Origin of the sequence: Rhizobium atlanticum, assembly GCF_030182485.1 — a bacterium.
Taxonomy (GTDB): Bacteria; Pseudomonadota; Alphaproteobacteria; order Rhizobiales; family Rhizobiaceae; genus Rhizobium.
Genome location: NZ_JAQJCJ010000005.1, coordinates 171,084 through 227,206, shown reverse-complemented (window position 1 = coordinate 227,206; position 56,123 = coordinate 171,084). Strand labels below are relative to the sequence as shown.

Below are 56,123 nucleotides of genomic sequence, written 5' to 3'. Positions count from 1 at the left end.
CGCCGCCTTATCCGCCTTGCTAGATGACATGTTTGTGACGTAGAGCTGTCCCATCACCGCGACGCAGGAAATCGGCTGACACTATATTGCTTGAGCGCGAAACAACGGTACGTACAACGTCGCCGCGGCGGACCGTGTACCAGGCTGCGGGAGTTTGCCCGACGGCTCGGGCGGACGAAACGCCTCTAGTGCTTGTGCGGAGCAAACGCACGGTGACTGGGGATTCCCAAAGGCACGATCGAGGATGGCGAGGCCAGTGCCCAGACCGCCGAGCGCGAAGCTTTCGAAGAAGCCGGAATAATTGGCTCGGCGGTCACGAAGCCAGTGGGTCATTTCGAATACGAAAAAGAGAGTAATGGCACCCAATACCACGTTACTGTCCATATCCTATCGGGAAGCGGCTTGCGGTCGATATTCCGAAAGCGGAGTTCTGGAGCGGCTTTGCGTTCCGTTGCTGGGCAGCCCGCCCCGTTGTCCTCCACTGCAATAATTATGTCTGGTCCTTCCATGGCCGGCGTAATCTCAACGCTTCCGCCCTTGTCGTTCGGGAAGGCATACTTGAAAGCGTTTGTGACCACCATCAGACTGATTGACCAGGCCTTGTTGGAGGAAACGAGTAGTTGCGGGCTGCTGCCCTCAGGGCGATTGGTCTCACATCGCGCAGCAGATCGGCCAACCCCTGCGCCAGCCATTCCAGGTTGTCGGCGATGTCGACTGAGGCGCAAAAGCGAGGCCACGGCAGCCAGGACAATCAGATCTTCGAGAGCGCCTGCTCTAGATCGGCGATGATGTCCTTGACGTCTTCAATGCCGATGGAAAGCCGCACCACGTCGGGTCCGGCACCGGCGGCGATCTTCTGCTCGTCACTCAGTTGCCGGTGCGTCGTCGAGGCCGGATGAATGACGAGCGAGCGGGTGTCGCCGATATTCGCAAGATGGGAGAAGAGCTCAACTCCTTCGACCAGCGTCTTACCAGCCTCATAACCGCCCCGGACGCCGAAGGTGAAGACAGAGCCTGCGCCCTTCGGCGAATAACGCTGCTGCATGGCATGGTTCGGATCGTCTTCGAGGCCGGCATAATTCACCCAGGCGATCTTGCTGTGCGCCTTCAGCCACCGGGCGACGGCGATGGCATTGTCGCTGTGGCGCTGCATCCTGAGCGGCAGTGTTTCGATGCCGGTGAGGATCAGGAAGGCATTGAAGGGCGAAATCGCTGGGCCGAGATCGCGCAGGCCGAGCACGCGGGCAGCGATCGCGAAGGCGAAATTGCCGAAAGTCGCGTGTAGAACCATGCCGTTATATTCCGGCCGCGGGCTCGACAGCATCGGGTAATTGCCTGACTTCGACCAGTCGAAGGTACCGCCGTCGACGATAAGGCCGCCCATGGAATTGCCGTGGCCGCCGAGAAATTTGGTCAGCGAGTGCACGACGATATCGGCGCCGTGCTCGATCGGACGGATGAGATAGGGTGTTGCCATCGTGTTGTCGACGATCAGCGGCAGGCCGTGGCGATGCGCGACGTCGGCAATGGCGGCGATATCGACGAAGGTGCCGCCCGGATTGGCAAGGCTTTCGATAAAGATGCCGCGGGTCTTGTCGTCGATCTGGCTTTCGAAGCTCGCCGGATCGGCGGAATCGGCCCATCGCACCTGCCAGCCGAAATTCTCGAAAGCATGGCCGAACTGATTAATCGAGCCGCCATAGAGCTTGCGGGCGGCGATGAAATTTTCGCCCGGGCGCATGATGGTGTGGAAGACGATCATCTGCGCCGCGTGGCCGGAGGCGACGGCAAGGGCCGCCGTACCGCCCTCAAGCGCGGCGACGCGTTCCTCGAGCACGGCCTGCGTCGGGTTCATGATGCGGGTGTAGATATTGCCGAAGGCCTGTAGGCCGAAGAGGGCGGCGGCATGATCGGAATCGTTGAAGACGAAAGCGGTCGTCTGGTAGATCGGCGTCACCCGTGCGCCGGTAGCCGGATCGGGCTGAGCGCCTGCGTGGACCGCCAAGGTGTTGAATCCAGGATCGTTCTTGGCCATGTCGCCCTCCGAATTGTTGCTCACAGGGCAGGATCATAGCTTGTCGCCGACGAAAGTTAACCGCGATCCGTTTCAACCCTTGGGCGTTCGGTGGAAAATCCGTCTCAGGGCAGCCCCCATCAGGCAATGAGACGAGGATATTCGATCGCCGGGCAGCGGTTCATCACCACTTTAATGCCGGCAGCCTCCGCCTTTGCCGCCGCGGCATCGTTGCGGACGCCAAGCTGAGCCCAGATCACCTTCGGCAACGGCCTCAGCGCCAACGCCTCCTCAACGACCCCATCGAGATATTCGGCGGCGCGAAAGACATCAACCATATCGATCGGCACCGGAACGTCGGCAAGACGGGCGTAGACGGTGCGGCCCTGTATCTGTTTGCCCGCCTGCCCCGGATTGACCGGTATGACCTCATAGCCGCGCGACAGCAGATAGCCCATGACGCCGTTGCTCGGCCGGGCCGGATTGGGCGAGGCACCGGTCAGCGCGATGGTCTTTACCGACTGCAGGATTCCGGCGAGATAATCATCCGTGTAGGCGTCGTGATCCATTTCCGTTTCTCCATTCCGGCAGCGCCTGTGAGCCTGCCGGCATTTTTTTGCATTTCGGCAGAACCGGCTGCACGTGTTTGCGTATATAAGAGTTGAATGGCTCTGAGGATGATTCAATGAGAAAAATTGCTCTTGCCCTCATGCTTGTGCTCGCCGCATCACCGGCAGCAGCGATCTCGCGCTACAATCCGCTCACCATGAGCTGCGCCGGCGTGCGGGCGGCCATCCACAATCAGGGCGCCGTGATCTTCCGCTACCAATCTCCCCGCGGGCTGCCGCTTTATGATCGCTACGTGCGCAACAGCAATTATTGTGACGCGACCGATTATGCGGAATGGACCCATATCCCGACAAAGGACGATCCACGCTGCCCGGTTCTGAACTGCCAAAGCCTAGACAACCTTGACGGGATGCTCCTCGTTCCGCATCATCAGCTCTGACCTCCCCGCCGCCGCAACCCCTGCAGGCGCCGATCGCCTTCCGCGCTTGCAAACAGGCTTCCAGTTCAATCGCGCGATGCGAACTCTCTGAGAACATACAATCTGAAGCTTCTTTTTTCGCGTATATCAAAGTTATAGAAGAATATCTGTATTTCAGCAGCATAGAAAGATCCGCCATGGAATTCCCTCAGCTGCTTTCCCCTTCCATTCCCCATAAGGTCACCATATGTTCTCTCGTCCATTAGAAACATCTCATAGTTGAGAAGATCGCGTGGATTGAACGCATATCGCGCGCACGTAAAACTTGTCGTCATACCCCGCCATTGTTTGCATATTGAAAGAATGATATTGGAGCCGAGAACGCATCCGCGACCGCGGCAATGCATTTCGTGCAAATATCAGTTGTCTTTCCAGAATTCTGCCCCGTCGGGGCGAGGCGCTTCGCCTTCTTCCGCAGCACCGGACCTATCCCTTGCCTCTCGACGTCATCCTGCTCGTTCTGTTCGGTGCGTTGCTGCATGCGACATGGAACGCGATTGTCAAAGCGGGCAGCGATAAATCCCTGGATGCGGCGTTGATTTCGGCCGGCGGCGCAGTGTCCGCGTTGCCGTTTCTGGCATTTCTGCCGTTGCCACAAAGCGCGGCCTGGCCGTTCATCGGCGCCTCGGCCATCCTGCAGTTCGCCTATTTCCAGCTGGTTGCCGCCGCTTACCGAGCCGGTGATATCGGCCTCGTCTATCCGATGATGCGTGGTTGCGCACCGTTGCTGGTTGCCGCGACAAGCGGCATCGTCCTGCGCGAACATCTTTCCGGCGCCGCTCTTGCCGGCATCATGACGATTTCAGCCGGCGTCCTGACGCTCGCCCTGGAGGCTCGGCGCAGCAGCGGCCATGCGGTCGCCTTCTCGATTGCCAATGCGTTCGTCATCGCCAGCTATACTTTTGTCGATGGCATCGGCGCACGCCTTTCAGGCAGTGCGGTTTCCTATACGTTGTGGATGTCGCTGCTGCCGCCGATACTGCTGTTTGCCTGGGCGGCATCCCAGCGCGGCAGCTTGACGGTGTTGCATCACGTTCGCCGCAACTGGTGGCGCGGCCTGATCGGCGGCGCGGGATCGATTGCATCCTATGGGCTGGCACTTTGGGCGATGACGAAGGCGCCGGTAGCGACCGTTGCCGCACTGCGGGAAACTTCGATCCTCTTTGCGCTGGTGCTCTCCGTTGCCGTCTTCAAGGAAAAAGCCGGCATCTGGCGTTACGTCGCCGGCGTCGTCATCGCGGTCGGCGTGCTGGTTCTGAAACTCGCCTAATCATTCGCCCTTCCATTCCGGCTTGCGCTTGCCGAGAAAGGCGCCGATCCCTTCCTGCGCGTCCTGCGTCAGCATGTTGTCCACCATCACCATAGCGGCATAATCATAGGCCGCCACCACCGGCAGTTCGAGCTGCCGATAAAACGCTTCCTTGCCGATTTTCAGGATCAGTGGCGATTTGCCGGCAATCACAGCGGCATATTTGGAAACGACCTGCGCAAGATACTGCTTCGGCACGATGCGGTTGACGAGGCCGAAATCCTTGGCGGTCGAGGCGTCGATCGTCTCAGCGGTCAAGAGCATCTCTATAGCCTGCTTACGATGCGCGGCACGGGAAACGGCCACCATCGGCGTCGAACAGAACAGGCCGATATTGACGCCCGGCGTGCAGAACGTCGAAGTGTCGGTGCAGATCGCCAGATCGCAGGATGCGACGAGCTGACAGCCCGCAGCCGTTGCAAGCCCATCGACCTCGGCGATGACAGGTTTTGGCAGATGCGCAATCTTCAGCATCAAATCGGCGCAGAGCCTGAAGCTTTTCTCGAAGAAAGCAGCGCCCTGATCTTCGTCGACGCGATGAGCCGTGAGTTCCTTAAGGTCGTGGCCGGCGGAAAAAACGGCGCCGGTCGAGGCGATGACGACGACGCGCACATCCAAATCCGCCTCCGCCTTTTCGAGCTCGGCCATCAGCGCTTGGAGAAGCGCGATCGACAGCGCATTAGCCGGCGGGTCGTTAAGCATGAGCCGCAGCACGCCGTCGCGCAACGAGCGGAGCAACAATCCGTCAGTCCTGTCCGCTTCCTTTCGGAAGGATACGATTTCAGCCATGATGCTGCTCCCTGCGCTCGATTTCCACACAGCCGTTCTGCCACACGGCGCCGCCCATTTCGAGCAGGATACGCCGTCGCAGTCAAAACCAGAACCATGATTTCGATCGCTCTGCCTTCGCCTGCGCAGGGGTCAGACCGATATCGCGAAGCTCGTCATCGGTGAGTTCCGACAGCTTGCGGCGGCTGCGACGCTTTTCGAGCCGACACTCTATAGCCGCCAGCAGCCGCCTGCCCCAGCGCGCCCTCTCGCGGCGTTTCAGCCGAAGGGCGCTGCCCAAGCTTTCGTCGAATTCCACGGTCATCCTTCATCCTTTCCTGACGGACGAAAGATGCGCTGGAAGACGCAGCGAAAGAAGCTTATGGGTATTATTATATGCATAAGGATTTCTTTGGCATGCTCCTCAATCTTGATCAGCTTGCGACGTTCATCAATGTCGCCGACCTCGGCAGCTTTACGGCTGCGGCCGACAAGGAAGGCGTGACGCAGCCGGCCGTCAGCCTGCAGATCAAGGGGCTCGAAAAGCGGCTCGGCGTCAGGCTGATCGAGCGCGTCGGGCGGCGGGCGCAACCGACGGCGGCGGGCATCGACCTGCTTTCGCATGCAAGGCGTCTGCTTCAGCAGGCAGCCGCGGCGGAAGAAGCGATGATGCCCCACAGGGATGGCGCCAGCGGCCGGGTGCGCATCGGCAGCGGCGGCACGGCATCGATCCATCTGCTTCCCCGCGCCATCGCCGCCGCCCGGCAGTCCATGCCTGGCCTCGAAATCACCGTCTCGATCGGCAATGCCGAAGATATCCTGCGCGATCTGGAAGCCAACAGCCTCGACATCGCCGTTGTGGCCCTGCCAGCATCGGGACGGAACTTCGAGATCGAACCCTTCTACGAAGAGGAATTGCTGGCTGTCGCCCCCGCGGGCAGCCCCGTGCCCGAGGGTGGACCGGACCCGGCCTTCATGCGCGGCAGGACGCTGCTGCTTTACGAGGGCGGCAATACGAGGCGGGCAATCGACGCGTGGCTAGCCGCCCCGGATATCAGGATCCGACCGGCGATGGAGTTCGGCAGTATCGAAGCGATCAAGGAACTGGTGGCCGTCGGACTCGGCTGGTCGATCCTGCCGGGGTTAGCGGTGAAGCGCGACCGCGCCGGTCTCCTGACGACATCGTCGCTGCAGCCGAAGCTGACACGCCGCCTCGGCATGGTTCTTCGCCGGGACAAACATCTGACACGCGGCCTCCGGGAAATGATAAAAAGCCTGCGTTCCTTTGAGGATTAGCGATGGTTTTCGACCGACGGCGGCGCAACGCTGAAAACTTTAAACGGGCAAATATTCAGCCTGATTGTGGGGTACCACAACACCACACAGATAAACGTTTGTTTTCACTTGTTCTTTTTTCTGACGGTCGCGAAAGCCGATATTGACCCTGGGTCACATTGCCTTTATACACCGCGACAGAACGCAGCCCGTCCGGGACTGCTTTCTTTTTGGCAGGTTCGCGCTTGCCAATCCAAGCAACAAGAAACGCCCTTAAAGCCCTCGGGCCAAGGGTCCTAAAAGAGAGTATTGACATGGCAACCTTCTCACAGAAGCCTGCAGAGGTGGAGAAGAAGTGGGTGATCATCGACGCCGAAGGGCTGGTCGTTGGCCGTCTCGCTTCCATCATCGCTATGCGCCTGCGCGGCAAGCACAAGGCAACCTTCACGCCCCATGTTGACGACGGCGACAACGTCATCGTCATCAATGCCGACAAGGTGGTTTTCACCGGCAAGAAGTATTCCGACAAGGTCTACTACTGGCACACCGGTTATGCCGGCGGCATCAAGGAGCGCACCGCACGTCAGATCATTGAAGGCCGCTTCCCCGAGCGCGTCCTCGAAAAGGCCGTCGAACGCATGGTTCCGCGCGGCCCGCTCGGCCGTCGCCAGATGAAGAACCTTCGCGTTTACGCCGGTCCCAACCATCCCCATGAAGCCCAGCAGCCGGTCGCCCTCGACGTTGCCGCGCTCAACAAAAAGAACGTAAGGAGCGCCTGATCATGGCTGACCTCTCCTCCCTGAAGGATCTCGGCACATCTTCCGAAGCTGCCGCTCCGGCCCACGTCCGCAAGGTCGATTCGCTCGGCCGCTCCTACGCGACCGGCAAGCGCAAGGACGCCGTCGCCCGCGTTTGGGTCAAGGCCGGCTCCGGCAAGATCATCGTCAACGGCAAGGACTTCACGGCTTACTTCGCCCGTCCGGTGCTGCAGATGATCCTGCGCCAGCCGATTGTCGCAGCTGCCCGTGACGGCCAGTTCGACATCATCGCAACCGTTGCCGGCGGCGGTCTTTCCGGCCAGGCCGGCGCTGTTCGCCACGGCCTCTCCAAGGCGCTGACCTACTTCGAACCGGGCCTGCGCTCGGTACTGAAGAAGGGCGGCTTCCTGACCCGTGACAGCCGCGTCGTCGAGCGCAAGAAGTACGGCAAGGCAAAGGCCCGCCGCTCCTTCCAGTTCTCCAAGCGTTAATCGTTTCGGACAGACGGAATTACGAAGGCCGGGGAAACCCGGCCTTTTTGTTTGGGCGTTTGATGAATTCCGGAATCGCCTCGCCGGTCGCCATTGCCGCACTCCGGTTCTGCTGGTAGAAATCCGACAGAACGCTTCGCAAACGAGCGGAGCCGCAATCAAGGTCGCATCATGGGAACAACCAAGTCCGCAGACAACTAAGCCGCAACAACTTTGCGCTGTTGTTGCGGCATCTGTCCCAGCAAATCCGATACTGATGAAAGACAGATCGCCGCCGAATGAAATCATTTGAGCGGATCTTACCCATGTCTTATCCGAAAATTCCGTCGTGGAATTATTCCGTGCCGGCAAGCTTGTTGCTGATGGCTCCTTTCGACATCCTGGCGTCGCTTGCCATGGACATCTATCTGCCGGTTGTGCCGACGATGCCCCAGGCGCTCGGCACCTCGCCTGAAGTCATCCAGTTGACCCTCAGCCTCTATATGCTTGTGCTCGGCGTCGGCCAGATTGTCTTTGGTCCGATCTCCGACATCGTCGGGCGGCGGCCCGTGCTGATCGGCGGGGCGGCACTATTTGCCGTTGCGTCCTGTCTGCTTGCCGGGGCCTCATCCGCACTTCTCTTCGTGGCCTTGCGATTGTTGCAGGCGATCGGCGCCTCGGCGGCTGTTGTCGCCACCTTCGCAACAGTGCGCGACGTCTACGCCGAGCGGCCGGAAAGCAGCGTGATCTATAGCCTGCTCGGTTCGCTGCTATCGCTTGTGCCTGCGTTCGGGCCGGTCGTCGGCGCGGTGGTTGCCGACCACTATGGGTGGCGAGCCATCTTTCTCGTCATCGGCCTGCTGTCGATCATTGCAACTCTCAATGCCAGCATGCGCTGGCATGAAACCCGCCCGGTTACGTCGGCGACAACCATCGCAATAGGTCCGATCCTCGCGAGCTTTCCCTTCTGGATCTACACGACCGGCTTCAGCGCAGCGATGGGAGCTTTCTTCGTCTTCTTCTCGACCGCGCCCCGCATCCTGATCGATCGGGCCGGTTTTTCCGGCATCAGCTTCAGCTTCGTCTTTGCTTCAGTGGCATTGGTGATGATTGTGACGGCGCGCCTTGCCAAACGGTTCATCACACGCTGGGGCATCGCAGGGAGCCTCGCAAGAGGCATGGCGCTGCTGCTTGTCGGCGCGGTGATGCTTGCCATGGGAGAGGTGTTTTTGCAGGAACCGCTTGTGCGCCTCATTCTGCCGATGTGGATCATCGCCATCGGCATTGTATTTGCGACAGCCGTTACGGCCAATGGTGCACTTGCCGCATTCGGCAATAGCGCGGGAACGGCCGTGGCGCTCTACTTCTGCGTCGAAAGCCTGCTGGTCGGTGCTGCAGGCACATTGTTCGTGGTTCTGCTCGACGGCGACACGGCCTGGCCGCTGGCGGCCTATACCGGGGCGGCAGCGTTGATAACCCTGGCTGGATTGCGCCAGCTTGCCCGGAAGGCCGTCTGAGGCCGCAGAATTGCGGCAGCGCCAACCGCAGAGCGACCGTCAAGCGGGGATCGCTTGAAATCTCGGCGCACCTCGCCTACCCCTTACCGGCCCCGAACGGAAACATCCATTCCTTTCGGGGATCGGGCAGTCGTGACCGGTGGCCAGGCGATATAAGGTCGACATCGAATGCGATTATGCTAGCGCGGACAGAGAAGGAGCCCCCCTTGGCGAACAAGACCATCGATCATGCCTTCACAGCGACCAACCTCACTTCGGCCGCCAGCGATCCCACCTTTGCCGGCGCTCTGTCCTTCATGCGCCGCCGCTTCACCAAAGAACTTGCCGGCGTCGATGTCGCCGTCTGGGGCATCCCCTTCGACGCCGCCACATCGAACAGACCGGGCACGCGCTTCGGCCCGCAGGCGATTCGGCGCGCCTCGGCGATATTCGACAACGATGCGCAATATCCCTTCAACCGCGAACTGTTTGCCGACATGGCGGTGATCGACTATGGCGATTGCCTGCTCGACTACGGCAACCATCAGGACACGCCCGGCGCCATCGAACGCCAGGCCAATGCGATCCTCGACAGCGGCGCCTTTCTGCTGACGCTGGGCGGCGATCATTACGTCACTTGGCCGCTGCTGAAAGCCCATGCGGCAAAACACGGGCCTCTCGCGCTGGTGCAGTTTGACGCTCACCAGGACACCTGGTTCGACGAAGAGCGGCGCATCGACCATGGCTCCTTCGTGGCGCGGGCCGTGCGTGAAGGCATCATCGATCCCGACCGCTCGATTCAGATCGGCATCCGTACCCATGCGCCGGAGGATTGCGGCATCAATATTCTCTATGGTCATCAGGTCGAGGAGATGAGCGGCGGCGACATTGCCTCGGCGATCATCTCTCATACGCGCGGCGCCCCCGCCTATCTCACCTTCGATATCGATTGCCTGGATCCTGCCTTTGCCCCAGGCACCGGCACGCCGGTTGCCGGCGGTCCGTCGAGCGCCAAGATCCTCTCGGTGCTGCAGCGTCTGCACCAACTCGATATCCGCGGGGCCGACGTGGTCGAAGTGGCGCCGCCTTACGACCATGCCGATATCACCGCCATTGCGGGGGCAACGGTGGCAATGTATATGCTTGGCCTTCATGCCGAGCGGCGCGCCATTGCGGCGTCACAAGGCTGATTTATCATCGTTCAAATTGAATCCGGAAATCCTCAGAACCCATTGAAAGCGCAGGTCTAACATGGCACCGAAAATCTTCATCGATGGCGAACACGGCACAACGGGTCTGCAGATCCGTACGCGCATGGCCGGCCGCCGCGATGTCGAGCTTCTGTCCATTCCCGAGGACGAGCGGCGCAACGCCGCCATGCGCGAGGACATGCTGAACAGCGCCGATATCGCCATTCTGTGCCTGCCTGACGACGCGTCGAAGGAAGCGGTTCAGATGGTTTCGGGCAACAACAACGTGCGCGTTATCGACACCTCGACGGCCTTCCGCGTCAATTCCGGCTGGGCCTATGGCTTTGCCGAAATGGACGGTGCACAGGCCGACAAGATCAAGGCCGCCCGTTTCGTCTCCAATCCCGGCTGCTATCCGACAGGCGCGATCGGCCTCATTCGGCCGCTGCGCGCCGCCGGCATTCTGCCGGATGGCTATCCGGTGACGGTCAACGCGGTTTCCGGTTATACCGGCGGCGGCAAGCAGATGATCGCGCAGATGGAAAACCCAGATCATCCGGATGCGATCACCGCGCCGCATTTCCTCTATGGCCTGCCGCTCACTCACAAACATGTGCCGGAGATGACCGTGCACGGCCTACTCGACCGCGCACCGATCTTCTCGCCGTCGGTCGGCAAATTCGCACAGGGCATGATCGTGCAGGTGCCGCTGCATCTCGACAATCTCGCCGAGGACGCGACGATGGAAAGCATCCACGCGGCACTGGTTGCCCATTATGCCGGACAGGGCATCGTCACCGTCGTGCCGCTCGCCGAAAGCAAGGCGCTCCCCCGCGTCAACGCCGTCGAGCTCGAGGGCAAGGACACGATGAAACTCTTCGTCTTCGGTACGCCGGGTGGTTCCCAGGTCAATCTTGTGGCGCTGCTCGACAACCTCGGCAAGGGTGCCTCGGGTGCTGCCGTGCAGAACATGGACCTGATGCTCGCCAGCTAAGGCCATGATGCTGGATAGGCTTGTCGCCGACATGCAGACGTGGTTTGCCGCCGCCCTGCCCGGTCACGGCATTTATGCGCTGATGGCGTTTGCCTTGATCGCGGGGCTAGCCCGCGGCTTTTCCGGTTTTGGCGCAGCGTTGATCTTAGTCCCGCTCGGCGGCGCCATCGTTGGCCCGAAGCTGGTCTCGCCGATCCTGCTCGTCATCGACGGCATCGCCACACTTGGGATGATCCCACCCGCCTGGCGCGACGCCAACCGGTCCGAAGTTTTCGTCATGGCGGCTGGTGCGGCACTCGGCGTCCCGGCCGGCACGGCGCTGCTGGCGCTGCTCGACCCGACGCTGCTGCGCTGGAGCGTCACGATCATCGCCATCAGCCTGCTCGCGCTTCTCGTATCGGGATGGCGCTACCAAGGCGCGCCGTCAGCGCCGCTCAGCAGCGGCGTCGGCCTGATCGCCGGACTTTTCAGCGGCGCCGCGCAGCTCGGCGGACCACCTGTCGTTGCCTACTGGCTCGGCGGCAAGAGCGACTTCGCGCGCGTCAGAGCGAATGTCGTGCTGTATTTTTCGACCTCGTCCGTCTTCAGCGCCATCAGCTATTATATCGGCGGTCTGTTCGTGCCCGCTGTCTTCGCCCTCACCGTCGTTATCCTGCCGAGTTATGCGCTGGGTCTCTATGGCGGCTCGAAACTGTTCGGGCTTGCCGAGGAGCGGACCTCCCGCATCGCCTGCTACATGCTGATCGCAGCGGCAGCCATCATCGGCATGCCGCTGCTCGACGGCGTGCTGCGTTAGAACGAATGACAGCCTCCCGCTTTCAATCGCGTTCGGTGATCATCGTCTCGTGCGGGTATTCGCCGTAAAAGCCACGCCAGTTGGCGACGGCGAAACCGAATACAACAAGCGCGCCGGCCTGATGCAGCAGGCCCCAGTGAAGCGGCACCTGCATCAGTAGCGTGGCAATGCCGATCGCCGCCTGAACGGTCACCAGCGCGAAAAGCACGACGGCGCGGCGGGCATGGGTGGTCCAGGGTGCGGCGCGAAGGGCGATCACCATGTTGATCAGCACCAGTGCGAAGAGCGTATAGGCGCCGATGCGGTGGATGAACTGCACTGTCTTCGGGTTCTCGAAGGCATTGATCCAGAAGGGCTGCTGAATGAGCAGATCGGAGGGAATGACGGCGCCATCCATCAATGGCCAGGTATTGTAGGAAAAACCGGCATCGAGTCCCGCCACCAGGGCACCGAGATAGATCTGGAACAGCGCGAAAATGGCGATCACGGCAGCGAAGCCGCGCGAGCTGCGTGCCGGCGCCGGATCGTTGGAGTGCGGCGACAGCCCGCGCATGATCCACATGCAGCCGGCAAAGATTAGGCAGGCCATGACGAGATGCGTCGCCAGCCGGTACTGACTGACATCAGTGCGAATGGAAAGGCCTGAGGACACCATCCACCAGCCGATGAAACCCTGCAGGCCGCCGAGCGCCAGGATGCCGACGAGCGGCCAGCGCAGGCGTTTCTCGATCCGCCCCGTCAGCCAGAAAAAAAGAAGCGGCAGCGCGAAGATCACGCCGATGCCGCGGGCGATCAGCCGGTGCGCCCATTCCCACCAGAAGATGCTCTTGAATTCGTCGACGGTCATGGAACTGTTCAATTGCTGAAATTCGGGAATGCGCTGGTAGAGGCGGAACTCCTCTTCCCATTCCGCGGCCGACAGCGGCGGAACGACGCCATGGATCGGCTTCCACTCGGTGATCGAGAGGCCGGAATTGGTGAGCCGCGTTGCCCCTCCGACGAGCACGAGACAAAAGAGCGCCAAAAGCACAAAGCCGAGCCACAGCCGCAAGGCGCGGCGGGCGCGGTTCTGCTTGCGTACTTCGCTCAGGATCGCCTGTTCCGTGGTGAGGTCCGCGACGGCCATGATGTCTCCTTCTATCCGGCAGTTGATTTGCCCCACCGGCTCATGCAAAACAAGCCCCGAAGCTTTGCGGCATGCCGTCGCGCCGCTCCGCGCTACCCATACAAGAGATAAACAATGCCCGTCCGCCTTCGCAAATTCATCGGCACGATCCTTATCATCGTGCTTGTGCTCGTCTATGCGCTGGTGGCGAACACGATCGCGGTGGCGACGCTCGGCAACGCCCCCTGGTGGGGGCACCTGCTCTACTTCCTTTTGACCGGCCTGCTTTGGGTATTGCCGGCAATGGTGATCATCAAGTGGATGGCCGGGCCGCGGCAACAGTAGGCCATTAACGGCCGAATAACCGTGATCGGCGGAAAACCCCGCCGATGGGCGGCGGTTAAACCAAATATATGTCCTGCACACCTACCTTCCCGTTCAGCATTTTGACCGGAGAGTTCCCGTGCAGACGCAAAAGCTCGATATTGATGAACAGTCGTCAGATGATGGCGCGCTGGCCGATATGGCGATCTCACGCCTGCGCCAGGTGAGTATGAAACTTGCCATGGCAAAAATCGACATCTCGGTTTTCGACGCGATGCAGCCACTGGAGGATGATTGGCGGGCTCTGGAGGTCGATGATCTCCATTCGCTTCATCAAAGCTATGATTGGTGCGCCGCCTGGGTCAATGCCTTTCAGCGGCCGCTGGCAATTCTCAAGGGCACCTATGCCGGCGAGACCGCCTTCATTCTGCCGATCGAGATTGTCAAATCCCGTGGATTGACCGTCGCAAAGTTCATCGCTGCCGATCACAGCAATATCAATACCGGTCTGTTCTCCGGCAATTTCGCCGAAAGTGGCGGGAGCATCGACGCGCAGAAGTTCGCGGCGCAGCTTCGGCAGGCCTTGAAGGGCCATGCAGATCTGCTGCTGCTGCAAAACGTCCCGCTGGAATGGCGCGGGCGGCAGACCCCGCTCACCGGACTGCCGATGGTGCAGAACCAGAACCACGCCTATCAATTGCCGTTGCTCTCCCATTTCGAGGAGACGCTGAAGCAGCTCAACGCCAAGAGCCGACGTAAGAAGTTCCGCGTTCAGTCGAGGCGTCTGGAAGCAGCCGGGGGCGTCGACTACGTCATTCCACAAACATCGCAAGAGCAACACCACCTGCTCGACATCTTCTTCCGCTTGAAGAGTGCTCGCTTCGCGAGCCTTGGCCTGCCCGACGTCTTCGCCGATCGCGAAACTCAGGCCTTCCTGCACAGCCTCATCGACAAGCGAGATGATGCGAGACAGTATTTCGCCCTGCAGATGCATGCGCTGCGGCTGAAGGGCGAAAATAAAGACGGGATCGCCGCGATATCAGGGATTTCGCGCAAGGGCGACCATGTCATATGCCAGTTCGGGGCGATCGACGAAGACCTTGTACCGGATACGAGCCCCGGCGAGTTCCTATATTGGCAGGCGATCGCCGGGCTGCATGGCAGAGGTGTCGCGCTGTTCGATTTCGGCCTCGGCGACCAGACCTATAAGCGTTCCTGGGCACCAGTGGAGACCGCGCATTATGACGTGGTCGTGCCGGTCTCGCCGTTCGGAGTCGCCGCAGGCGCCGCGCACCGGATCGTCACCCGTAGCAAGGCGCATATCAAGGCGCGTCCCAAACTCTATAAATTGGCCCAGGGCATCCGCGCACGGATCGGCTGAAATCGCTGAACACTTTCGCGCGACATGCGCTAGGCAGCCTGCCCGAGCTCCTGCTCGTCCGCTTGGCCGCCCGACATCAGCACCACGCGCTGATAGCCCGCCGCCTGGAACTCCGTCATCAGGTTAACGAAGATCGTCTCCTCTAGCTGCGGCAGGGAGAGGATAATTTCAACATCCCGGCTGCGCGTCAGCCGCGAGACGCCGGCGACATCGGCCGCACCGCATTCGACCACCACGACGTCGTAGGCGGCGGCGAGCGCATCGAGCAGCAGTGACAGCCGGTCGACACCGCGCATGGCGCGGCGCACGTCGCTCTGGCCCTGCGGGATCAGATGGGCATCGGAAAGCCGATCACCATGGATCGTGTCGCCGAAGGCGGCCTCGCCGCACAGCAGATCGGTGACACCAAGAGCTGTCTGGTCCTCGGCCATCAATTCTGTGGGATAGCCGGAGCCGGTCATATCAATCAGTATGACGCGGCGGCCGGCATCAGCGAGCATGCGCGTCAACGCAACAGTCGCCGCCGAACCGTTGTCGCCAGTTGGAGATATGGCGATTGCCAGCGGCGCGCGGCTGCCCGTGAGGTAGTCCGCAACGGAGGCAATGGAAAATTCATTGTCGTCCTCCGGCGCCTCTTCGGCGGCCGCCGTTTCTTCGATCACGTCCTTTCCGTCATCCTCCGTGACAACGGCGAGCATGCTCGGCTGGACGGGCCTTCTGACGGCTGGGGCGGCCTGCGCCACTTCCCTGTCTTCCGCGACCATTTCCGCCTTGACTGCGTCACGGGACGTATCGACGGCACGAAGCGCCCGACCGCTGAAGAGTTCGGCGAGCATGGTGACGATGGCGCTCAGGATCAGCGTCGCGATGGCCGCGACGACAACGATCGGCACCACCTTCGGGAAATAGGGATCGACCGGCTCGATGGCCCGGGAAACGATACGGGCGTCCGCCGGGCTGGAATTGCTGTCGGCGCGCGAGGCGGCCTCGCGGTAACGAACCAGATAGGTTTCGAGCAGCTGGCGCTGGGCGTTTGCCTCACGCTCCAGCGCGTTGAGGCCAACCTCGTCTTCGCCGGCACGGGCGCTGTTGGCCTGAACCGCGTCCTTCTGGCGCTCGAGCTCGCTTGCGCGGAGGTCGGCAACCTTCGCCTCATTTTCGATGCTGGCCAGAATCTTCTGCGTCTCCTGGCGGATTTGGCGGCGAATATCGGAGAGCTGGGCGCGCAGGCTCTTCAGCCTCGGATGACTGTTGAGGAGGCTGGTTTGCAGATCCGATATTTGCGACTGCAGGCCCGATTCCGTCGCCTTCAGCCGCTGGATCGCCTGGGAAGACATGATGTCAGGCAGCGTATCGGAGGCTTCGCCCGATGACAGCGCATTGCGCACCGCCTGCGCCCTCGCCTCGGCATTGGCCTTGTCGCCCCGCACCCGGGTGAGTTCTGCGGAGATGTCATTAAGCTGCTGGGTGGGGAATGTGGTCGTGCCGTTCGTTTGCAGCAGACCGTGGTTGGTGCGATATTCGGCGACCTTCTTCTCGGCCTCGCTGACCTTCTGCCGCAGGTTTTCGATCTCCGGCTCGAGCCAGCGCGTCGCTTCCGAATTGGAGGCGAGCTTGGCGCCGCTCTGGGTGGAAAGGTAGACGTTCGCCATGGCGTTCGGGATGGCGGCGGCGAGCTTCGGATCCTTCGACGTGAAATTGATGCCGATGACGCGCGAACCCGGCACTTGGTAGACCTGCAGCCGCTCGACGAAAGCGTCGATTACCCGTTCTTCCGGAGGGTTCTCGATCGGATTCTTCTTCAGATGCAGCTTCACCAGGATGCTGCTCATCGCCGAGCCGTTGGCGGCATCGTCGAATTCCGGCAGATTGTAGAGTTTCAGGTCGTTGATCACCTTCTTGAGGAGATCAGCCGATTGCAGGAGCTGCACCTGGCTGGCGATATTCAGCTCGTCCATCAGCGGCCCGGCGCCGGCTTCGTTCGCCTGCTGAGTGCTGGCGAAGGCCGGCGCGCGGGGTTCGATGAGGATGCGTGTTTCGCTGCGATATTGCGGCGAGATGATCTTGGCGCCGGCAAAGGCGACGCCGGCCGCCGCGAGCGTGATCGTCAAAATCCTGAGCCGGCGCGCCCAGACGGCGCGAACCAGCTGGCCGAGGTCGATGTCCACATCCTGATCACGCACTACGCCGGACATGCTCTTACTCCACAACAAACGTGCCGCAAGCGTAAACGACCATGGTAACGCAACGGTTAATGGAGATCCTGCCCAGAAATAGCGGCGATCGGCAAAGAACTGGCAAATTGTCATACGCCTTTTACCCGGCATTAACCCTAACGGATCGATAACGGCTGCACCGAGTTCATTTTCTGCGAGCACAAGCGGATGTCTGTCGCCCCGCCCAAGATCCTTTTGGCCCTGAGCCTTGCAGCCATCACGGCGGCATTGGGCGGATGCACGACGTATAAGCCGGCTCCAAAAGCCTTCAACGAGGCGACCATCCAGCCCTATGCGCTTGATAGCGGCGACCGGCTACGCATCACCGTCTTCGACCAGCAGAGCCTGACCAATACCTACACTGTGGATCAGGCCGGTTATATCGCCTTCCCCCTCATAGGCCAGGTCCCCGCCCGCGGCCGAACCCTGCAGCAACTTTCAGGACAGATCGCCCAGAAACTGCAGCAGGGCTATCTTCGCGATCCCGATGTCACCATCGACGTCGACCGCTACCGCTCGATCTTCATCATGGGCGAAGTCGGGCAGCCCGGCCAATATGCCTATGTTCCGGGCATGACCGTGCAGAACGCCATCGCGGTTGCCGGCGGCTTCACCAGCCGCGCCAACCAGAGCATGGTCGATGTCACCCGCAAGATAAACGGACAGGTCCTGACCGGCCGCATCAACATATCCGGCCCGATCATCGCCGGCGACACGATCTACGTTCGCGAACGGCTCTTCTGAGCAATGACAAGAGAGAGGCCGCTCCGCATTCTCCACTGCTTCAGGTCGCCGGTCGGCGGAATTTTCCGCCATGTCCGCGATCTGGTCGAGGAGCACAGCAAGGCGGGCCATCACATCGGCATCCTTTGCGACAGCTCGACCGGCGGCGAGCACGAGGACAGACTGTTCGACGATATCCGCCCATATCTCTCGCTCGGCCTGACGCGCGTGCCGATCCGCCGCTCGGTCAGCCCGTCCGATATCGCGACGATGTGGGATACGTACAAGAAGATTAAAAGTTTGCGGCCGGATGTGCTGCACGGGCACGGCGCCAAGGGCGGCGTGCTCGCGCGACTTGCCGGCTCAGCCCTGCGGGTGAACAGGTATCGCGTAGCCCGCCTCTATACCGCGCATGGCGGAAGCCTGCATTATTCGCGCTCCTCATTCACAGGACAGTTCGTCCTCAGGATGGAGCGCCTGCAGGAATATTTCACCGATGCGCTGGTCTTCATCTGCGAATACGAGCGCGACACCTATACCCGCAAGGTGGGCAAGCCGCGGACGAAGACGAAACTGATCTATAACGGCATCGGAGAGCGTGAATTCGAGCCGATCCACACCCGGTCGGATGCCGTGCATTTCATTTATGTCGGAATGCTTCGGGACCTCAAGGGTCCCGATCTGTTTGTCGATGCCTTCGCCAAGACCGAGCGGCTGCTCGGCAGGCCCCTTTCGGCGCTGATGATCGGCGACGGACCTGACCGGGACCGCTACCGCGAGATGATGATCGAGCGCGGCCTCGGCAAACGGATCGGCATGCTGCCGGCAATGCGTATCCACGAAGCCTTTGCCATGGCGCAAAATCTCGTCGTCCCCTCTCGCGCCGAAGCCATGCCCTATATCGTGCTCGAAGGGCTGGGAGCCGGCAAGACGATCATCGCCAGCCGCGTCGGCGGCATTCCCGAAGTGCTCGGCAAGGACAGTCCGGCTCTTGTCGAGCCAGGCAATTCCGACGATCTCGCCCGCGTCATGGCGGAAGCGCTCAGCACGCCCGGCTGGCACGCCAGAACAATGCCGTCGCATGAGGCGGTAAAGGCCGTGTTTTCCTCCACGGTGATGGCTCAGGATGTGCTGAAGCTGTACCATGAACTCGTCAATCCCGCCGGACAGGCAGTGTCCGTCGCCCTGTAAATATTTCTTAGGGGCTTTCTGGTATTCGCTTGCTGACAACGAGCGATAAAACCCCATGAACAAATTGGAAAAAAGCGATCAATTCGACGTGGAAGCGCTGCGCAAGCAAATTTCCGACATCGAGGCGCGCCGCAACGCAGGTCAGGCGCACTCCGCCGAACCGGTCGAAATCAATCCTTATGCCCGGCAGATCGCCGAACAGTTCCGCGACGGTACCCGTTCCCCTGTCATTATTATCGGTCAATTGCGGCTGCTGGAATTCCTGGCGCTCTTTTTGATTGCCCTGATCGTCCACTACTTCTGGCCGGGCGACGGCAGCGATCCCCTGCTGGTGCGGGCAGGCATGGCCGCGATCGCTTCGGCCTCGACCGTCATCGCCCTGCAGCTTGCCGATACCTATACCATTCCCGCACTCCGGGCGAAGCTGCGGCTGATGCCCCGTATTCTCGCCTCCTGGACGATCGCGCTTGCCCTTACCATCGGCCTGTTCACGCTCATCCGCGGCACGACATGGACGATGGCCGATGCCTATGTTCCCTGGTTTGCCGCCGGGGTGCTGTTTCTCTCTGCCGAGCGTTTCCTTGTCGCCTATGGCATCCGCAACTGGGCGCGCAACGGCATCATGGAGCGGCGCGCCGTCATCGTCGGCGGCGGCGAACCGGCCAAGGAGCTGATCCGGATCCTCGAACAACAAGCCGACAACGACATCCGCATCTGCGGCATCTTCGACGACCGCGGCGAAAAACGCTCGCCGATCATGGTCGCCGGTTATCCGAAGCTCGGCACAGTGGCGGAACTCGTCGAATTCGTGCGGCTGACGCGCATCGACATGCTGATCATCGCCCTGCCGCTTTCGGCTGAGGCGCGTATCTTCGATCTCCTGAAGAAGCTCTGGGTCCTGCCGGTCGATATCCGGCTTGCGGCGCACGCCAACCGGCTGCGCTTCCGGCCACGCGCCTATTCGCATGTGGGCGCTGTTCCGATGCTCGACATTTTCAAGATGCCGATCCGCGACTGGGATTCCGTCGCCAAACGCGGCTTCGACATCTTTTTCACTCTGGTCGCGCTGGCGCTGCTCTGGCCGCTGATGGCTGCAACCGCGATCGCCATCAAGGCGACCTCGGAAGGCCCCGTCTTCTTCATGCAGAAGCGTCACGGCTTCAACAACGAAGTCATCAACGTCTTCAAGTTCCGCTCGATGTACACAAACATGGCCGATCCTACGGGCAAGGCCGCGGTGACCAAGGGCGATCCGCGTGTCACTCGCGTCGGAAGGTTCATCCGCAAAACCTCGATCGACGAGCTGCCGCAGCTTTTCAACGTGCTGCGGGGAGATCTCTCGCTGATCGGTCCGCGTCCGCATGCGGTTCTTGCCCAGGCGCGCGACCGCGCCTTCGCCGATGTCGTCGAAGGTTATTTCGCCCGCCACCGCGTCAAGCCGGGCGTTACCGGTTGGGCGCAGATCAACGGCTGGCGCGGCGAGGTCGACAATGACGAGAAGATCAAGTTCCGCACGGCCTACGACCTCTATTACATCGAGAATTGGTCGCTCTGGTTCGATCTCAAAATCCTATTCCTGACGCCGATCCGGCTGCTCAACACGGAAAACGCCTATTGAGCGCGGTCGAGGCGACATATTCGCGTGTCGCCCAGCCGCAACGGGCGGCGCTGCGGCTCATCGGCTCGGCCTTCGTCGCCTTTGGCGTTTTCCTCTCCGGCTTTGTCATCGATGAGCCGGCACCTTATGAACTCTGGATGGCGGGGCTGATTGGCCTCTGGTTCATCCTGGGCCTCAGAATTTCGCGCAGCGTTGCGCCGTTGCTTGCCCTGCTGCTCACTTTCAATATTGGCGGCATGCTGTCGCTGACCCAGATGAAGGACCTCGCAACGGCACCGATGTATATTGCCGTCTCGACGTTCCTGGCGCTGACCGCGGTTTTCTACGCGGCGATCATCGAGGACAGCCATAAGCGGCTGCCGCTGATCTTCAACGCCTGGACCATGGCTGCCGTCGTCACGTCGGCGCTCGGCGTGCTCGGCTATTTCCACGCCTTTCCGGGCTCGGAAGTATTTACTCTTTATGATCGCGCCAAAGGCGCGTTCCAGGATCCGAACGTCTTCGGCCCGTTCCTGGTGCCGCCGTCGCTCCATCTCGTCCACGGCATTCTGGTCGGCGATCTGAAGAAATCGCCGTTGAAGGCGGCCGCCCTTCTCGTGATTGCCCTCGGCATATTTCTCTCCTTTTCCCGCGCCGCCTGGGGTCTCTTTGCGCTCGGCGTCATGCTGTTGATTTTCATCATGCTGCTGAAGGAGCGCAGCGGCGCCTTCCGCTTGCGAGTGCTGATCCTGTCGCTGGCCGCGATCATCTTGCTGGTCGCATCGCTGCTCGTGGCGCTGCAGATCCCAAAGGTCGCGGAGTTGTTTTCGACACGCGCCCAGCTTGTGCAGCAGTATGACGGCGAACATCTCGGCCGTTTCGAGCGCCACAGGATCGGTTTCACCATGATGATGGAGCGCCCGCTCGGCATCGGCCCGCTCGTGTTCGGCACGATGTTTCCCGAGGACGAGCATAACATCTGGCTGAAGTCGCTCACCTCCTATGGCTGGCTCGGCTTCGTCAGCTATGTCGGAATGCTCCTCTGGACGCTCATCCTGGGTTTCCGGAACCTGCTTCACGACCGGCCCTGGCAACCCTTCCTGATGATTGCCTGGATCTCCGTTCTCGGCCACGCGGCGATCGGCAACGTCATCGACATCGACCACTGGCGCCATGTCTATCTGCTCTTCGGCACGGTCTGGGGCTGCGCGGCGCTGGAAGTGCGCCACAGGCGAGGCCGAACTCCCAAAGGAACGGCGTAGTCTGCCGCCTGATCACGGGGCTATTTCGTCGCGCCTGCCGTCAGGCCGGCAATAAACCGCCGCTGGAAAACGAGATAGGTCAGGATTAGCGGGGCGATGACAATGACGGCACCGGCGGTTAGAACCGGCGTGTTGACGGTATAGCGCCCCTGGAAAAACAGCATGCCGAGGGGCAGCGTTCGATAGGCATCGTCATTCACCAAAATGAACGGAATCAGAAACTCATTCCAGGTCCAGATGAACAGGAACAGCGCCAGTGTCGACATCGCCGGCACCATCAGCGGTACGACGACCTTGCGTAAAATATAGAATCGCCCCGCGCCATCGAGGACGGCCGCTTCCAGAATTTCTTCCGGCAATTGCTGCATCGCGCTGGCAAGAAAGATCGTCGAGAATGGTATCGACATCGCGATCTGCGGCACGATGACGGCCGTATAGGTGTTGATCAACCCAAGATACCGCATTTCATAATAAAGCGGGATGATGAAGGCCTCCGCCGGCACCATCATGCCGAGTGTCAGGATAGCGAACAGGGTGCGCCTTAGCGGAAAGGACAGATAAGCGAAGGCAAAACCAGTCAGCAGGCCCAGAAGGACGCTTGCCGCAACGACAGGAATGACAACGATGATCGAATTCCAGAAGTAGATGTTGAAATGCCCGGCGTTCCAGGCATCAAGGTAATTTTCGAAATGCGGATAGGCCGGCAGCGCGAATGCGCCCTGCAGAACGTCGGCCTTGCTCTTGATCGAGGTCAGCAGCAGAAGCAGGAACGGCGTGATCGTTACAGCTGCAAGAAGCCAGAGGACAAGGCGAAGAAAGAGCGGGGCGGCGGGAATGTTGGACTTACGGCTCATCAAGCCATTCCTTTACTTTTTGAGCCCACCAGCCGGTGAATTGCAAAATTGATGGCGAAGGTCAGCAGCGCGCCGACAATGGCGATGGCCGCAGCCGCGCCGAACCGATTGAGCTCGAAACCGAGCTGATACATGTAGATATTCGGTACGAGCGTGGCGTTGGCGGGTCCGCCGCGGGTCATTGTAAAAATCAGGTCGAAGCTTTTGATCGAGGCGATGACCGTCAGCAGCAAAACCACCCTGATCTCCGGCATGAGAAGCGGCAGGGTTATCCAGAAAAACGTCTTTCGCGCCGAAGCGCCATCGACTTTCGCAGCATCAAAGAGCGATGGATCGATGCGCTGGATTCCCGTGAGGAAGATGACCATGCAGAAACCGAAGAAATACCAGGTGGCGACGATCCCGACCGCGGGAAGCACGAAGTTGAAATCTCCCAGCCACGGGAGTGCGAACATGCCCAAGCCCACCGCTCTCAGAAACTGGTTGAACGGGCCGAATGCAGGATTGTAGAGCCATGCCCAGATGATACCCAACACGGCAGTCGGCATGATATATGGGAGGAACAGGAATGTCCGCAGAGCGAGCTGTTCCTGTTGCTTCAGATTCCAGACGCAGGCGGCAAGACCTATGCCGAGCCCGAGCGGCAGGACGCAGTAGAATATCATCAGCTCGGCATTGTTGCGCAAGGCGATGTAAAAACGATCATCGGAAAAGAGATCGATGTAATTGCCGAGGCCAACCCATTTGGGCACGGTCAAGCCATCCCAACTGGTTAGACTCAACCCCAGAGCCGCGACAATCGGCCCGAAGACAAAGGCCGCGTAAAGCAGCAATCCGGGGAAGAGATAGATCCAATTGGTATGTTCGGAGCCATCAAGTGGGGAGCGCTTCATTCCGGTACTCCATGAAGCCAAAGCTATGGTCGTCGTGCAGCAAGGCTAAGATCGCGGCGCTGATTTCTTGAAATGATGTCGACGGGACGCAGGCCGCGGAAGGTCGCGGCCTGCGTCCGCGCCATTTATTTCTGACCCTTCAGGTAAGCCTGATAATCCTTGTCCATGGCATCGACAAAGGCTTCAGGCGTGATCTTGCCGGACAGGAGAAGCGGCGTGTTATCGTCGATTGTCTTCAACATCGTCGGACTCGACCAATCGGGATAGTGGCCGAGAGCGTCATTGGCGTTGAGCGTCTTCCACATCTCGATGCCGGCGCTCAGCAGCGGCGTGAGCTTGGGCTTCGCATCCGCCGCAAGCGACGTTGCCGGAAGATAGCTGGAATTGGCCCAGGTTTCGGCAGCCTTTTCCGAAACCATGTAGTCGATATATTCACCGGCTAGGTCCTGCGTTTTCTGATCTTTGGCAAGGCTCGTTATCGCCCACGCAAGATCCACGCCGCCGACGCTCAGCGGCTTGGTAATGCCTTTCGGGGCAGGAATGGCCATGAAGCCGATATCCTGGTTGTGCTGCATATCACCGAAATACCAGGTTCCCGAGATCAGGAAGGCGCCCTGCCCAGATATGAAGAGCTGGACGGCGTCGTCACCCGAAATGCCCTCGAAACCGGGATAGAAATAGCCGCCCTGCGCCCACTTCTGCACCAGTTTTGCGGATTCGATGTTGCCCTTGGTGTTCCAGGAGCCGCCTCTGCCATAGATCAGATCATCAAGCTCGGCTCGATTGCTTGCGTCGATATGGGCTTGATCGATGGCGCCAATCATGTGCAGGGCCAGATGCTGCTTTGCGCTGCCCATCATGAATGGCGCAACGCCCTTTTCCTTCAGCTTGTCGAGATCGGCCAGGAGTTCCTCGAAAGTCTTCGGCAGCGCTATGCCGGCATCGTCGAGGATCTTCTTGTTGTAGTAGAGGCCGACGATCTCGGCGAGGCCTGATATGCCGTAGGTCTTACCGACGCCAAACTTTGGCCCATCCCAGCGATCTCGCGCCAGCACGGAATCGGACTGCCGCTTATCCCAGCTGTATTTCTTGATGTAGTCGTCAACCGGCAGGAGCAGTCCTTCCTTGACCATCGCGCCCATATCGCCGGCGCCCTGGTTGACTTTCGTGACGACCGGGCCGTTGCCTGCCGAAACCGCAAGCTTCAGCGTCAACTTCATGTCATCGAATGTGCGGGCGGTACGCTTGATCGTAACGCCGGGATGCGCAGCCTCGAAGTCCTTGTTCAGTTGCTCGATGACCGCACTCTGACCTTCATAGGTCTGGTCGTCCCATACAGCCAGATCGTCAGCGCGCGCCGCCGCCGAAAGGCTGAAGCTTACAAGCGCAGCGCCGGTCAGCGCGACAGCTGCCTTCCATTGGCTTGCCGACAGAATGTTGATCGATTTCACGCTACTTCTCCTCTGTTCCACCTTTATTCGGTTTATTCTCCACTCCCCGTTCAGGCCGGGCGCCACGCACCGGCCGAACGTTTTCTTCCCTCAGAGCTTTGCCGGGCTGGCGAATCTGAGGTAATCATCAATGCATCAGCCTTCTCGCGGCCTGAAATGACAAAGCCCCGCAGGAGGTGGCAATGTGATGGACACCAATTGCTTCATCCGTCCGGCGATTGATGCGGATATCGACGCCCTTTTCGACATCTGCCTGAAAACCGCGAATGGCGGAGACGATGCGAGCGCGCTTTACAGCGACCCGCATCTGCCCGGCTACATCTGGTCGGTACCCTATCTCAAATTCGCCAAAGACTTCGCCTTTGTTCTCGTCCAGAACGACCGCCCGGTCGGCTATGTCGTCGGCACGCCGGATACCAGCGCGTTCGACAGAGACTTGCAGGCGAACTGGTGGCCGTTCGTGCGCCGGGAGATCGCGGGACTGACGCCCGACCGTCCGCGCGACGCCGACGTGATCGAGCGAATTTACAATCCCCGCAGCGGAACGGCGTGGCTTCAAGACATGTACCCCGCGCATCTCCACATCAATATTCTTCCCGGGCGTCAGGCAGCCGGCTGGGGACGCAGGATGATCAGCACCGAGCTTCAGGCGCTCAAGGATTATGGGGTCGGAGCCGTACATCTCGGCGTCGATCCGAACAACGAACGCGCCAGGGGCTTCTACCGCCACCTCGGCTTTTCGGAATTCGAACGGGATGGCGGCGTCGCCTTCGCAATGCGGATCGACTAGGGATTTGACTAGAGCCGACGACGCCGTAGAGTTCATGACATCGGCTCCGCATTCGCGGCGTCCAGCCCATATTTGAGAACAACCGCCGCCGGCATGGCGCTCCAGCCCTGAAGCAGCGAGCCGCGCCCGTAAGGCGGCGAGAAATACTCCACCGCGCCGATCCAGCCGTTGTCGAGGCAGGTTTCCCACCAGCGCGTCAATGCGTAGCGAGCGCCTCCAAGTCCGTGGCGAAGGCGTTCTTCGGCGTAGGCGCCGTCCCAATAAGGCCAGTCCGAGCCGTTATGGTAGCGGTAGGGAAAGGCGGTCTTGGATCGCAAATCGCTTTGCCGCTTGAATGGTGGATAGGCGCACATCACACCCCAACTGCCATAGGGCTGTTCCTGATTGTTGCGCGTTTCCAGTCTGGTTTCAAACGCTCTCAGGAGACCGACAGCCTTCTCCTCTGAAATAGCACTAAATCGCGACAAGGTCAGGCTGTCGAGAGCCAGATGATCCTCGACAAAAGAGCCAGGCGTTCCGTAGTCGAGATATCCTCCCGTTGCCGGCACGAAGAGCCTGGCTTCGATTTCCCGGCGAGCAAGCATTGCGGTTTTGCGCGCATGTTCGGCAAGGCTCGGATCGTGCCCCTCGCCCAGTCTCGCCACCGCATCCATCGCGCCGACGAAGAGGCCGAGATCGTAGGAGACAAGGCCGTCACGGAAGACATTGTCGGCCCAATCTCGGTCGTTGCGCGGCTTCAGCGGCAGAACGCTGTCGGGACCGGCCAGACTGACATAGCGATCCATGATCGCCCTCACTGTCGGCCAATGAAACTGCACCTCGGCCACGTCTTTCGTAACGCCTAAATAATCATCCAGAAAAAGAATGAAGAAAAGCGGACTGTCGAAGTGGTCGCTCCACCAATCCTGCGGACGATTATGATACTCCGGAACTGCTCTTTTGTGGTTTTTGGGATTGGCCTTGCAGTCAGCGACGAAGCTCTGCCAGGCATCTGATTGCGCCGGTCCCGTCAGAATAACGCCGCTCGGGGCCTCTCCGTCGGGCTGGATTCCCTTGGCGAGCAGCCGGATCTCGTCGCGCACCGCCTCCGGAGCAAGCGTCAGAAGAGGCTGCATCGTCCAATAGCCATCGCGGTAATAGGTCCGCGCCGGAGCGCTATAGGCCTGTCCGGCGGCAAGGCCGGCGAAGGCGCCATTTTCGTCGCGCCTTATGCTGGAAAGGGCCGCATGTATGCCTTGGCTGACCATGCTGCGCATCAGCGGGTCGGCCTCAGGCATCATGTCGCAACGCGCCACATATTCCGCGGCTTCGGTGATAATGGCTTCACTGGTGAGATCGAGCGCTCTCTCGGCTTCATTTCTCGAGGCACCGCCGGCAATCCGCAGATCGCAATCTTGAGCTTCCACGATAAGGGCGCCCCAGCCCATTTCGAAAATCTGCCGATGGCCGCTGCGGGACACCTTCGCTTTCGCGTCTCGCCCATCAGGCTCGTGCCACCAGGCGCAACGGCGCGCTGGATAGACGCCCTGCAGGCGCACTCCTTTGATCAGCATCACCGGCAGCGACTGCGCGACGAAAACACTGCCCAGTTTTGAGACGAGCCGGTTCGGAGCGTAGCTATAGGGGCCGGCGATCGGAGAAAACCGCACGCGCCCCAAGCTGCCGGCACCCCAAAGGGCAAGATCGGCATATCCGTCCGGATGAACATCCGCCTGAAGGCGTGGCGCCATTATGGGCAGCAAGACGCCGGCGTCGGCTGAAAGCTGTCCATCCGTCGAGGGCTTTATCATACACAGGTCCCCGACAGCCGCGCTGTGGAACCCGTAGAACGCGAAACGGAGAAACAGCCGAACCAGCCTGAGCCGATTCCTCTTCGGGCGATCTTGGCGCGTGCGCGCTGACCCAGACAATATGTATGGTGCATACTTGTCCACGACCCTCTTCAATCGCGCATGTGATTACGCGTTGATCCCCAGCCTACAGGCGGCTCCTCTTTTGTCAAGGACGTAGACAAATTGTCGGCTTCCATGTACTGAACTCGGCTAACGAGACGAGGGGTGACGACTAAACCCGCCATTTCGCGATGGTCGAGAACCGGACAGACCTTACATTAGGGATACACCTCGAACTAATTGGAACGAGCAGCCGGATGGCAACGACCTCTTCTATCGTACAGACTCCCATCGCACGAAAAATCTCGACCAACGCGGTGATCCGGACCGTATTAGCCAAGGGGAAGATCTCTCGCGCCGATATTGCCAAGCTGACCGGCTTATCGAAACAGACGATTTCCGATGTCGTGCGCGATCTTGAGGATGATGGGTGGCTGAAAGCTGTCGGGCAGACCGATGGTCGTCGCGGCCGGAATGCGATCATCTATGAAATCAACGCAAGCGCGGGCCTGGCTGTTTCCATTGATCTCGGAGGCACCAAGATCGCTGCGGCTATCTGCGATCTGCTGGGTAACGTCGTTGCGGAAACCAAAATGCCCACCGATCCACGCGGTGGACCGCATCTCGTCAACCAGTTCAGCGACCTGATCACTCAACTCGCACTTGCGGCAGGGACGACTGCCGACAAGCTGCGTCTCGTCGTTCTCGGCAGTCCCGGCGTTCTCGATCCGGCTACCGGACATATCAATGTGGCGCCGAATATTCCCGGCGTGGACGCGATGGATCTGCGGCAAGCGTTCAGCGACAAGATGGGCATACCGGTGATCATCGAAAATGACGTCAACCTCGCCGCGCAAGGGGAGAGATGGCGGGGACACGGCGTCGAGGTCGGCAATTTTGCTTTCGTGGCGCTTGGCACCGGCGTCGGCATGGGCATTATCGCCAATGGCGCGCTGTTGCGTGGTGCCCGTGGCGCGGCCGGCGAAATCGCCTATCTTCCACTCGGCGGCGATGCTTTTGATCCCGGCGGATTTACACTGGGAACCTTCGAGAGCGCGGTCGGCAGCGTTGCGATGCTGCGGCGCTATACCGGTTTCGGCGGCCGCTACGCTTCTACCGTGGCCGACCTCTTCGCGGCGTTCAATGCAGGCGAAACGAGCGCTATCGCCGCAATCGAAGAAACGGCGAGGCTGGTGGCTATCGCTATTGCCGCCATCGGAGCAACTCTCGACCCCGAGCTGGTGATCACCGGTGGCAGCATTGGTGCAAGGCCGGAACTCGTAAACGCCATCCGCGGTTTTCTGCCGCGTTGCACCCCCTACCCACCGCGCATCGAGATCAGCCGCTTCGGCAACCGCGCCGCCCTCATGGGAGGCATGGGGATCGCCGTCGAGCGCATGCATGACGATCTGTTCGGTGTAAAATTGCGGGACGCTTGAACATTACCACAGGTCGCAATCAGCCGCTGCGCCACTTGCGAAGCGCGGCAAATGCGCTAGATTTTGCGCCATGATCACAGCAACGCAGATACGCGGCGCGCGCGCCATGATCGGAATGAGCATCGAAGAGCTCGCCGCCGCAAGCGGCCTGCCGGTCGAGATCGTGACGGCGTTGGAAAAGGGCGAGTTTGCGGGTGAGCCGCATGCGCTGTTCGACGTGCGCAGTACCCTCGAGGCGCACGGCATCATCTTCCTGTCGAGCGGCAATCAAGATGAAGGCGGTCCCGGCATCCGGTTGCGGGCACGCACATCAACCGATGAAGGCATCCGGCCTGAAAATCTCAATGCCGCCAATGATGGCTGACCAGATCTATCCGTCAGATTTCGCGGTCCCATCCTTTATTGCGGGAACCGCGTGTCAGAGATAGGTCTTGGCAAGGTCGGCGAGTTTGCCGCCGTCTCTCACGCCCTGCCTGTAAAGCTGAATGATAACCGCACCGATCCTCTCGGCTTCCGGCGTCGTTCTGACCAGGCCGCGTTCGTCGCAGACCTTGTCGAGCACTTGCGAAAGCAGGTCGAGATCTTCCGAAAAGAGCGGTAAATCATGCGGATGAATTGATGACCGTAACATCACGCCGCACTTCCCTCCGAGGGCAAACGCCTACACGCTTGCATCGCCGGCCGCCCTCCGCAACCGGCAATGAAGCTATTATGCGTGAGGGTCCTAACTTTAGCAACTGCGCACATTCCTGCTGAAGAAATTTTCCTCCCCGCGCGTCAGCGTGTTTTGCAGGAGGGATCTGCGAATGCAACGTTGAGTAAAAAACACTTTCCCTCCCCGTCCAAGTCTTATCTCCAGCCACCAGCCTGATCGTTTCCACCGCCCGCGACGCCGTCGAATATCTGAACCGATGGCCGGGCAAGCGGGGGCGCGATTATCGCGTTGCGCTCCAATATTGTCCTGATGCGCTCGATCGGCTGCGCAGCCCGCACGCCACAGGAGTTTCCTTTGTCACAGCGGCGAAGGCCACAGGATTAACGGTGTGAGAGCGGCTCAGGCGTGTTGCGTTTTTTTCAAATTCGCTGTTCGCGGCTTGATCCTGATCCCGGCGTTGCCGTAACGTGCTTCAGGCCTTGCAGCGGCCGCCAGCGGCGATGTACGGCGGATCGATGAAGCCTTCGGTGATCACCTTAGCAGTCAGCTCGATGACGCGTTCCTCGGCAAGTTCGGCAAGCGCGAGGGCGACGTCGCCCTCCGACCAACCGGCCTTGACCGCCTCGTCCGACAGAGCTTGGAATGCACCGGCAAGGGCCTGCCTGCAAGTTAGAGTCTGGTTCATATCCACCATGCGCTCGCACCAGGCAATCTCTGAGAGGAACAGTCCTAATCTACACATATTCGCAAAAATGCGAAACGCTAAAAGGTTCTCTGAAATTCAAAACCAAGCCTGTCGGCCTAAAACTCTGTACAGTCTTAACAAAATAGACAACTGTTCGTCCATCTATTGATGGGTTTCAAAAATAACCAGAAAAGCTATTTTTCGACAACTCCCGTCAAGGGAGCATTTCATCATATGATTTACTTCACGTGGTCAAAATCGAACCAGATAGACTGACGATTTCTCCGCCTGATGACATGGATCCGAAGTCCGGCCGTTTTCAGCATCTTCGCGTTCAACTGTCAATCAGCTTCGGGATATTCCCGCCGCGAGCATGACTATCACTCGCATCGTGGTGAAGAGGAGCTTAAAGCGGTTCGGCCGATGGGCATCGGAGGATGCGGCGAATGCCGACCGGCGTTGATCACCTTATTACCATAACTGCACCACACTGCCGTCAAAGTCCGCCGTACCATTGCCTCGGCTCGTTCAATTTTTTCAGGAGGTAAAATGTCTATCGAACTGGACGCTACTACCTATGTTCACGCCAAGCCAACGACTGCTCATTCCTATATCCTGCCGACCGTTGTCGATGTTCTTGAAAACAGTTTCCACGAGGCTAGCGAAACGGCGGTCTTTGATCTCGGCTGCGGCACCGGCGGCGCTGCCTCGGTGCTTGTGGAGAAAGGCTACGACGTCGTGGGCGTCGATCCGTCGGAGGACGGTATTGCGAAAGCGAAAGCGGTCCATCCCGATCTTCCGCTGGAAATCGGTTCCGGCTACGACGATCTTTCCAGCCGCTACGGGACCTTCGATGCGGTGATCAGCATAGAGGTGGTGGAGCATGTTTACGACCCGAGGGCTTTCTCGGCAACCATGTACGATCTGGTGAAACCGGGCGGCATTGCGGTCCTCTCGACGCCTTTTCACGGTTACTGGAAAAATCTGGCTTTGGCCGTAAGCGGAAAGATGGATGACCATTTCATGCCGCTCAAAGAGCATGGCCACATCAAATTCTGGTCCCCGGGGACGCTCAGCACGCTGCTGCTCGACACAGGTTTCGAAGACGTCGACTTCGAATATGTCGGAAGAATTCCGCTTCTGGCAAAATCGATGATTGCAATCGCGCAGAAACCGCACTGACGGCCCGTTCTCTACCGCAGCCACGCACGCGCTGCACTCACATTTTATCGTGATGTTCTGACTGGATTTCAAGGGGATAAATGGTCGGGGCGACTGGACTCGAACCAGCGACCCCTTGACCCCCAGTCAAGTGCGCTACCGGGCTGCGCTACGCCCCGACCTGCCGAAACGGCTTGATTGCTTTATGAAATCGGCCTTCATAGCGCAAGGGGAAAATGAGGGTCGTGGAATAAAAATAGAACGGAAGCCGTCGAAAAGCACAGATCGGCGCAAACAGTCCCACGAAAGTCCCACGCGATGTTTCCGATGGCGAATTCGTTGACCATCCTTTCCATTTGAATCGCAAGGCGTGCTCAGCCTTCAATGACCGGAGTCTCGTCGTCTGCGGTAGAAGCGAGCTCATTTGCAATCTGCGCCCGACCTTTGGCGATTGCAGCTTTCTTTTCATCAGCGATGGCTTTGACTACCGCCAACCGGTGCTCGCGCTTGTGTCGTGCGACTGATGCGCCTACGGGAGTTACATTCACAAATCCAACGCGAGGTGTCGAGGTGGAAACCGGCGGTGCGGAGCATGATGTGCACGTGTTTCTCGCCGGTTCGCAAAACTTCGAATGCGAGTGGTATGCCAGGAAGAAGCTGTTTGCAGATAATGGCTCGGCTAAAGGCTATTGATCGCCAACAGACACTTGATGTTGGAAAACAATCGAGAAACCGAGACTGAAGTCCGATGTCACCACAAGCGGACATGGTGGGGTTGTTTGATTCACCGCAGTCAGACCACCATTTGCTTTTGGTCTCACCGCCCTACCTCAACCGACAGAGACAGTGGAGGAAGTCGCAGTGCGTAAGCCGATCATATTGTTTGCCTTTGCCGCGTTCGCCCTACCCGCTGATGCGATGGCGCAGTCGCCTGAGCTCGAGGATACCTGCAAATCCGTGGCAAAGAGCTTCTTCATGACCGATCAGCTCGCTATCGGCACCGTGCAATCCTTTCCCGAGTTGAAGCCGCCGGGTGTTCGCATGTCTTATTCGACGCGGCAGGGAACCGCGCCGGCCGAAATGACCGACATATTCGAATGCGAGTTCGACAAGGCGGACAAGCCGCACAACCTGGCGCGCTTCTGCGTGTCGAGCACGTGCTATTCACCGAACGCCGATGACGGTGACCGCAAGCGCCGCTTCGACGAAATGCGCATTCTCCTTAACCGCGCTGAGAAATAGGACGTCGGCGTGCTCGGCATGATTGGCAATCCCGCCGGCCGGATACTGCCCTTCGCTTCGAAGCGACGCCGGTAGCTGGGGTGCTGAGCGACTTTAACATGGAGCACAGCGCCGAGGGCCGAGCACGACCACCCTGGTCGGGCTTGCGACCGACTTTTTAAACCGAACTCAACGCACCGTTGCAAATCAATCAGCCGGAAGTCTCTTATGTCATTATGATTCCACTGACATCAGTTCGCCCGGTAACGTTCAGATTGCGACGACCTTCAGCCGGCCTTCGGCGGTCTGGCGAGGCTGCCACGCCCGATAATTGGCAACCGAAAAATGCGGAGTTTCGAAAGGCGTGGCGTGGGTTTCGGTGACGACGGTGACATCGGCGCCGGCGGCCTCGCCAGCGAGAATGCCGGCAACGGCATCTTCGAAGACCAGGCAGTTCGCCGGGTCGACCCCGAGTCGATGTGCACCGAGCAGATAACCCTCGGGGCTCGGCTTGCCCGATTTGACCGTTTCGCCACTGACGATCACCCTCGGCATCGGAATGCCGGCTGCAGCCATGCGGCGCCTGGCGAGTTCGATCGGCGCCGAGGTGACGATCGCCCATCTGCCGTCGGGGATAGCGTTGAGGAAGCGGACGGCGTCGGGGATTTCGACGATGCCGTCGACGTCCTCCATCTCCTCGGCCAGCAGCAGATCCGCCTCGTGCGCCGGATCGACACCCGGCAAGCCGAGGCCGCGGATCACGTCGGAGGCACGGATGCCGTGAATCGTTTTCAGGAAAACCTCCGGCTCGAAACCATGGCGTCTTGCCCATTCACTCCAGACGCGCTCGACGACGGCAATGGAATTCAGCAGCGTTCCGTCCATATCGAAGAGGAATGCGTCATAGGATCTATTGAGGACGTCGTGGTGACCGGGCACGGGTGTTTCCTTGCGAGCACGAGGCAGCCGGGGCCTCTCCGGCAGGCGAGTAGCCGAGAGCGGCGACGGCGTCAACGTCAGTCGTTGACATCGGGATGCGTGACGTTGCGAACATCGGCCAGACCACGTGCGGCGTCGCGATTGCCGGTCGCGGCGGCGGCTTCGAAGATCCGCATCGCGTCATCATACATTTTCAGATTGAGATAGCAGTAACCGCGCAGAACCATCAGATCGATGCGCTCCTGCTGCAACTGGGCGCGCTGATCGAGATAGATGAGGGTTTCACGGTAACGTCCCGCGTCGAAGGCCGACAAGGCGCGATCGGCGAGGATCGCCACCTGCAGTTCGGCAGCGCGCTGGCGGCTCTGCGGCGCCCTAGTTGCCGCAACGGCGGCATTGCTGGAAAGACCGGCGCGCAGATAGGCGAGACTCTGACCATAGGCTGCGTCTTCGCGGATCTTGCGGACCGGGCTCTGCAACGCCGTCTCGAAGGCCGAGACCGCCTCCATCGGCCGGTTGATATCCATCAGGCACCAGCCGCGCGACAGCGCCTCGCCCGGCCCCAATCGTCCCGCGTCGATGGTCGTCGAGCAGTCCCGCGCCTGGCGCGGACCGCGCTCGACAGTCACCGTCTGCATCGCCGGCCTTGCGGCGCGGATGGCGACCTCCGGTTCCGGCTGCCGCACAGTCGGGGGCTCGGCCGGAAGCGGCGCCGTGGAAGCGGCCGGACGCTGCGGCTCTACCGGCTGGCCCGGCTGCTGCGCCGCGAGCGGCGCTTTTGCGGACTGCGTATCGGCGCTCGACGCCAGCAAGGAAGTGTCCTGAAGATTGGCGATTCGCGCCGACCGGCCTGCCCAGCCGCGCTGGAGGTCGAGGACACCCTTGCGGTCGTTCAGCTGCTCACGCGTGACGGCAAGGCCATAGGCGGACGGTTCGTCGTCCGGTTTCCAGGCCAGCGCGGTCTCGAACCAGCGCGCGGCGGTCTGGAACTGGTTGAGAGAACGGGCATACCAGCCGAACTGCTGCGCCGTCGGCACATATTTCCGGGCGATGACTTCGGCTGCGATCCGATGAAGCACGTCCTCGGTCAGATCGGCCGGCGGTTGCAGCGCCATCAGGTTGGCGGTGGCGGCAAGATAGGTCGCGGTCGCATCATCGGAATCGGCGCGCCAGCGGAACATCACGTCCTCGGCTTCCCGCGGCGCCTTGCGAGCGATCAGCGCCAGCGCCAACCCCTGCGAGGCGGCCGCCGTATCCTCCCTGTCGCGGGCGGCACGAAACCACTTTTCGGCATCGGCAGGGTTGTTGCGGCGAAGCTGGTGCCAGCCGAGCAGCAGCGCATCGGAGGCCAGTCCCTGGCTTTCGGCGAGCTTTTCGAGGTGAGCGATATAGTTCGGCGCAATGGCGAGCTTCGGATCGTCGTTGCTTTCAGCGACGAAACGCCGGGCAAGGTTGTCGCGGATTGCATCGAATTCCCTGCTGCCGTCGACAGCGGGTTTTTCCAGCGCCAGCAGCGCCTGCATCGGCTGGTAGTCGAGCAGGGTCGAGGCTTTTTCGACCGTCGCCTGCCGTTCGGCAGCGTCGGTGCAGTTCTTCAGGATATAGGCATAAGCATCCTGCCCGCGCTGCGCCCTCTCCGTCCGGATGAAGGCTTCGGCGACACGCCAGAGCACGTCGACCTCGCTGCAGGTGAGCAGGCTCGGCGTTGCCGCGGCGATATCGACCACGGTCGCATATTGCCTGAGATCCGAAGCGTTGATGAGGCGGGAGCGAGCCTCGGCGACACCAAGCCGCTCGAGCAGATCGGCCGGCGGCTGCCATCCGGCGTCGGCGGCCTGACGGTCAGCGATCGCTTTGCGCAACTCGGCATAGCGGCCATCGGAATAAAGCTTCCACATGGCCTCGAGCTGCTTGTCGCCGTTTTGCGGCACGGCGAGCGGATCGGCCGGCGGAACCCAGTTGGGATAAAGCGCCTGAAGCCGAGAGATTTCGGCCTGCAGGCGCACTTTGTCGCCCCGGCTGGCAAAATAGCGAAGCGCGCTTTCATCGACGGCAGGCGGCGCGGGCGCCGCAGCCTTTTGAGGCGCCGGCGGCTCGGAAACGATCGGCGGCGCGACCGGGGCCGGCTCCGCAGCTGTCTGAGGCGCATCGGGTTGCGGTGCTGCCGGCTGCTCTGCAGCGACATTCGACTCACCGCTGCCCGGTGCCGGTGACGAAGTGATCGCTTCGATCCTGTCGGCGACGGTTTCGGCATTGAATTCGGAATTGCCCGCGGGAGCGTCGTCCGGCTTGATGCGGCCCATCATCAACAGCTCCGGCCCCCGCCTGTCTGCGGAGCCAAGGCCGAGCTTTTGCTGCAGGGCGCCACGATCCTTCAGTCCGGTGACGAGGGTCGCCACCACGACTGCCGCTGACATCGCCACGAGAGAAGCTTTCACAGACACTCCGGATGCTTCTCCCCGATAAAGGCCAGCCCCAGCAATTGAAGCGTGGACGGATAATAGAGCGTGGGTGCGAATTGCAGAGCCGAGACCGGCAGCCTGGTCCCGTCGACCACACAGGCCACAACATCGTTAACAATTCTATAACCCGGATCCAGCAACACGGTCTTCGGCCGGCCTGTGGTCAGATCGATCGTGGCCGGAATGCCATTCTGCGACATCCCCATTCGCAGGTGGTTCAACAGCGCCTTGTCTGTGATGCCGCCGCGCGCGAGATAGAGCGGGATGCGAAGGGCATTATAGGCAAATTCGGCGTCGAAACCCTCTGCCGGTCGCGGTGGGCCACTGAGGCTGACCCATTCGGCAGGAAGCTTGCGCGGACCGAATTGCATCGTCTTCAACAGCGCCACGCCGTCGTCCGACAGCTCTTTCCAGGCATCGGAGGGAGCAAGCGCTGCCATGACAGGCATTGCCTCGTAAATCCAGTAGGAAGGATTGACGACGGGGCCGTCGTCACGATCGGCGGCGCCAAAACCTTCGCTGCCCGGCATCAGCAGCGTCCGGCCCGCCGAGTGGACGACGGCCTTCGCAAGCAGCGCCTGCGCCATGCGGGAGGCGGCGAGGATATAGTCGTCGCGCTTCCATGCGGTGCCGGCAAGCGCCAGGGCATAGGCGATCAGCATGTCGCCATCCGTGGCATTATTGGTGTCGGTCACGTGCGGCTTGACGTTGGGATCCCATTTCCAGACGGCCAAGCCATCGTCGCGCAACAGCAGCTCGGTACGGGTAAAATACCAGATCTGCTCGAAATCCGCGGGGCTCGCCGAGAGATAAGCGAGCAGCATGCCATAGCCCTGTCCTTCGCTATGGCTGATATTGCCATTGCCGTTATCGATGATCCGGCCACTCGCATCAAGAAATTTCGCCTTATAGGCAGACCACGCATCGGCATTGATCATCGCCTGCTGTGCAGCGGCGGACGGGCTTACGGGGGCGAATGTAACCGTCGCCGCAATCAGAAGCACGCGCCACCACCTCATTTGGACCGGCCCAGCGTTTTGAGCATGCGCGAGGTAGCGACGCCGATCAGCAGCACGAAGACGACGAGCAGCGAAGCATAGGAGAGGATATTCGTCGACAACCAATTGGCGGCGATCAAGCGGTAATTGGCGATCGACCAAGGCGTGGATGGGACGAAATCGAAGCGGGTGACGGGCACCGCATCGATCTTGCCCGTCTTGCTCGAATAGGTGGTGATATGGCCTGATATCTGCGGCCAGTTCAACTGACCGGTCAGCACTTCGAGCCCTTCGCGCAGATCCTTTGCCGAGGGTGCCGCCACCACGGTCCACGAACCCTCTCCCAGGGGGCTGGAGCCTTGCGCAACCACGAGCGTGTCGGCGTTGGAGGGGGTGAAGACCGTCTCGGCCCCGGGGATGAACTGCAGCGAACTGCGGGTGATGTCGAAATTGCGCCCCAGCCATTCACGGAAAGCAGTGATGCGGCTGCGCAAGATACCGCCGCTCACCTTGGAATTCCACTCCTCGAAGGCCGTGCCGGTATCGACGACGCCTGGCTGCGTGTCGGCCACGGGACGCCACGAGGCTTGGCTCGCCGTCGAGATGTTGGCCTGCGTCAATGCGGTTGCCGGCATCTGCGAAATCGAGCCGATGAAGATGGCGTCCCGATCGCCGATCGTATTCGGCGAGGCCACGGTTTCGACGGCGATCGGATGACCGGCCATCACCGCCATCTGACCGAGCAGCGTAGCGGCGGCCGAAAGCGTATCGGCATCGACGCGATCGATGAAGAGCGGCGTCGGTTCCGTTGCCCGGCCATAGGGATAAGCTGTGCCGGACATTGCGGCCAGATTCGGACGCTGCCCGACGCGGGCAAAATCCGGAATGTGCACTTCGGAGGTATCGAACAGGGCAAAACGGGGATTGGCGCCGGCGGTAGCACCCGGAGCACAAGCGGCATCGTCCTTCGTCATCAGGATCGTCTCGATCGCAATCATATTGAGGCCGGGTTTGAAGTGGCGCATCGTCACGCGGATCGGCAGATGACGGAGAATGCCGCCGGTGGTCGAAGTAAGCGGCACGGTGGAGGCGATGTTGTCGTTGACGTAGATATCGATATGGCTGCCGGGAAGCACATTGTCGGTATAGGCGGCGTCGAGCAGCACCTTGGCCTCGCCATAGGCATTGGCATAGAAGTCGGCCGGCACGGCGACATTGAAGCTGGTGCGGAACCGCCGGCCGGAAAATTCCGTGGTCTTCACGCCGAGTTGCGAGAGGGCGATGCTGGTGTCGGAAAAGACCAGCGGCGCATTCGGCGCGCTCCAGCGCTCGGTGGTCAGTGCATCGCGGCGGACGTCCGCGGACCTGTCAGTCGGCGAAACGATGGTATCGATCGCGGAGGAGACTGCTTGCCAAGAGGGGCCGCTGATCAGAAGCACCGGCGAGCCGCTGCGCGGATCGGTCACGAAAGCGGCGAGCGGCGCGCTTTCGGCCCCGGGCGGCAGGTCGGGAAAGAACGGCCGCAGCTCCGCGGCGGTCCCGACGAGCACACCGAGCTTGCCAGGACCGGCGGCCGGAAGGGAGGCGGCGCTGAAGGCAAATATCTGGTTCGGCATGCTGCTCAGCACCGACAGGCCCTGTGCCAGCCGCAACAACGGCTTGGTCGTCCCCGGCTGCTCCAGCGCCGGGACGACGATATCGAACTCCGTCCTGCCCGCGCCATCGATGCCGATAGCGCGGATCGCGTCGGCGCTCGAAAGCTCCGCAGCATTCCCGCCGGCAAAGCTCAGGTAGGTTCCGGCCGGATCGATATTCGACCATAATTCATAGGTGGACTGGATGCTGCAGTCGGTGCGGTGGCGCTGCTCTGCCTGGAAGGTCACGAGATTGGCGCCCGGCTGCAACAGGCCGGGGGGAACTTCGAAAGTGACGGCGGAAGAGCCGTCCGCCGAGCTGACCCGCTGCTGACCGATCGGACGATTGTTGAGATAGACGGTCAGCGCGGATGCTTCCGGCGCGACGACGATCGAATTCTGATAGGCGAAGGTGAAACTTGCCTTGGCGGCCGCCTGCTCGGGCGTCAGATAGACAGACCATGACCGGCGGTCATATTCGCCGCTGAGGCTGAATTTCGAAAAGGGCACTAGATAACGCCTGATATCGCGGTGGCGCGGCTGCGAAGCGGCATTCGCCGCGCCGGGCTGAGGCGCCGGCGCTGCCGGCTGCGGCACGACAGTGATCGGCGCAGGAGCGGGCGCGGGCGCTACGGAAATGGGGGGCGTGACCGGTACCGGCGCCGTCGCTGCGGGCGGAGCTGGCGGCGTCAATCTCGGGGCAGTAGACGCGCCGGGCGGACGCTCGCCGGACATGTCGAAGGGCGCCGTCTGCGCATGTGTGACAGCGGGGGCATGCAACAGGAGGAGCGCGGCGGCGACGATCTTTCTCATCCGGCATTGACCTTTGCCGCTCGCTGCTGCGCCTCCCGCTCCGGCCGCATGCTGCGGAAGAGGTAAACCAGGCCACGGCTGGTCTGATAGAGGGACAGGCCGAGAAACCAGATGGTGCCGCGAATGAGGCCGGGATTGCGGCGCCGAGATTCCTGGAACTGGGTCCACTGATCGGAATTGGCAAACATCAGATCGGCGATCAGGCGATGATCAAGCGCGCTTTTCGGCACGTATTGGCAGCCCACATTGCTGATATCGCCTGATGGCTCGATGTTGCGGACGATCAGCGGCAGGGTTTCCAGGTCTGCACCGCTATAGGGCCGGAAGCGCATCTCGCCGGGGGCGCCGACGAGCAGTTCATCGAGATGCTTGTTAAAGATATGCAGCCTTGCGCCATGGACGGAGACGTCCTCTATCGAGGCCGCATACCACTTGCCGTTGGCATAGAACTCGCAGCGCCGGTTGACGCGGACGCGCCGGGACAACGCGCGCTCGCCACGTTCCGATACGACGCCGAGTGCGCAGCCGGCCATGATCAGATTGATCATGTTCCACCCGCCGACGACAAGTGTGACGTCGGCCTTATAGGGCTCGGCATAGATCCTGTAGAAGGTAATGACGAGCGCGATTATCTGCACCGCAAAGATCACGAAGAAGGGGCGGCTGATCTCCGACAGGCGGCTGACGGCGATCGATTCATCCTTGGCGGTAACCTTGAAGGTCGGCTTCCGCGGATTGAGCATGACCGAGACGACAGCTGGCAGCAGATGCACCGTCTGGACATATTCGTAAAGCTCGGAAATCCAGGGCCAGCGGAAGGATCCGTAGAGGTAATTCTGCATCATCAGATTCACGAGCATATAGGCAAGCGTATAGGCAAGGAATTCGCCGCCGGAGGCCGTGAAAATTTCCAGGTCGAAGAACAGGTAGAAGAGCGGCGCAAACAGGAAGATCGTGCGCGGGAACGGGAAGAGCCAGAAAAGCGTGGATGACATGTAGCACAGACGCTGCGGGATCGACAGGCCGCGCTTCAGAAGCGGGAAGCGGAAGCGCAGGATCTGCATCATACCCTGCGCCCAGCGGCTGCGCTGGCCGATGAAGCTCGCGAAGGTGGCCGGTTGCAGCCCGGCGATCAGCGGCTTGTCGACATAGATGCTGTTCCAGCCGCTGCCATGGAGAGCCAGCGCCGTCTCGCAATCCTCGGTAATGCTGATGCCCGAAAACCCGTTCTGGGATTCGAGCGCCTTGCGGCTCAAGACTGCAGCCGAGCCGCAGAAAAAGGCGGCATTCCATTTGTCGAGGCCGCGCTGGATGATGCCGTAGAACATCTCATTCTCGCTCGGCATTTTTTCGAAAGTGCGCAGATTGCGTTCGAGCGGGTCGGGATTGATGAAGAAATGCGGAGTTTGGACGAGAAAGAGCTTCGGGTCGTCTTCGAAGTAGCCGACCGTCTCGAGCAGGAAATCGCGAGCCGGCGCGTGGTCGGCGTCGAAAACGGCGATGAGTTCGCCGATCGAATGTTTCATGCCGTTGTTGAGATTGCCGGCCTTGGCATGCTCGTTGCGGTCGCGCGTGAGATAAGTGACGTCAAGATCCTGGCAGAGCTGCTTCAGCTCGCCATGGCGGGCCGCCGCCGCCTGGGCCTCGAGCAACTTGCCGGAATTGCGCTTCTGCATGGTGCCGCCGTCGTCGAGCAGCCAGACATGCAGCTTGTCGGCCGGATAGTCCATCGCCTTGGCGGCAGCCAGCGTGTTTCCGAGAAGGCCGGCATCCTCGTTATAAGAAGGCACGAACACATCGACATGGGGCAAGCGCCCGGGATTGGCGGCTCGCGATGGGCGCGGCGGGAGCGGTGTGGCGACGATGAAAAGGCTGAGCGCCAGCATCGCGACGCTGTACATTTCGGCAAGGTAGAGCAGCAAGCCGGGAATGAAATTCTCAGGCTGGTTCAGCGGCGGCAGGGTGTTGGTGGTGCGCCAATAAACGTAGCGCAGCACGATCGACGTTCCGAAGGCAAGCGCCACCAGGCGCCATGTCCCCTCGCCCTTCAGAATCTTAATGAGCGCCATCACCGAAACGACCGTAATGCTGGTGATGAGCTGGGTCTGCAGATTAACCGGCAGAGTGATCAGCACGATCATGCAGAGCGAAACAACGGCCCATATGAAGACACTGCGGGCTTTGCGCATCGACGTTCCTTCGAAATTGCGCCGGGGCACCGTCTGTTACCCCGGGGGCATACTCTATCTCCGGCAGACGGCCGTCATGGCCGCGTCGCCTATGCAATCCGGCGAGGGCACCGTGACGCCGATCGCTCTTGCCGATTGTTCCAGTGGCGCGGCGGCCGGATCCGGCGCGGCACTCGTCTGTGGCGCCTCGCTCGGCAGCGGCACGCGCGGACCGATCGGCGTCGGCAAGGGCGCGGCGTCCTGCACCGGTTGCTGGCTTGGGGCGCTGCGAACCGGAGCTGTCCGCGGCAGGCGGACTACGGCAGGGGCCGGCTCATAGCCGAGCGGCATCGGGCTGGCGCGATATCCACCCTCATCGGGATAGATCGGTTCACCGGTAAGACCGAGCGCCGCGCTGGCGGGGGGCGGGTTACCATACGGATTCCAGGTCGGGCCGTCGAAGGTGCCGGTGATGGTATAGCCGTAGACGATGCCGAGCAGTTGGCGCTCGGTTGCGCGAGCATCGCACAGGCGCAGGCGCAGCTGGATCATGCCGAAATTGCGCGCTTGGGTATTGGCGGCCGCGCTCGAGCGGATCTGCTGCCATGCATAGATGCAGGTATCGCCGGCGCGGCTGCGGCCGGAAGCATAGCCGAAGGGGCCATAGGCGTTCTGCAGGAAGGTCGCCGATGTCGCCATCGGCACGCCGGGAGCCGAACGGGCCACCTCGCGGGCAATGCCGCTCTCGTTGATCATCCTGAAGCTGGCATTGCCCATCCCGGGATTGGCCCCGGAAGCGCCGAAGAACTCGGCTTTCAGAAAATTCTGGCCGGGTACGGAAGACGAGGTGAACAGCGAGATCGTCTGCTCGACGCCATTGCCGCGCTTGCGCTCGACGACATTGACAATCGACGGCCCGCCCGGCGGCGGCAGGACCAGCGCCTTTTCAGGCGCCACCGTCTCCGGTCCGGAAGGCTGTCGCACACCGCCTGTCGACGTGCAGCCGGCCATCAGACCCACCACGGCCAACAGCGATATCGTCTTCCCCAAGCGCATGTCTCGAGCCGCCGTAATCGTCTTTCCAGATATCCATTCGCAGACCGAAACGCGACGGACCGTCGAATCAGCGGCCACCCGGCCGTTCACCTGACATAAATCGCCGACATGGTTAACAAAGGGTAAAGAGCCCGACCCTGATGCCACCAGACGACTCGCATTGAACGTGATTCGGACAGCTCAACCCTATGGTGCATAAACCGGTTTCGCAACAAACAATCGGCGCGCCGGCCTTCCCACGACGCCAAGGCGGTAGCGGAACTATGCGGTTTGGCCGGCGTTGCCTTGATGTCCAGAGTTCAAAAAGGAGATTATCCCATGCGCAAGATCATGCTGGCTACGGCCGCCATGCTGACCATCTGCTCGGCCGCCTTCGCACAGAGCACGGTGGTCGTCACCGATCCCGCACCAACCGGTTCCGTCGTCCTGCCTGGCGAGGTGCGCACCTATGTCATGGAGCAAAACACGCCATCCGTCGTCTATGACGGCGAAATCACGGTTGGCGCGACGCTGCCGGATACTATTGAAGTCCATACCGTGCCCAATGTCGACGGCTATGCCTACACCGTTGTCAACGAGCGGCGCGTGATCGTCGAGCCGAAGACACACCGCGTGATCCAGGTTCTCGAATAAGGGATTGAGGCTGGAGACGCATAGTCCTGCACGGCTTCACGTGCCCTCATCTCCCGTGCTCACCGGCACGTTCAAGAGTTCACGTATCTTATGAGCGAGTTGCTCCAGGCTGAATGGCTTGGCGAGCAGCGAGACGCCGTGGTCGAGCACGCCGTTGTGGACGATGGCATTGCGCGTGTAACCCGTGGTGTAAAGAATCCGGATCGCCGGCCATTTTTCTTGAACGGCATCAGCAAGCTGACGTCCGCTCATCTGCGGCATAACGATATCGGTGAAGATCAGATCGACGTCGGGGTTCTCCTCCAAAAGGAGAAGCGCCTCGACGCCGCTTGCCGCCTGCAACACGCTGTAACCGAGTTCATGGAGGCTTTCGGCGGTCATGGTGCGGACATGTTCATCGTCCTCCACCACCAAGATAGTATCGTTAACGCTCCCCTGAGGAATCGGCTGGGCGCCGGCGGCGGCCAAGCGGGCATCCGCCTTGCCGACATGACGCGGCAGATAGATCTTCACCGTCGTCCCCCGATCGATCTCCGAATAGATCTTGATGTGGCCGCCGCTCTGTTTGATGTAGCCGTAGACTTGGCTTAGCCCGAGACCGGTTCCCTTGCCGGGTCCTTTGGTGGTGTAAAACGGTTCGAAGGCGCGGTCGATTACATCGGCCGACATGCCGATTCCGGAGTCGGTGATGCTGATCATTACATACTGGCCCGCCTCGACCTCCGAATGCATGCGCGAATATCGCTCGTCAAGTTCGGTGTTGGCGGTCTCGATCGTCAGATGACCGCCGCCGGGCATGGCGTCGCGCGCATTAACGGCAAGGTTCAGCATGGCGTTTTCGAGTTGGCTGAGATCGGCGAAAGTCGGCCAGAGGCCACCGGCAAGCACGGTCTCGATTCGGATATGTTCGCCGAGCGTGCGCCGCAGCAACTCCGACATGCCGCCGACCAGCTTGTTGACGTCGATCATCTCCGGGGCCAGCGGCTGCTGACGAGAGAAGGCCAGAAGACGTGCGGTCAATACCGCGGCTCGCTGGGCGCCGTCTCTGGCGTTCTGAAGGGAGTTCAGCAGGCGCGGATCCTCGTGTCCGGTCATCCGCCGCTGAGCGAGATCGAGATTGCCGATGATGATTGCCAGCATATTGTTGAAATCATGGGCGACCCCGCCCGTGAGCTGACCGATCGTCTCCATCTTCTGCAACTGGCGCACCTGCGCCTGGGCGGCGGCATTCTCTTCCATCTCATGCCTGAGTTCGGCAGTGCGCTGCACCACCGTTTCCTCAAGGCGCGCATTGAAGCTGTTGAGCTCGCTGCGGAGGCGACTCTGCCTGCCATAGGCGACAATAATCGTTTCCATCAGACCGATGATGATCACCGCATTGATGAGAAAGGTCGCAAGACCGATCCATTGGCCGGCGCTCACCGGCCAGAAGACATCGTGCGGCTCGACGAAAAACTGCTGGACGAGGAAACCGGCGAGCATGGCCGCCACGAAGCCAGGCCCGGCGCCGCCTATGAAACTTGCGAGCAGGATCGCCGGAAGGAAGCTCAGGAAAGGAAATCCGGAGAGGTAATCACTGGCGGCAAGTCTTAGAAGAAAGGTCAGACCGACGAAGGCAACGGCCAGCGGATAGGTATAGCCCGGCCTGTGACGCAGCCAATCCGTGGCACTCAACAAATCCATTCCACACCCCTTCTCGGCCGTCGCGGAAACGGCATCCCAGCTTTTGCACATCGAATTTCGCCGGGCAATATGCTGTTTCCAAAGCGCGGCGCGATCTTTCAGATTCGCTTGCCGCACCTTGGATTTTTATGTTTACACATATCGGCGTCTCAAAACGGCTGCACTGTTTTGTGCGACAAGTTTTCCACCACTGCGCGTGGCGTCTTGACGCGCTTCGCGAGCGGTCCACATAAATCTTCGTGCCCCGGCAGGGGAATGGGGGGACGGGATCATGAAAGACATATTCATTGTCGAGGACGATGCGCTGATCGCCATGTTGCTCGAGGACATGCTGAGCGATCTCGGCTATCGGGTTCGTGCGAGCGCGCCGGATCTGGAACGGGCGCTCGCAACCGCCAGGGACGCGGAGTTCGACGCTGCAATCCTCGACGTCTCCCTCGCCGGCCGTAGCTCGCTGCCGGTCGCAAAGCTGCTCGACGAACGCGGCAAGCCCTATCTCTACGCAACGGGATATGGCAGCGCCCCGGAAGGCAGCAGCCCCAGCGCGCTCCCGGTGCTGCGAAAGCCGTTCCAGCTCAGTGAGCTCGAACAGGCGATGAAGCAGCTTTGCGGAACCTAATCAGCGCACCTGATCGAGCAGACGCTTGCATTCCAGGAGGTCGTAGAGCGCCTCTTGAAGCAGCGCCCTGTCTTCCTTGCCGACGCTCGATTTGCCGATCGACACTTCCGGCTGCTCGTCGTCGCCGGCGACGAAATTGAAGAACCGGCGGGTGATCGGCGGCTTGGCGCGGCCGACAATCTGATCCTCCTCCGCCATGGCGACACGCGGTTCCCCGGCGCCCGCCTCCTGCGCACCCGAGGCAAGCGCCTCGACACTGGCGAGATCGCCGTGGCCGACCGAGATGACGAACTTGTTGCCGTTGGTCTTCAGAAGCTTCTGCACGCCCTTGATCGTATAGCCGTGATCATAGAGCAAATGCCGGATGCCCTTGAGGAGGTCGACGTCCTCCGGCCGGTAGTAGCGACGGCCGCCGCCGCGCTTCATCGGCTTTATCTGGGGAAACCGTGTCTCCCAGAAGCGCAGCACATGCTGCGGCAGATCAAGATCGTCTGCGACTTCGCTGATGGTGCGAAAGGCATCGGGGCTCTTGTCCAACGTCATATGCTACGCAACCTCGCAGGCTCAATCCAACGGCGACTCACCATATTTCAAAGGTTTGGCGTCAACAATTCAAGTCATGTCTCGACGTTGCGCACAGGGGATCGACCAGCGCGAAAAAAACACGCACCAACAAGAGGAAGTCCGATCTCAGAGAGCCGGATTCTGCGGCTTCAGCTTGATCTTGCGGGCGACATGCGCCTTGAGGATCCGCGTCTTCAGCACGTTCGAAGCCTTGAAGGTCATCACCCGGCGCGGAGAGATCGGAACCTCCTCGCCGGTTTTCGGATTGCGGCCGATCCGCTCGTTCTTATCGCGAACCTGGAAGGTGGCGAAGGAGGAAAGCTTGACGGTTTCGCCCCGCACAATGGCGTTGCAGATTTCGTCGATGACGGTTTCCACAAGTTCAGCGGATTCGGTCCGGGAAAGACCAACCTTGCGGAAAACGGATTCCGCCAGGTCTGCTCGCGTCACTGTTTTTCCGGTCATGGTTTCCCCGCCCATTACAAAATATTTTTTGAAAGCGAACGAAGAGTATTTGTCTTGCGCCTCACGGTCAAGCTCTTGTTCGCCGCCAGTTTTTTAGGATTCGTGCTTACCAGCGGAGCAGAACAGCGCCCCAGGTGAAGCCGCCGCCCATCGCTTCGAGCATCACGAGGTCGCCCTTTTTGATGCGGCCGTCGCCGGCAGCGGTCGCAAGCGCGAGCGGGATCGAGGCGGCTGAGGTATTGCCGTGCAGGTCGACAGTGACGACGACCTTGTCCGCATCGATGTTCAGCTTCTTCGCCGAACCGTCGATGATGCGTCGATTGGCCTGGTGCGGCACCAGCCAGTCGAGGTCTTCGGCAGTTGTCCCAGTCGAATCGAAAGCGGCCTGAATGACATCGGTGATCATGCCGACTGCATATTTGAAGACCTCGCGGCCTTCCATGCGCAGCTTGCCGACGCTGCCCGTCGTCGACGGTCCGCCATCGACATAAAGCTTGTCCTTGTGCGAACCGTCGGAGCGCAGATGCGCGGTCAGCACACCGCGATCGGCAGACGTGCCCTCGCCTTCTGCCGCCTCGAGCACGATCGCGCCGGCGCCATCGCCGAAAAGCACGCAGGTGGTGCGATCGTTCCAGTCTAGAATGCGCGAAAAAGTCTCTGCACCGATGACGAGAACGCGCTTTGCAAGGCCGCCGCGGATATAGGCGTCCGCGGTCGTGACCGCATAGACGAAGCCGGTGCAGACGGCCTGGACGTCGAAGGCAAAACCGTGGCTCATGCCGAGACGGTTCTGGATGTTGACCGAGGTTGCTGGAAAGGTGTTGTCCGGCGTCGAGGTGGCACAGATGATAAGATCGATATCGGCGGGCGTCAGGCCGCCATTGGCAAGGGCCGCACGCGCGGCGGCTTCGCCAAGCGAGGCCGTCGTCTCGTCGTCGCCGGCTACGTAACGCTGGCGGATGCCGGTGCGCTGGACGATCCATTCGTCCGACGTATCGACGATGGCCTCCATATCACGATTGGTCATCACGCGCTTCGGAAGTGCGGCTCCGAATCCGCGAACCACTGAACGGATCATATTCGATTGAACCCCATAGCTCATGCCGCTTCCGGGCCTATGGGAGGCAGCCGCTTGGCATGATATTTCTTAAGATCGTTTTCTATTTTCTGATTGAGGCCGTTCTTAGCCATGTCGTAACCGACCTCGATGGCAGCAGCGATGCCTTCGGCGTTGGCGCCGCCATGGCTCTTGATGACGATGCCGTTCAGCCCGAGAAACACTCCGCCATTGACCTTGCTCGGATCGAGCTTCTCGCGCAGCATATCGAAGGCGCTCTTGGCGAAGAGATAGCCGATACGGGCGAGCAACGTGCGGGACATGGCGGCACGCAGATATTCGGCGATCTGCTTGGCGGTGCCTTCGGCGGTCTTGAGCGCGATGTTGCCGGAGAAGCCTTCGGTGACGACAACGTCGACCGTGCCCTTGCCGAGATCGTTGCCCTCGACGAAGCCGGAATATTCGAGCGAATCGATATTCGCCTCGCGCAACAGGCGGCCGGCCTCCTTGACCTCTTCCTGGCCTTTCACCTCCTCGACACCGACGTTCAGAAGGCCGATCGTCGGGCGTTCGATCTCGAAAAGCGCGCGCGCCATGGCGCCGCCCATCAGCGCAAAATCCATCAGTTGCTGCGCATCGGCGCCGATCGTCGCACCGACATCGAGCACGATGCTCTCCCCCTTCAGCGTCGGCCAGATCGCCGCGATCGCCGGGCGCTCGATATTGGCCATCGTGCGAAGACAGAATTTCGCCATCGCCATCAGTGCGCCGGTGTTGCCGGCAGAGACAGCGACATCGGCATCGCCCGTCTTCACCGCCTCGATCGAGCGCCACATGGTCGAGATATAGCGGCCGCGGCGCAGCGCCTGGCTCGGCTTCTCTTCCATGCTGACAGCAAGCTCACAGTCGTGAAAGACCGATTTTTCCTTGAGTTTCGGGAACTTGGCGAGAAAGGGATCGCACTGTTCTTTAAGACCGTAGAAAACGAAGGAAATATCCGGATGCCGGTCCAGTGCCTTGGCGGCGCCGGGGATGACAACCTGGGGACCAAAGTCGCCACCCATGAGGTCGAGAGATATTCTGATCACGCGTCCCTGATCCTTCTTTTCGCCGAGGCGCGAAATTTGGGCCAAAATACCGGTTTTGGCGTCGCATACAACTGAATTATGTCAAATGCCAGAGGTGCTTCAGTCCTTTTTCCAGTCCTTGAGGACCGCGAAAGCGGAGGGTTTTTTGTCGTTTTCGCCGCTATCCTCGATATGGCCCTTGAACTCGACACCCTGCTTGCGGGGATAGGGATCGATCGCGAGAGCGGCGAATTCGGCAACCACCTCGCCGGCATCGATCGTGTCGCCGACAAAGGTCTCGGGCAGATCGGGACCATCGGGATCGAGCAGCATCTCGCCGGCGTCGTTGCCGGGCTGGCGTGCAAGCTTGGAACCCTCAGGCACGAAAATCTGCTCGAAACTTTCGTCGATCACGGCTTCGACCGGTTCCAGCGTCACGACGCAGGACTGGACGATCTTCGCCTGGACGCGGCCCTTGATGCGGACACCGTCGCGTTTCCAGCGGGCGATCTGCAGATCGGCGCTGAGATCGTCGACGGAGACGACGCTCCAGGCCCCGGCAAGCGCCTTCAACTCGCTGGCATCGGCCTCAATATGAACCTCGACGGGATTGGCCGAGATGTGGCCGACCTTGACGTGATAGGAGAAGGGAACATCGTCCCGATCGTTCTTCATCGTTTCCTCCTTCAGGCGACCGGCGGCAGCGTTGCCGAACCGCTGGCGATCAGCTCTTCCGGAACGGCAGACAGATGAGATTCTGCGGCGATCATCCAGTTGGCCAGGCCGGACATATCGGCCGGCGTCTCGGTTTCCGGATAGATATTGCGCGTTAATGCAAGCGCCAGCGCTTCGGCATCGCCGGCGTCCATCGCCTTCGAATAGGTTTCGAGCCGTCCGTAGAACATGCCGGCGAGCTTCTTCATGCGTTTCGGCACGCTGTTGTCGCCGATGCCGAGCTCGCGGATCGAATAGTCGATGTCCTGAAAGAAGGCATCGACGATCTCCTGGGCAATCTCTTGGCCACTGACGGCCGAGGCGCGCGTGCGGCGAAAAAACAGAATCATTACGATCGACAGCATTTCGAAGCGGCCCATGACGGTATCCGGTACATTGAGCCGCTCGTAGAGATCGGGCATGCGCGCGGCTGCGGTCAGCGCTGCATATTGCCTGTCGACGATCGTCTGATTGTTGTTTTTCTTGCGGAAGAGCCGGAGGATCATTGTTTTTTCCGGAAATGCCTCATTCTTCACGCCGGCTGGCGTCCGGCCTTGTTGCATGATTTCGAAAGCTGGTTTACCGAAGCAGGCGCGAATTGCAATGCCGTTCGTGGCCAGCTTCGGGACGACGCCTTCGAGGCGCCAGCGAAGCGAATTCGGGAAACTCGACCCGGAATGGCCACAATGGTTTTGCAGGAGGAAAGCGTGCAAGGCCCAAAATGGCTGCTATCGACACCCAAGGGAGTAGATGTCGTTGAAGAAACGGTATTTCAAGTCTGACATGAAACTCTTCAGCAGCGCGGCCATTGCCTTCATAATCGCCTCCACATCAGTTCTTTCAGGCTGCCAGACCGGCACAGTGCTCAACGGCGGCTATGTCGTCGATCAGCAGTCGCTCAATCTCGTTCCGGAAGGTTCCAGCCGCGAACAGGTCCTGCTTTCGCTCGGCACGCCATCGACGACGGCGACCTTTGACGGTGAGGTCTTCTATTATATTTCGCAGCGGCGCACGCGCGCCGTCGCCTTCCAGAAGCTGAAGGTCGTCGACCAGACCGTCCTGGCCATTTATTTCGACAAGAACGGCGTCGTCACCCGCCGTGCCAATTACACACTGCAGGACGGCAAGGTCTTCGATACGATCTCGCGCGTCACGCCGACCGGCGGCAAGGAACTCACCTTCCTGCAGCAGATGCTCTCCGGCGGCAGCGCAGCAAGTGCTGCCCGCAGCCTGTTCGGCGGCGGCGCCGGTGGCACGCCACAAAATCCGAGCAGCCTGCGCTGATCGACACGCTTTCAATGAAAAACCCGCCGGAGCGATCCGGCGGGTTTTTCAATGGGTGTATTTTCAGCGCCACGGCAGCCTGCTGCGCTTTTGCAATCTGCATCAGCCCGCGAGAACGGCAAGCAACAGCAGCGCAACAATGTTGGTGATCTTGATCGCCGGGTTGACGGCGGGGCCGGCGGTATCCTTGTAGGGATCACCGACGGTATCGCCGGTAACGGAGGCCTTGTGCGCATCCGAGCCCTTCATGTGACGCACGCCATCCTTGTCGACGAACCCGTCCTCGAAGCTCTTCTTGGCATTGTCCCAGGCGCCGCCGCCCGAGGTCATCGAGATGGCGACGAAGAGGCCGTTGATGATGACGCCGAGCAGCGATGCGCCGAGGGCGGCAAAGGCCGAGGCCTTGGAGCCGGAAATCAGAAGCACGCCGAAATAGACGACGACGGGAGCGAGCACCGGCAGCAGCGAAGGCACGATCATCTCGCGGATGGCGGCCTTGGTCAGCAGGTCGACGGCCTTGCCGTAATCCGGTTTTTCCGTGCCTTGCATGATACCGGGCTTCATCTTGAACTGCCGGCGAACCTCCTCGACGATCGAACCGGCGGCGCGGCCGACGGCTGTCATGGCGATGCCGCCGAACAGATAGGGAATCAAGCCGCCGAAAAGCAGGCCGGCGACGACGTAAGGGTTCGACAGTTCGAACGAGATCGTGCCGATATTGGCGAAGTAGGGATACTGGTCGCCGTGGGCCGCAAAATACTGCAGGTCGTTGGCGTAGGCGGCAAAGAGCACCAGCGCGCCGAGACCGGCAGAACCGATCGCGTAACCCTTGGTGACCGCTTTGGTGGTGTTGCCGACGGCGTCGAGCGCGTCGGTCGACTTGCGCACCTCCGGCGGCAGATGCGACATTTCGGCGATGCCGCCGGCATTGTCGGTAACTGGGCCGAAAGCATCCAGCGCAACGATCATGCCGGCAAGGCCGAGCATGGCGGTGACGGCGATGCCGGTGCCGAAGAGGCCGCCGAGCTGATAGGTTGCGAGAATACCGCCGACGATGACGATGGCCGGCAGGGCAGTCGATTCCAGCGAGACCGCAAGACCCTGGATGACGTTGGTGCCGTGACCGGTCACCGAAGACTGGGCGATCGAAACGACGGGGCGTTTGCCGGTGCCGGTATAATATTCGGTGATAACCACGATCAAGGCGGTGACGACGAGGCCGACGAGACCGCACACGAAGAGGTTCGTACCCGTGACGTCGGCGCCGGCGACCGTGCCGAGCGAGCCCCAGCCGACGGTCAGCGAGGTGGCGGCGCCGAGACCGACAATCGACAGCAGGCCGGTGACGATGAGACCCTTGTACAGCGCGCCCATGATCGAGCCGTTCGAGCCGAGCTTGACGAAGAAGGTGCCGATGATCGAGGTGATGATGCAGGCACCGCAGATCGCCAGCGGATAGATCATCGCAGACTGGAGAATCGGCGCGCCGGCAAAGAAGATCGCTGCGAGGACCATGGTGGCGACGACGGAGACCGCATAGGTCTCGAAAAGGTCGGCGGCCATGCCGGCGCAGTCGCCGACATTGTCGCCGACGTTATCGGCGATCGTTGCCGGATTGCGCGGATCGTCTTCGGGGATACCGGCCTCCACCTTGCCGACGAGGTCGCCGCCGACATCAGCGCCCTTGGTGAAGATGCCGCCCCCGAGACGGGCGAAAATCGAGATCAGCGAGGCGCCGAAACCGAGCGCCACCAGCGCATCAATGACTTCGCGCGAGCCGCTCTCATGTCCGAGCCCGACGGTCAATATCGTATAGTAGATGGAGACGCCGAGCAGCGCGAGGCCCGCCACCAGCATGCCAGTGATCGCGCCAGACTTGAAAGCGATGTCGAGGCCGGCGGAAAGGCTGGCGGACGCTGCCTGGGCGGTGCGCACGTTGGCGCGAACGGAGACGTGCATGCCGATGAAACCGGCAGCACCTGATAGTACGGCGCCGATCAGGAAACCGATGGCGGCGGTGGCGGAGAGAAGCAGCCAGGCTGCGATGAAAACAACGACGCCGACAAGCGCGATGGTTCTATACTGACGCGTCAGGTAGGCTTGGGCGCCCTCGCGGATGTAGCCCGCGATCTCCTGCATCCGGCTGTTGCCCTGATCGGCGGCAAGCACCGACCGGGTTGCCCAGGCGGCATAGACCACCGAGAGCAGACCGCATGCGATTACGCATAAAAGAATGGTCATTTCGCTCTTTCCTCCATAGGCCGGAACTCACTCCTTTTCCGGCAGATACGCCGCCGACTCGCCTTCCTCTCCACAGAAATGCACAGCTAAGCGGTGGGGAGATTGCGTGGTCGATTACGTGGCGTCAAGTCCGCAAAGGCCGAAAACCATTGCGGTACGAAGAAAGACGTAGGTGAGATTGTTCGGCGCTAAAGAGTTACTTCTTCGCTTCGCCGCGGACCTGCTTGGCGATGCGGTCGAGTACGGCGTTGACGAGCTTCGGCTCGTCGTCATCAAAAAAGGCTCGAGCGATCTCGACATATTCAGTGACGATGACCGCCACCGGGACGTCCTTGCGATCGAGGAGCTCGAAGACGCCGGCACGCAGGATGGCGCGAACCGTGCTGTCGAGGCGCGACAGCGCCCAATCATCCTGCAGCGCTGCAGCAATCAGCGGATCTAGACGGACCTGATCACGCACGACGCCGGAGACGATGGAGCGGAACCAGGCGGCATCGGCCTTCAGATAGGTCGCGCCGTCGAGTTCCTGGCCGAGGCGGTGCGCCTCGTATTCAGCGACGATTTCCAGAACGCCGGTGCCACCGACATCCATCTGATAAAGCGCCTGAACGGCCGCCAGGCGGGCAGCGCCCCGCTGGTTCGCAGTCTTGACCGGCCGTTCCGTCTTGTCGTCGTTCATTCGTTATGCACCCAGTTTCTGCTTCAGCGCGATCATCGTCAGAGCCGCACGAGCGGCAAACCCGCCCTTGTCCTTGTCCGAACGGCGGGCGCGCGCCCAAGCCTGTTCGTCATTTTCCACGGTCAGAATGCCGTTGCCGATGGCAAGGGATTCACTAACCGCGAGGTCCATCAGAGCGCGCGAGGATTCGTTCGATACGATATCGAAATGGTAGGTCTCGCCGCGAATGACCATGCCGAGAGCGACATAGCCGTCATAATGCGTGCCGCCATTGTCGTCCCCATCGAGCGCCATGGCAATCGCCGCTGGAATTTCCAACGCGCCGGGAACGGTGACGACCTCATAGGTGGCGCCGGCCTGCTCGAGCGCAAAGGTCGCGCCTTCGAGCAGCGCATCGGCCATGTCGTCATAGAAGCGGGCCTCGACGATCAAAATATGGGGAGCGGTCTCTCTCGACATTGTTTACCTTCGGTTGGCGGCACTTTTTCCACTCGACAGCCCGCGGTCAAAACATGCCTTCATCGGAATGGCAAGCACTTTCGGCCGGTGCCGCAAATGCGAAAGAGGAAATATCGGCAAGAGGATAGCCGCACCATCCCTGCCGAGGCGGCCAAGCCTTCGAAATCCGCTTTTCCGGAAGCGTGGAAAACGGCATTTCGAAGGCTGTTTTCATGAAGAACTTTTAATGTGTTTTCAGTGCCTTAACCCATTGAATGGCGAAAACGGCAACGCCAACTCCTTGTCGTGACGCAGACGATCCCCTGCACGACAGCCGACCGTCAAAGCAGATGAAAGGATTAAATCATGAACCGCGTTGTCACAATCACCATCACCGCAGCCCTCTCCTCTCTCGCATTTGCCGGCGTCAGCCGGGCCGAGAGCATCGGAATGAACTCCGTCCAAGGCATCGAGCAGACGCTCAGGACCTTCCGGGGCAATAACTTCAATGTCGAGCAGGTCCGCAACTGGCACAATCTCGACGACGAGACGACAGGTCCGCGCTCGGCCCCGGAACGCTCCGGGCAGGCCATACGCGGCATCCAGGCCTCGATCGATGCCAACAGATCGCTTGCACACCGTCTGAACAACGAGGGGATCGATGTCCGCAACATCGTCAATGCCGAACAGGCGGCGGACGGAAGCGTGACCTTCTACGTCCGCTGAGGTCACGACAGCAACAGAGCGTCTGGCGCATCCATCCGAAGTGCGGCGCTCGAAGCATGGGCGGCGTTCTCCTCTCCGCCCATGCCGAGGATTTTCCCGGGTCAGCGCGCGATTTCCATTGAATTTTCCAGCAAGATGATAGTTTCTCATCCTGCAACAGGAGAACATCATGGCGGCGGAATCGAAAACGGTGATCAATATCGCTGATCTCAAGCTCGACCACTGGAAACAGGGCGAGCTCTACGAAGGCGCCGACGTCTCCTTCGGAGCGCTGCTCGGCCTGGCGGGCCTCGGCATCAGCTACAATGAGGTGCCATCCGGCAAATCGAGCTGCCCCTTCCACAATCACCATGTCGAAGACGAGCTGTTCTACGTGATCGCAGGCACCGGCGAATACCGTTTCGGCGACGAGCGCCATCCGATCAAGGCAGGCGACGTGCTCGGCGCACCGGCGGGCGGGCCGGAAACGGCGCATCAGCTTATCAATACCGGCACAACCACCCTCGTCTATCTCGGCATCTCGACGATGGCGAAGACCGAAATCGTCGAATATCCCGATTCCGGAAAGTTCCTTGCCAAGACCAACAGGGACGCGACAGAAACCGGGCGCTTCCGCCATATCGGAAGGACCGAAGGCGATCTCGACTATTGGGACGGTGAGCCCGGCGCCTGAACGCGACTTCCACAAGGATTCGTCGTGATCGACATACCCACCTTGGAAACAGAGCGACTGACGCTTCGCCCTCACCGCCTCGACGATTTCGAGGCGCATGCGGCGCTATGGGCGGACGAAAAGGTCGTTCGCTTCATTACCGGTGCGCCGTCGACGCGCGAGCAGAGCTGGAGCCGCATGCTGCGCATCGCCGGCATGTGGCACAATATGGGTTTCGGCTTTCTGGCGATCGTGGAAAGGGAAAGCGGTAGG

The 56,123-nt window shown here is 60.7% G+C and carries 55 protein-coding genes, 1 tRNA gene and 1 pseudogene (1 of these 57 only partly in view); 28 read left to right on the top strand and 29 right to left on the bottom strand.

The features are described 5' to 3' along the window. The first annotated feature begins 216 nt into the window (after window positions 1–216). A complete protein-coding gene (locus PH551_RS09950; RefSeq protein ID WP_350223850.1) occupies window positions 217–789 on the top strand; it encodes an NUDIX domain-containing protein in 573 nt (190 codons plus the stop codon). On the opposite strand, the gene PH551_RS09945 is transcribed toward PH551_RS09950, so the two are convergent. Both PH551_RS09945 and PH551_RS09940 read right to left on the bottom strand, forming a co-directional pair. Continuing rightward, window positions 752–2,035 (bottom strand): O-acetylhomoserine aminocarboxypropyltransferase, encoded by a 1,284-nt coding sequence (locus PH551_RS09945; RefSeq protein ID WP_183699469.1) that lies wholly within the window; start codon window positions 2,033–2,035, stop codon window positions 752–754. The two genes, PH551_RS09950 and PH551_RS09945, sit on opposite strands and share 38 nt — an antisense overlap. Window positions 2,036–2,154: 119 nt before the next feature. Beyond that, on the bottom strand, window positions 2,155–2,583 hold the full coding sequence (locus PH551_RS09940; protein ID WP_097598388.1) for a CoA-binding protein: 429 nt from the start codon (window positions 2,581–2,583) through the stop codon (window positions 2,155–2,157). A 116-nt stretch (window positions 2,584–2,699) separates the two neighbouring features. Between PH551_RS09940 and PH551_RS09935 the strand changes: the two genes are divergently transcribed. Together PH551_RS09935 and PH551_RS09930 are read left to right on the top strand one after the other, a co-directional pair. Further along, window positions 2,700–3,023 carry a hypothetical protein gene (locus tag PH551_RS09935; protein WP_285192863.1) on the top strand — a complete coding sequence of 108 codons (324 nt, stop codon included), beginning with the start codon at window positions 2,700–2,702 and terminating at the stop codon, window positions 3,021–3,023. A gap of 472 nt (window positions 3,024–3,495) precedes the next feature. After that, window positions 3,496–4,332: an EamA family transporter gene (locus tag PH551_RS09930; RefSeq protein WP_285192862.1), complete on the top strand. Its 837-nt coding sequence runs from the start codon at window positions 3,496–3,498 to the stop codon at window positions 4,330–4,332. Here PH551_RS09930 and PH551_RS09925 read toward each other — a convergent pair whose 3' ends face one another. Together PH551_RS09925 and PH551_RS09920 are read right to left on the bottom strand one after the other, a co-directional pair. After that, the gene (locus PH551_RS09925) at window positions 4,333–5,160 is read right to left on the bottom strand and encodes an enoyl-CoA hydratase (protein WP_285192861.1); all 828 of its coding nucleotides are present in this window, start codon (window positions 5,158–5,160) and stop codon (window positions 4,333–4,335) included. It abuts the gene before it with no gap. A gap of 82 nt (window positions 5,161–5,242) precedes the next feature. Then, window positions 5,243–5,464 carry a DUF1127 domain-containing protein gene (locus PH551_RS09920; RefSeq protein ID WP_285192860.1) on the bottom strand — a complete coding sequence of 74 codons (222 nt, stop codon included), beginning with the start codon at window positions 5,462–5,464 and terminating at the stop codon, window positions 5,243–5,245. Between the two features lie 71 nt (window positions 5,465–5,535). Here PH551_RS09920 and PH551_RS09915 point away from each other — a divergent pair, with 71 nt between their 5' ends. The 7 genes from PH551_RS09915 (at window position 5,536) to PH551_RS09885 (ending at window position 12,118) form a co-directional block, all read left to right on the top strand. Further along, window positions 5,536–6,435, top strand: a complete 900-nt coding sequence (locus tag PH551_RS09915; protein ID WP_285192859.1) for a LysR family transcriptional regulator — start codon at window positions 5,536–5,538, stop codon at window positions 6,433–6,435. A 293-nt stretch (window positions 6,436–6,728) separates the two neighbouring features. Then, window positions 6,729–7,193 (top strand): 50S ribosomal protein L13, encoded by a 465-nt coding sequence (gene rplM, locus PH551_RS09910; protein ID WP_011424898.1) that lies wholly within the window; start codon window positions 6,729–6,731, stop codon window positions 7,191–7,193. Between the two features lie 2 nt (window positions 7,194–7,195). Next, window positions 7,196–7,663, top strand: a complete 468-nt coding sequence (rpsI, locus tag PH551_RS09905) for a 30S ribosomal protein S9 (protein ID WP_011424897.1) — start codon at window positions 7,196–7,198, stop codon at window positions 7,661–7,663. A gap of 305 nt (window positions 7,664–7,968) precedes the next feature. Then, window positions 7,969–9,159 carry a CmlA/FloR family chloramphenicol efflux MFS transporter gene (gene cml, locus PH551_RS09900; protein WP_285192858.1) on the top strand — a complete coding sequence of 397 codons (1,191 nt, stop codon included), beginning with the start codon at window positions 7,969–7,971 and terminating at the stop codon, window positions 9,157–9,159. A gap of 206 nt (window positions 9,160–9,365) precedes the next feature. Then, on the top strand, window positions 9,366–10,328 hold the full coding sequence (gene speB, locus PH551_RS09895) for an agmatinase (protein WP_097598392.1): 963 nt from the start codon (window positions 9,366–9,368) through the stop codon (window positions 10,326–10,328). Between the two features lie 61 nt (window positions 10,329–10,389). Beyond that, window positions 10,390–11,322: an N-acetyl-gamma-glutamyl-phosphate reductase gene (gene argC / locus PH551_RS09890; protein ID WP_285192857.1), complete on the top strand. Its 933-nt coding sequence runs from the start codon at window positions 10,390–10,392 to the stop codon at window positions 11,320–11,322. 4 nt (window positions 11,323–11,326) lie between these two features. After that, entirely contained in the window at window positions 11,327–12,118 is a 792-nt protein-coding gene (locus tag PH551_RS09885) for a sulfite exporter TauE/SafE family protein (RefSeq protein ID WP_285192856.1), read from the top strand. A 22-nt stretch (window positions 12,119–12,140) separates the two neighbouring features. Here the strand turns inward: PH551_RS09885 and PH551_RS09880 are convergent, their stop codons facing one another. Next, on the bottom strand, window positions 12,141–13,244 hold the full coding sequence (locus PH551_RS09880; RefSeq protein WP_285192855.1) for a COX15/CtaA family protein: 1,104 nt from the start codon (window positions 13,242–13,244) through the stop codon (window positions 12,141–12,143). A gap of 114 nt (window positions 13,245–13,358) precedes the next feature. Here PH551_RS09880 and PH551_RS09875 point away from each other — a divergent pair, with 114 nt between their 5' ends. Together PH551_RS09875 and PH551_RS09870 are read left to right on the top strand one after the other, a co-directional pair. Next, entirely contained in the window at window positions 13,359–13,568 is a 210-nt protein-coding gene (locus tag PH551_RS09875) for a DUF2842 domain-containing protein (protein ID WP_003573983.1), read from the top strand. Between the two features lie 118 nt (window positions 13,569–13,686). Then, the gene (locus PH551_RS09870) at window positions 13,687–14,928 is read left to right on the top strand and encodes a GNAT family N-acetyltransferase (protein WP_285192854.1); all 1,242 of its coding nucleotides are present in this window, start codon (window positions 13,687–13,689) and stop codon (window positions 14,926–14,928) included. Between the two features lie 29 nt (window positions 14,929–14,957). Here the strand turns inward: PH551_RS09870 and PH551_RS09865 are convergent, their stop codons facing one another. After that, complete coding sequence (locus PH551_RS09865; RefSeq protein ID WP_285192853.1) at window positions 14,958–17,123, bottom strand: GumC family protein; 2,166 nt, start codon at window positions 17,121–17,123, stop codon at window positions 14,958–14,960. A 189-nt stretch (window positions 17,124–17,312) separates the two neighbouring features. Here PH551_RS09865 and PH551_RS09860 point away from each other — a divergent pair, with 189 nt between their 5' ends. Genes PH551_RS09860 through PH551_RS09845 form a run of 4 tightly spaced genes read left to right on the top strand, consistent with a single transcriptional unit; the run spans window position 17,313 to window position 21,917 of the window. After that, window positions 17,313–17,888 carry a polysaccharide biosynthesis/export family protein gene (locus PH551_RS09860; protein ID WP_285192852.1) on the top strand — a complete coding sequence of 192 codons (576 nt, stop codon included), beginning with the start codon at window positions 17,313–17,315 and terminating at the stop codon, window positions 17,886–17,888. A gap of 3 nt (window positions 17,889–17,891) precedes the next feature. Next, the gene (locus PH551_RS09855) at window positions 17,892–19,058 is read left to right on the top strand and encodes a glycosyltransferase family 4 protein (RefSeq protein WP_085777742.1); all 1,167 of its coding nucleotides are present in this window, start codon (window positions 17,892–17,894) and stop codon (window positions 19,056–19,058) included. A 55-nt stretch (window positions 19,059–19,113) separates the two neighbouring features. Further along, window positions 19,114–20,676 (top strand): undecaprenyl-phosphate glucose phosphotransferase, encoded by a 1,563-nt coding sequence (locus PH551_RS09850; protein WP_285192851.1) that lies wholly within the window; start codon window positions 19,114–19,116, stop codon window positions 20,674–20,676. Beyond that, window positions 20,673–21,917, top strand: a complete 1,245-nt coding sequence (locus PH551_RS09845; protein WP_085777740.1) for an O-antigen ligase family protein — start codon at window positions 20,673–20,675, stop codon at window positions 21,915–21,917. Before PH551_RS09850 ends, PH551_RS09845 begins: the two co-directional genes overlap by 4 nt. Window positions 21,918–21,937: 20 nt before the next feature. On the opposite strand, the gene PH551_RS09840 is transcribed toward PH551_RS09845, so the two are convergent. From PH551_RS09840 to PH551_RS09830, 3 genes are all read right to left on the bottom strand, one after another. Continuing rightward, window positions 21,938–22,771 (bottom strand): carbohydrate ABC transporter permease, encoded by an 834-nt coding sequence (locus PH551_RS09840; protein ID WP_285192850.1) that lies wholly within the window; start codon window positions 22,769–22,771, stop codon window positions 21,938–21,940. Beyond that, complete coding sequence (locus tag PH551_RS09835; protein ID WP_285192849.1) at window positions 22,771–23,664, bottom strand: carbohydrate ABC transporter permease; 894 nt, start codon at window positions 23,662–23,664, stop codon at window positions 22,771–22,773. Before PH551_RS09835 ends, PH551_RS09840 begins: the two co-directional genes overlap by 1 nt. Before the next feature lie 125 nt (window positions 23,665–23,789). Further along, window positions 23,790–25,136 carry an extracellular solute-binding protein gene (locus PH551_RS09830; RefSeq protein WP_285192848.1) on the bottom strand — a complete coding sequence of 449 codons (1,347 nt, stop codon included), beginning with the start codon at window positions 25,134–25,136 and terminating at the stop codon, window positions 23,790–23,792. Between the two features lie 166 nt (window positions 25,137–25,302). Between PH551_RS09830 and PH551_RS09825 the strand changes: the two genes are divergently transcribed. Then, complete coding sequence (locus tag PH551_RS09825) at window positions 25,303–25,905, top strand: GNAT family N-acetyltransferase (RefSeq protein ID WP_285192917.1); 603 nt, start codon at window positions 25,303–25,305, stop codon at window positions 25,903–25,905. 32 nt (window positions 25,906–25,937) lie between these two features. Here PH551_RS09825 and PH551_RS09820 read toward each other — a convergent pair whose 3' ends face one another. Next, a complete protein-coding gene (locus tag PH551_RS09820) occupies window positions 25,938–27,695 on the bottom strand; it encodes a glucosidase family protein (RefSeq protein WP_285192847.1) in 1,758 nt (585 codons plus the stop codon). 359 nt (window positions 27,696–28,054) lie between these two features. Here PH551_RS09820 and PH551_RS09815 point away from each other — a divergent pair, with 359 nt between their 5' ends. Together PH551_RS09815 and PH551_RS09810 are read left to right on the top strand one after the other, a co-directional pair. Next, window positions 28,055–29,236 carry an ROK family transcriptional regulator gene (locus tag PH551_RS09815; protein ID WP_285192846.1) on the top strand — a complete coding sequence of 394 codons (1,182 nt, stop codon included), beginning with the start codon at window positions 28,055–28,057 and terminating at the stop codon, window positions 29,234–29,236. Between the two features lie 70 nt (window positions 29,237–29,306). Next, window positions 29,307–29,600, top strand: coding sequence for a helix-turn-helix domain-containing protein (locus PH551_RS09810; protein ID WP_285192845.1), 294 nt, complete (start codon window positions 29,307–29,309; stop codon window positions 29,598–29,600). 54 nt (window positions 29,601–29,654) lie between these two features. On the opposite strand, the gene PH551_RS09805 is transcribed toward PH551_RS09810, so the two are convergent. Beyond that, entirely contained in the window at window positions 29,655–29,867 is a 213-nt protein-coding gene (locus tag PH551_RS09805) for a hypothetical protein (RefSeq protein WP_064801730.1), read from the bottom strand. Window positions 29,868–30,050: 183 nt separating this feature from the next. Between PH551_RS09805 and PH551_RS09800 the strand changes: the two are divergent. Next, window positions 30,051–30,283 (top strand): annotated as a pseudogene (locus PH551_RS09800) (DUF982 domain-containing protein). 80 nt (window positions 30,284–30,363) lie between these two features. Here PH551_RS09800 and PH551_RS09795 read toward each other — a convergent pair. After that, window positions 30,364–30,585, bottom strand: coding sequence for a hypothetical protein (locus PH551_RS09795; RefSeq protein ID WP_285192844.1), 222 nt, complete (start codon window positions 30,583–30,585; stop codon window positions 30,364–30,366). 540 nt (window positions 30,586–31,125) lie between these two features. Between PH551_RS09795 and PH551_RS09790 the strand changes: the two genes are divergently transcribed. Next, complete coding sequence (locus PH551_RS09790; RefSeq protein WP_285192843.1) at window positions 31,126–31,758, top strand: class I SAM-dependent methyltransferase; 633 nt, start codon at window positions 31,126–31,128, stop codon at window positions 31,756–31,758. Window positions 31,759–31,839: 81 nt separating this feature from the next. Here PH551_RS09790 and PH551_RS09785 read toward each other — a convergent pair. After that, window positions 31,840–31,916, bottom strand: a tRNA-Pro gene (locus tag PH551_RS09785). Window positions 31,917–32,598: 682 nt separating this feature from the next. On the opposite strand from PH551_RS09785, the gene PH551_RS09780 reads away from it, so the two are divergent. Further along, on the top strand, window positions 32,599–32,979 hold the full coding sequence (locus PH551_RS09780; RefSeq protein WP_064801724.1) for a hypothetical protein: 381 nt from the start codon (window positions 32,599–32,601) through the stop codon (window positions 32,977–32,979). A gap of 249 nt (window positions 32,980–33,228) precedes the next feature. Here PH551_RS09780 and PH551_RS09775 read toward each other — a convergent pair whose 3' ends face one another. From PH551_RS09775 to bcsN, 6 genes are all read right to left on the bottom strand, one after another. Beyond that, complete coding sequence (locus PH551_RS09775; protein WP_285192842.1) at window positions 33,229–33,897, bottom strand: HAD family hydrolase; 669 nt, start codon at window positions 33,895–33,897, stop codon at window positions 33,229–33,231. A 77-nt stretch (window positions 33,898–33,974) separates the two neighbouring features. After that, entirely contained in the window at window positions 33,975–36,335 is a 2,361-nt protein-coding gene (locus PH551_RS09770) for a cellulose synthase (protein WP_285192841.1), read from the bottom strand. Further along, on the bottom strand, window positions 36,332–37,378 hold the full coding sequence (locus tag PH551_RS09765; RefSeq protein WP_285192840.1) for a family 8 glycosyl hydrolase: 1,047 nt from the start codon (window positions 37,376–37,378) through the stop codon (window positions 36,332–36,334). Before PH551_RS09765 ends, PH551_RS09770 begins: the two co-directional genes overlap by 4 nt. After that, the gene (locus tag PH551_RS09760) at window positions 37,375–39,804 is read right to left on the bottom strand and encodes a cellulose biosynthesis cyclic di-GMP-binding regulatory protein BcsB (protein ID WP_285192839.1); all 2,430 of its coding nucleotides are present in this window, start codon (window positions 39,802–39,804) and stop codon (window positions 37,375–37,377) included. Before PH551_RS09760 ends, PH551_RS09765 begins: the two co-directional genes overlap by 4 nt. Continuing rightward, on the bottom strand, window positions 39,801–41,993 hold the full coding sequence (gene bcsA, locus PH551_RS09755; RefSeq protein WP_285192838.1) for a UDP-forming cellulose synthase catalytic subunit: 2,193 nt from the start codon (window positions 41,991–41,993) through the stop codon (window positions 39,801–39,803). The genes PH551_RS09760 and bcsA overlap by 4 nt, the downstream gene beginning before the upstream one ends. Before the next feature lie 54 nt (window positions 41,994–42,047). Beyond that, window positions 42,048–43,028: a cellulose biosynthesis protein BcsN gene (gene bcsN / locus PH551_RS09750; RefSeq protein ID WP_285192837.1), complete on the bottom strand. Its 981-nt coding sequence runs from the start codon at window positions 43,026–43,028 to the stop codon at window positions 42,048–42,050. A gap of 318 nt (window positions 43,029–43,346) precedes the next feature. Between bcsN and PH551_RS09745 the strand changes: the two genes are divergently transcribed. Next, complete coding sequence (locus tag PH551_RS09745; protein WP_085777724.1) at window positions 43,347–43,661, top strand: DUF1236 domain-containing protein; 315 nt, start codon at window positions 43,347–43,349, stop codon at window positions 43,659–43,661. Between the two features lie 36 nt (window positions 43,662–43,697). Here PH551_RS09745 and PH551_RS09740 read toward each other — a convergent pair whose 3' ends face one another. Next, a complete protein-coding gene (locus PH551_RS09740) occupies window positions 43,698–45,344 on the bottom strand; it encodes an ATP-binding protein (protein ID WP_285192835.1) in 1,647 nt (548 codons plus the stop codon). A 271-nt stretch (window positions 45,345–45,615) separates the two neighbouring features. Between PH551_RS09740 and PH551_RS09735 the strand changes: the two genes are divergently transcribed. Continuing rightward, window positions 45,616–45,963, top strand: coding sequence for a response regulator (locus PH551_RS09735; RefSeq protein ID WP_097598419.1), 348 nt, complete (start codon window positions 45,616–45,618; stop codon window positions 45,961–45,963). Here the strand turns inward: PH551_RS09735 and PH551_RS09730 are convergent, their stop codons facing one another. From PH551_RS09730 to PH551_RS09705, 6 genes are all read right to left on the bottom strand, one after another. Next, a complete protein-coding gene (locus tag PH551_RS09730) occupies window positions 45,964–46,506 on the bottom strand; it encodes a MerR family transcriptional regulator (RefSeq protein ID WP_064801706.1) in 543 nt (180 codons plus the stop codon). A gap of 147 nt (window positions 46,507–46,653) precedes the next feature. Then, window positions 46,654–46,992 carry an integration host factor subunit alpha gene (locus tag PH551_RS09725; protein ID WP_085780035.1) on the bottom strand — a complete coding sequence of 113 codons (339 nt, stop codon included), beginning with the start codon at window positions 46,990–46,992 and terminating at the stop codon, window positions 46,654–46,656. A 106-nt stretch (window positions 46,993–47,098) separates the two neighbouring features. Then, window positions 47,099–48,070, bottom strand: a complete 972-nt coding sequence (locus tag PH551_RS09720) for a beta-ketoacyl-ACP synthase III (protein ID WP_064711301.1) — start codon at window positions 48,068–48,070, stop codon at window positions 47,099–47,101. 20 nt (window positions 48,071–48,090) lie between these two features. Beyond that, window positions 48,091–49,137: a phosphate acyltransferase PlsX gene (plsX, locus tag PH551_RS09715; RefSeq protein ID WP_097598536.1), complete on the bottom strand. Its 1,047-nt coding sequence runs from the start codon at window positions 49,135–49,137 to the stop codon at window positions 48,091–48,093. Between the two features lie 99 nt (window positions 49,138–49,236). Next, window positions 49,237–49,791, bottom strand: coding sequence for a YceD family protein (locus PH551_RS09710; protein ID WP_085777721.1), 555 nt, complete (start codon window positions 49,789–49,791; stop codon window positions 49,237–49,239). An 11-nt stretch (window positions 49,792–49,802) separates the two neighbouring features. Continuing rightward, window positions 49,803–50,393 (bottom strand): ubiquinol-cytochrome C chaperone family protein, encoded by a 591-nt coding sequence (locus PH551_RS09705; protein ID WP_285192834.1) that lies wholly within the window; start codon window positions 50,391–50,393, stop codon window positions 49,803–49,805. A 187-nt stretch (window positions 50,394–50,580) separates the two neighbouring features. Here PH551_RS09705 and PH551_RS09700 point away from each other — a divergent pair, with 187 nt between their 5' ends. After that, window positions 50,581–51,114: an outer membrane protein assembly factor BamE gene (locus PH551_RS09700; protein ID WP_085777720.1), complete on the top strand. Its 534-nt coding sequence runs from the start codon at window positions 50,581–50,583 to the stop codon at window positions 51,112–51,114. 102 nt (window positions 51,115–51,216) lie between these two features. On the opposite strand, the gene PH551_RS09695 is transcribed toward PH551_RS09700, so the two are convergent. From PH551_RS09695 to PH551_RS09685, 3 genes are all read right to left on the bottom strand, one after another. After that, the gene (locus PH551_RS09695) at window positions 51,217–53,355 is read right to left on the bottom strand and encodes a sodium-translocating pyrophosphatase (protein ID WP_085777719.1); all 2,139 of its coding nucleotides are present in this window, start codon (window positions 53,353–53,355) and stop codon (window positions 51,217–51,219) included. A gap of 196 nt (window positions 53,356–53,551) precedes the next feature. Beyond that, a complete protein-coding gene (gene nusB / locus PH551_RS09690; protein ID WP_064706868.1) occupies window positions 53,552–54,034 on the bottom strand; it encodes a transcription antitermination factor NusB in 483 nt (160 codons plus the stop codon). 3 nt (window positions 54,035–54,037) lie between these two features. Then, window positions 54,038–54,493: a 6,7-dimethyl-8-ribityllumazine synthase gene (locus PH551_RS09685; protein WP_011424856.1), complete on the bottom strand. Its 456-nt coding sequence runs from the start codon at window positions 54,491–54,493 to the stop codon at window positions 54,038–54,040. A gap of 345 nt (window positions 54,494–54,838) precedes the next feature. On the opposite strand from PH551_RS09685, the gene PH551_RS09680 reads away from it, so the two are divergent. The 3 genes from PH551_RS09680 to PH551_RS09670 form a co-directional block, all read left to right on the top strand. Continuing rightward, window positions 54,839–55,198: a hypothetical protein gene (locus PH551_RS09680; RefSeq protein ID WP_285192831.1), complete on the top strand. Its 360-nt coding sequence runs from the start codon at window positions 54,839–54,841 to the stop codon at window positions 55,196–55,198. Window positions 55,199–55,367: 169 nt separating this feature from the next. Next, the gene (locus tag PH551_RS09675; RefSeq protein ID WP_285192830.1) at window positions 55,368–55,871 is read left to right on the top strand and encodes a cupin domain-containing protein; all 504 of its coding nucleotides are present in this window, start codon (window positions 55,368–55,370) and stop codon (window positions 55,869–55,871) included. A gap of 24 nt (window positions 55,872–55,895) precedes the next feature. After that, a protein-coding gene (locus PH551_RS09670; RefSeq protein WP_285192829.1) for a GNAT family N-acetyltransferase crosses the window boundary here: on the top strand, window positions 55,896–56,123 show its 5' end (the start). 288 nt of this gene lie beyond the right edge of the window; the window shows 228 of its 516 coding nt (coding positions 1–228); the start codon lies at window positions 55,896–55,898; its stop codon lies off the right edge, out of view.

Bases quoted from the DNA above. Each gene is read 5' to 3' on its own strand.
- PH551_RS09765 (WP_285192840.1), bottom strand. From the start codon at position 37,378: ATGAGGTGGTGGCGCGTGCTTCTGATTGCGGCGACGGTTACATTCGCC.
- PH551_RS09850 (WP_285192851.1), top strand. From the start codon at position 19,114: ATGAACAAATTGGAAAAAAGCGATCAATTCGACGTGGAAGCGCTGCGC.
- PH551_RS09825 (WP_285192917.1), top strand. From the start codon at position 25,303: ATGGACACCAATTGCTTCATCCGTCCGGCGATTGATGCGGATATCGAC.
- PH551_RS09865 (WP_285192853.1), bottom strand. From the start codon at position 17,123: ATGTCCGGCGTAGTGCGTGATCAGGATGTGGACATCGACCTCGGCCAG.
- PH551_RS09880 (WP_285192855.1), bottom strand. From the start codon at position 13,244: ATGGCCGTCGCGGACCTCACCACGGAACAGGCGATCCTGAGCGAAGTA.
- PH551_RS09875 (WP_003573983.1), top strand. From the start codon at position 13,359: ATGCCCGTCCGCCTTCGCAAATTCATCGGCACGATCCTTATCATCGTG.
- PH551_RS09820 (WP_285192847.1), bottom strand. From the start codon at position 27,695: ATGATAAAGCCCTCGACGGATGGACAGCTTTCAGCCGACGCCGGCGTC.
- PH551_RS09915 (WP_285192859.1), top strand. From the start codon at position 5,536: ATGCATAAGGATTTCTTTGGCATGCTCCTCAATCTTGATCAGCTTGCG.
- rplM (WP_011424898.1), top strand. From the start codon at position 6,729: ATGGCAACCTTCTCACAGAAGCCTGCAGAGGTGGAGAAGAAGTGGGTG.
- PH551_RS09795 (WP_285192844.1), bottom strand. From the start codon at position 30,585: ATGGTGGATATGAACCAGACTCTAACTTGCAGGCAGGCCCTTGCCGGT.
- rpsI (WP_011424897.1), top strand. From the start codon at position 7,196: ATGGCTGACCTCTCCTCCCTGAAGGATCTCGGCACATCTTCCGAAGCT.
- PH551_RS09760 (WP_285192839.1), bottom strand. From the start codon at position 39,804: ATGAGAAAGATCGTCGCCGCCGCGCTCCTCCTGTTGCATGCCCCCGCT.
- PH551_RS09695 (WP_085777719.1), bottom strand. From the start codon at position 53,355: ATGACCATTCTTTTATGCGTAATCGCATGCGGTCTGCTCTCGGTGGTC.
- PH551_RS09680 (WP_285192831.1), top strand. From the start codon at position 54,839: ATGAACCGCGTTGTCACAATCACCATCACCGCAGCCCTCTCCTCTCTC.
- PH551_RS09705 (WP_285192834.1), bottom strand. From the start codon at position 50,393: ATGCAACAAGGCCGGACGCCAGCCGGCGTGAAGAATGAGGCATTTCCG.
- PH551_RS09815 (WP_285192846.1), top strand. From the start codon at position 28,055: ATGGCAACGACCTCTTCTATCGTACAGACTCCCATCGCACGAAAAATC.
- nusB (WP_064706868.1), bottom strand. From the start codon at position 54,034: ATGAACGACGACAAGACGGAACGGCCGGTCAAGACTGCGAACCAGCGG.
- PH551_RS09860 (WP_285192852.1), top strand. From the start codon at position 17,313: ATGTCTGTCGCCCCGCCCAAGATCCTTTTGGCCCTGAGCCTTGCAGCC.
- PH551_RS09945 (WP_183699469.1), bottom strand. From the start codon at position 2,035: ATGGCCAAGAACGATCCTGGATTCAACACCTTGGCGGTCCACGCAGGC.
- cml (WP_285192858.1), top strand. From the start codon at position 7,969: ATGTCTTATCCGAAAATTCCGTCGTGGAATTATTCCGTGCCGGCAAGC.
- PH551_RS09740 (WP_285192835.1), bottom strand. From the start codon at position 45,344: ATGGATTTGTTGAGTGCCACGGATTGGCTGCGTCACAGGCCGGGCTAT.
- PH551_RS09725 (WP_085780035.1), bottom strand. From the start codon at position 46,992: ATGACCGGAAAAACAGTGACGCGAGCAGACCTGGCGGAATCCGTTTTC.
- PH551_RS09835 (WP_285192849.1), bottom strand. From the start codon at position 23,664: ATGAAGCGCTCCCCACTTGATGGCTCCGAACATACCAATTGGATCTAT.
- bcsN (WP_285192837.1), bottom strand. From the start codon at position 43,028: ATGCGCTTGGGGAAGACGATATCGCTGTTGGCCGTGGTGGGTCTGATG.
- PH551_RS09940 (WP_097598388.1), bottom strand. From the start codon at position 2,583: ATGGATCACGACGCCTACACGGATGATTATCTCGCCGGAATCCTGCAG.
- PH551_RS09925 (WP_285192861.1), bottom strand. From the start codon at position 5,160: ATGGCTGAAATCGTATCCTTCCGAAAGGAAGCGGACAGGACTGACGGA.
- PH551_RS09720 (WP_064711301.1), bottom strand. From the start codon at position 48,070: ATGATCCGTTCAGTGGTTCGCGGATTCGGAGCCGCACTTCCGAAGCGC.
- PH551_RS09805 (WP_064801730.1), bottom strand. From the start codon at position 29,867: ATGTTACGGTCATCAATTCATCCGCATGATTTACCGCTCTTTTCGGAA.
- PH551_RS09790 (WP_285192843.1), top strand. From the start codon at position 31,126: ATGTCTATCGAACTGGACGCTACTACCTATGTTCACGCCAAGCCAACG.
- bcsA (WP_285192838.1), bottom strand. From the start codon at position 41,993: ATGCGCAAAGCCCGCAGTGTCTTCATATGGGCCGTTGTTTCGCTCTGC.
- argC (WP_285192857.1), top strand. From the start codon at position 10,390: ATGGCACCGAAAATCTTCATCGATGGCGAACACGGCACAACGGGTCTG.
- PH551_RS09710 (WP_085777721.1), bottom strand. From the start codon at position 49,791: ATGAAGAACGATCGGGACGATGTTCCCTTCTCCTATCACGTCAAGGTC.
- PH551_RS09920 (WP_285192860.1), bottom strand. From the start codon at position 5,464: ATGACCGTGGAATTCGACGAAAGCTTGGGCAGCGCCCTTCGGCTGAAA.
- PH551_RS09745 (WP_085777724.1), top strand. From the start codon at position 43,347: ATGCGCAAGATCATGCTGGCTACGGCCGCCATGCTGACCATCTGCTCG.
- PH551_RS09810 (WP_285192845.1), top strand. From the start codon at position 29,307: ATGATCACAGCAACGCAGATACGCGGCGCGCGCGCCATGATCGGAATG.
- PH551_RS09840 (WP_285192850.1), bottom strand. From the start codon at position 22,771: ATGAGCCGTAAGTCCAACATTCCCGCCGCCCCGCTCTTTCTTCGCCTT.
- PH551_RS09735 (WP_097598419.1), top strand. From the start codon at position 45,616: ATGAAAGACATATTCATTGTCGAGGACGATGCGCTGATCGCCATGTTG.
- PH551_RS09685 (WP_011424856.1), bottom strand. From the start codon at position 54,493: ATGTCGAGAGAGACCGCTCCCCATATTTTGATCGTCGAGGCCCGCTTC.
- PH551_RS09935 (WP_285192863.1), top strand. From the start codon at position 2,700: ATGAGAAAAATTGCTCTTGCCCTCATGCTTGTGCTCGCCGCATCACCG.
- PH551_RS09700 (WP_085777720.1), top strand. From the start codon at position 50,581: ATGTCGTTGAAGAAACGGTATTTCAAGTCTGACATGAAACTCTTCAGC.
- PH551_RS09730 (WP_064801706.1), bottom strand. From the start codon at position 46,506: ATGACGTTGGACAAGAGCCCCGATGCCTTTCGCACCATCAGCGAAGTC.
- PH551_RS09885 (WP_285192856.1), top strand. From the start codon at position 11,327: ATGATGCTGGATAGGCTTGTCGCCGACATGCAGACGTGGTTTGCCGCC.
- PH551_RS09855 (WP_085777742.1), top strand. From the start codon at position 17,892: ATGACAAGAGAGAGGCCGCTCCGCATTCTCCACTGCTTCAGGTCGCCG.
- PH551_RS09675 (WP_285192830.1), top strand. From the start codon at position 55,368: ATGGCGGCGGAATCGAAAACGGTGATCAATATCGCTGATCTCAAGCTC.